The sequence below is a fragment of the Bradyrhizobium sp. BR2003 genome, from assembly GCF_009720285.1.
Taxonomy (GTDB): domain Bacteria; phylum Pseudomonadota; class Alphaproteobacteria; order Rhizobiales; family Xanthobacteraceae; genus Bradyrhizobium; species Bradyrhizobium elkanii.
Genome location: NZ_SMYJ01000032.1, coordinates 212,501 through 269,457, shown reverse-complemented (window position 1 = coordinate 269,457; position 56,957 = coordinate 212,501). Strand labels below are relative to the sequence as shown.

The following is a 56,957-nucleotide window of genomic DNA, read 5'->3' as shown; positions in this document are numbered from 1 at the left end:
GCGCCCCTCTCGTCAGAGCTTTCCCCGTCCGCGCGGCCAGCGCGCCTCGAACGCATCCGCGCGGTCAGCCGCGTGCTCGCTTACGCCTGCACCGGCATTTCGTTCGTGCTTGCCGTCGGATTGCTGGCGTATTGGGTGGCGAGCCCCGATGAAGCGATCCTGCGCGACGCGGGGCTGACCGGCGTCGCGTTCCATCCAATCGGCTGGCTGGTCCGACTGATGGGTCTTGTGGTCTCGGTATTGCCGCTCGCCGGTCTGATCTGGGGATTGTCGCGCGTGCGCCGCTGCTTCAATGCGTTCGCGCAGGGGCGCTTCTTCACGGCCGACAACGTGGCGAGGTTGCGTGACCTTGCGATCGCGATGCTGGTTTCGACCCTGCTGAAGCCGTTGATCGGTGCGTTGCTCTCGATCCTGCTGAGCTGGCAAACCTACGCGCAGGGCAAATCCATCGTCATCGCGCTCGGTTCCGACACACTGCTCGCGCTGCTGTTCGCTGGCCTGGTCGCGGTCACGGCCTGGGTGATGGCCGAGGCCAATGCGATCGCCGACGAGCACGCGCAATTCGTCTGAGACATTGCGATGCCGATCCGGGTCAGGCTGAACGTGATGCTCGCCGAGCGCAACGTGAAATCGAAGGAGCTTGCCGAATATGTCGGGATCACCGAGGCCAACCTGTCCCTGCTCAAGCAGGGCAAGGTGAAAGGCGTGCGCTTTGATACGCTGGAGCGGATCTGCACTTATCTGAAGTGCCAGCCCGGCGACCTCTTGCGCCATGAAGAGGACGATGCGTCAGCCTGACGCGGCCATCGATTACCCAAGCATTAACTTTCGCGCGTTACCTCAAACCCCAGCTTTGGGAGTGCCGCGCATGGACATGATGAGCATGGTTACCAGCATCCTGTCGATGCAGCAGGGCAATTTGCAGGGTGAGATCGCGACCCGCGTCACCAAGCAGAACCTCGACGCCGAGAAGTTCGCGGTTCAGACCCTGTTCGGCACGCCTTCCACCGCAAATTTGTCGCCCGGTATCGGCGACAACCTCAACGCCGTCGCTTGATCAGAACCCGGCTGCGGCCGGGGCTAGCGCCGCCTTCACGAGCTTGATCGCGTCGTCGCTCGCCCATTCGGCGGGACCGGCGATATTGGCGATCTCGCAGCCCTGGCCGTCGACCAGCACCGAGGTCGGCATGCCCAATGCCTTGCCTATGTTCTTAAGGTCCTGAAAGACCTTGGCTTTCTGGTCACTGAAATAGCCGAGATTGGTCAGATCGGCCTCTTTCAGGAAGTTTTTCGGCTTGTCCGGGTCGCGGGTGTCGATGTTGATCGCGACCACCTCGAAATCCTTGCCGCCGAGCTTGGTCTGCAGGCTGTCGAGCGCCGGCATTTCCTTGCGGCAGGGCACGCACCAGGTCGCCCACAAATTGACCAGCACGGTCTTGCCGCGCCAGTCCGAGAGCTTCTTCGGCTGGCCGTTGGCGTCCTCGAAGGTCAGGTCGGGCAGCCTCAAGGGGGTGGTTGCCATGGTCAGCGCCGCGACCTCGCCATGGGCGAGCGGAGCGATCTTCTTCGCCAGAGCCACCGCGCTGTTACAGGCGATATCGCCGCCCGCGGGATGCTTGAGACTTGCGACCCCGACATAGCCGATCACGGCCCCGGCCAGCACGGCGCCGATCACCAGCGGGATACGCCACTTGGCGGTCGGCCTGGCGGTCGGGTTGGGTGGGGTCGTCTCGGGCATATCGTTTGTCATCCTGGGTCGATGTGGCTAAGCAGTGCCGGGAATACGACCGGAACTGCGGTGCTGTTTCGCCGCCTCCGGCCATGAAACCGCAAGGCTGAAATACAAATTCGTGAGCGAGATGTCATGAGCAACAAGATGTGGGGTGGCCGGTTCTCGGAACGTCCCGACGCGATCATGGAGGAAATCAACGTCTCCATCGACGTCGACCGTCACCTTTATGCCCAGGACATTGCCGCGTCCAAGGCCCACGCCGCGATGCTCGCTGCGCAAGGCATCATCACGTCAGCTGATGCGAAAAATATCGGCAAAGGTCTAGACACGATTTTGTCAGAGATCGGCAAGGGCGATTTCGATTTCAAGCGCGCGCTCGAGGACATTCATATGAATGTCGAGTCGCGGCTGTCCGAATTGATCGGGCCCGCGGCGGGCCGGCTGCACACCGCGCGCTCGCGCAACGACCAGGTCGCGACCGATTTCCGGCTCTATGTCCGCGACACCATCGATGAGACCAATGCGGCGCTGGCCGCGTTCCAGCAGGCGCTGGTCGCCCGCGCGCTGGAGCATGCCGGCACGGTGATGCCGGGCTTCACCCATCTGCAGACCGCGCAGCCCGTGACCTTCGGCCATCATCTCCTGGCCTATGTCGAGATGGCCGGCCGCGACCGCGGTCGCTTCGCCGACGCGCGCAAGCGGCTGAACGAATCGCCGCTGGGGGCGGCCGCGCTCGCCGGCACCTCGTTTCCGATCGACCGCGCCGCGACCGCGAAGGCGCTCGGCTTCGACCGTCCGATGGCCAATTCGCTCGACGCGGTGTCCGACCGCGATTTCGTGCTGGAGACGCTGTCGGCGGCGGCGATCTGCGCCGTGCACATGTCGCGCTTTGCCGAGGAGATCGTGATCTGGACCTCGCCCTTGGTCGGCCTCGTCAAGCTCAGCGACAAGTTCACCACCGGCTCGTCGATCATGCCGCAGAAGCGCAATCCGGACGCGGCCGAGCTGGTGCGTGCCAAGACCGGCCGCGTGATCGGCGCGCTCACCGCGCTCCTGATCGTGATGAAGGGCTTGCCGCTCGCCTATCAAAAGGACATGCAGGAGGACAAGCAGGGCGCGATGCAGGCTTTCGAGGCGCTGTCGCTGGCAATCCGCGCCATGACCGGCATGGTTGCGGACTTGGTGCCGGACGAGGCCAGGATGAAGGCCGCCGCGGGCGAGGGCTACGCCACCGCGACCGATTTGGCCGACTGGCTGGTGCGCACCCTGAAAATGCCGTTCCGCGACGCCCACCACGTCACCGGGCGTATCGTCGGCCTGGCCTCGGCACAGGGCGTGGCGCTGCACGAGCTGCCGCTCAAGGCCATGCAGGAGGTCGAGCCGAAGATCACGGCGGACGCGCTGAAAGTGCTCAGCGTCGAATCCTCGGTGCAGAGCCGGACCTCGTTCGGCGGCACGGCGCCGAAGAATGTGATGGCGCAGGCGAAGAGCTGGGCCAAGCGGCTGGAAAAAGAGCAAAAATTGGGCTGAACCGCAAAATTTGGCCGTGATTTCATGGCGCTCCGCCTCTCGCCAGAGCACGCCAATGTTTGTATGGTGCCGCCCGAATTGGGGAATTCGTCGTGATTAGCAAGAACCGCCTGACCCCCTCGGGATGGGCCATAATTGTGCTGGGCGTATCAGCACTGGCGCTCGGCGGCTGCGGCCGCAAGGGACCGCTCGACCTGCCGCCGACCGCGAACGTCGCGCCGGGCGCTGCACCGAGTGACACCGAGAGCGAGCGGGCAGCGCAGCCCAGCGTGTTCAATCCGACCTATGGCTCGGAGGCTGCGCCGGCCGCGCCGCGAGGCAATAAACGGCCCTTCATCCTCGATCCGCTGCTCGGCAATTAGTATCTAAAAGCGTGTCATGAACCATTTCGACTATCGCAACGGCGTGCTGCATGCCGAGGCGGTCAATCTCATTGAGCTGGCGGAGGCCGTCGGCACGCCGTTCTATTGCTATTCGACCGCGACGCTGGAGCGCCACTACCGCGTCTTCACCGAAGCCTTCGCCGGCGAGAAGGCGCTGGTCTGCTACGCCATGAAGGCGAACTCCAACCAGTCGGTGCTGCGCACCCTGGCCAAGCTCGGCGCCGGCGCCGACGTGGTGTCCGGCGGCGAATTGAAGCGGGCGCTGGCGGCCGGGATTCCGCCCTCGAAGATCGTGTTCTCCGGCGTCGGCAAGACCGAGGGCGAGCTGCGCGCCGCGCTCGCCACCGACATCCTCTGCATCAATATCGAGTCCGAGCCGGAGCTCGAGATGCTGTCGCGTCTCGCGGTCGAGATGAACAAGACGGCCCGCATCTCGGTGCGGGTCAATCCGGATGTCGATGCCGGCACCCATGCCAAGATTTCGACCGGCAAGTCCGAGAACAAGTTCGGCATTCCGATCGCCCGCGCCCGCGAGGTCTATGCCCGCGCGGCAAAGCTGCCGGGCATCAAGGTCACCGGCACCGATGTGCATATCGGCAGCCAGATCACCGATCTCGGGCCGCTGGAGGTCGCTTTCCGGCTGCTCGCCGAATTCGTGCAGACGCTGCGCGCCGACGGCCACGACATCTCGCATGTCGATTTCGGCGGCGGCCTCGGCATCCCCTATTACATGGATCGCGCCGCGCCGCCGGCGCCGGACGCCTATGCGGCGATGGTCAAGCGCGTCACGCACAATCTCGGCTGCACGCTGATGTTCGAGCCGGGCCGCATGATCGTCGGCAATGCCGGCATCCTCGTCACCCGCGTCATCCATGTGAAGCCGGGCGATGCCAAGAACTTCGTCATCATCGACGCCGCGATGAACGACCTGATCCGGCCGACGCTGTATGAAGCGCATCACGACATTCTGCCGGTGCGCCAGCCTGCGCCCGGCACTCCGACGATGATCGCCGACGTGGTCGGCCCGGTCTGCGAGACCGGCGATTACCTCGCGCTCGACCGCGCGCTGCCGCAGCCGAAGGCCGGCGATCTGCTGGCGATCATGACCGCCGGCGCCTATGGCGCGGTGCAGTCCGGCACCTACAACACGCGGCCTCTGGTGCCGGAAGTGCTGGTCAAGGACGACCAGTACGCCGTGGTCCGCCCGCGCATCGACGTCGACGCCCTGATCGCGATGGACAAGCCCGCGCCGTGGTTGTGAGGTGCTAGGCGCGCCACATCAATGGTGTCGTCCTGGCGAAGGCCCATAACCACCATTACCGCTTGTCTTGCGGCGCTGTGGCCCCAGCTTCCCTCACCACGAACGCCGGGGGTAATGGGTCCGGCTTTCGCCAGGACGACGACGCTTACTTCGCAGCGTGCACGCCACCCTTGCCACCGCCCACGATCACGCCCGCGGCCTTCTCGATCGGCCTGATCGCGGCGGTGAAGTCCGAATCCGGTCCCTCGTCGCGGATGATCACTTCCCAGAGCCGGCCGACCGCTTCGGCGACTTCCATCGAAAGCCCGAGTGAGCGCATTTCCTCGACCGCGAGCCGCACGTCCTTCACCATCAGCCCGGTGGCGAAGCCGAAGTCGAAGCTGCGCGGCAACACCGAACGCGGAAACTTGTCGCGGCTTGCGGTGTTCAGCCCCGAGCCGGCATTGATGACGTCGATCATCACGGCCGGATCGAGACCCGACTTCACGCCCATCACAACAGCCTCCGAGGTCGCCACCATCGCGGTCGCCGACAGGAAGTTGTTGGCGAGCTTCATGGTCTGGCCGGAGCCCGGCTTGGTGCCGATGAAGAACACCTTGCCGATCACGTCGAGCGCGCCCTTCACCAGCTCGAAGTCGGCGCGCGGGCCCGACACCATCACCGCCAGCGTGCCCTTCTCGGCGCCGGAGACGCCGCCGGAGACCGGGCTGTCGATCTGCACGATGTTCTTCTTGGCCAGCAGATCGTGGATCTTCACCGCCATCTGCGAGCCGACGGTGGAGAGGTCGATGAAGCGTTTGACGCGCGTGCCCTCGATCACGCCGCCCGCGCCGGTTGCGACCTCGAGCGAAGCCTGCAGGGAGGGCAGGCTCGCCATCACGGTCTCGACGCGGTCGGCGATGTCCTTGGGCGAGGTTGCGGCCACCGCGCCGAGTGCAACCAGCCTGCCGAGGGCGTCCTTGCTGGTGTCGAACACGGTGAGCTTGTGGCCCGCCTCGATCAGCCGGCGCGCCATTGGGAAGCCCATCTTCCCGAGGCCGATGAATCCGATTTCCATGAGTCGTTTCCTCTACGTCGTTATGTGCGGAGCCGCATGCCCCACATTCACTGTCGTCCCGGTGAAGGCCGGACCCATTGCCACCGCGCTTGATTGCTGTGCTCCGCTGGAGCCCCAGCGTGTTCCCACCACCAATGCCTGTGGTTATAGGCCCTGGCTTTCGCCAGGACGACGGCGGTGAGGCAGCAATGCCTCACGCCTTGTTGTCGAGTTCGGCGAACACCTCGCGCGCGATGCGGAAGCTGTCGACGCCGGCCGGGATGCCGGCATAGATCGAGACCTGCATGAAGATCTCGCGGATTTCGTCGCGGGACACGCCGTTGGTCAGCGCGCCCTTGATGTGGGCCTTCAATTCGTGCGGCCGGTTCAGGATCGAGATCATGGCGAGGTTGAGCATGCTGCGGGTCTTGCGCGGCAGTTCCTCGCGGCCCCAGACCGCGCCCCAGCAATATTCGGTGACGAGTTCCTGGAATGGCTTGTTGAAGCTGTCCGAATTCTTCAGCGCATTGTTGACATAGGCTTCGCCCAGCACCGCCTTACGGATTTCCAGCCCCTTGTCGTGCGTTTTTTGGTCCATATCGCGTTCCTCATGCGTTAATGCGATGGTTCGGCCGCGACGTTACGGGGTCGAACCGCCGCAGTCACGCCTTCGTGTTATGCGTATTTCCCGGTGTGGGTTACGCCTTGGAACGGGTGCCTCAAAGCCGCCGCCGTGCTAGGCTGATCTGCCGGCTACCCCGGAGATTTTATTGAGCGGAGCCAACATCGATCCCTCTGACCCGTCAGGCGCCGTCCGCGACAGCGATGCGGTCGCGCGGGTGAAACTGACGCAACAGAGACTCACGGAGGCTCTGCAGCGGGCAAGGTTCGCGATTGCGTGGGAACGGGCTTGGCCGCATCTGGCGCGGCTCCTGACGGTCGCGGGATTGTTCCTGGTCGCGTCCTGGGCCGGGCTGTGGCTGGTGCTGCCGTTTGTCGCACGCGTGGCCGGCGCCGGCCTGTTCGCGATCGCCGCGCTCGCGGCGCTGTCGCCGCTGGTGCGCTTCCGCTGGCCGAGCCGCGAGGAGGGCCTGAGCCGGCTCGACCGCGGCGCCGGCATCCGCCATCGGCCGGCGACCGCGCTCTCCGACACGCTCACCAACAAGGACCCGTTTGCGCTGGCGCTGTGGCAGGCGCAGCGCGAGCGTACGCTGGCCTCAATCAAGCGCATCCGCGCCGGGCTGCCGCGGCCGCGCGTCTCGCTGCATGACCCTTGGGCGCTGCGCGCGCTGGTCATCGTGATGCTGGTCGCGAGCTATGTCGCCGCCGGCGACGAGCGCGGCCTGCGGGTCGCTTCCGCGTTCGACTGGAACGGCATCATGGCGCCGGCCAATGTCCGGGTCGATGCCTGGGTGACGCCGCCCAACTACACCGGCAAGCCGCCGATTATTTTGTCGAACGCCAACAAGGACGCCAATGCGGCCGACACCACCCCGCTCGCGGTCCCGGCCGGCAGCACGCTCCTGGTGCGTTCAAGCGGCGGCAGCATCGACGTCGTCGTCGGTGGCGGCGTTACCGAGGTCGCGCCGGACGGGCAGGCGCCCAAGGGCACCAACGAGCGGCATTTCAAGATCACCGGCGACGGCACCGCGCATGTCCGTGCGCCGGCTGGCCAGCCGCAGTGGAAATTCACCGCGACGCCGGACCGCCCGCCGTCGATTGCGCTCGCCAAGGATCCGGAGCGGCAGGCGCGCGGCGCGCTGCAGATGTCCTATCGGCTCGAGGACGATTATGGCGTCAGCGAAGCGCGCGCGCAGTTCGTGGCGCGGCCGACCGATGCGTCGAAGGAGGCCGACGGCAAGAAGGATGCCGACGGCAAGTCCGCGCAGCCGCGGCCGCTGTTCGAGCCGCCGCAATTCGCGCTGGTGCTGCCGAATGCGCGCACCCGCAACGGCGTCGGCCAGACCGTGAAGGACCTCAGTGAAGATCCCTATGCCGGCGCCGACGTGACCTTGACGCTGACGGCCAAGGACGAGGCCGGCAATGAGGGCACGAGCGAGCCGTTCAACATGCGGCTGCCGGAGCGCCTGTTCACCAAGCCGCTGGCGCGCGCGCTGATCGAGCAGCGCCGTATCCTGGCGCTCGACGCCAACCAGAATGGCCAGGTGTTCGCCGCGCTGGAGGCGCTGATGATCGCGCCCGAAATGTTCATGCCGGAGACCGGCTATTACCTTGGCCTGCACACCGTGAGCCGCCAGCTCGAGGCGGCGCGCACCGACGACCAATTGCGCGAGGTGGTCGCCAGCCTGTGGGCGCTCGCCGTCACCATCGAGGACGGCAACATCTCCGACGTCGACAAGGCGCTGCGCGCGGCGCAGGACGCGCTCAAGCAGGCGCTCGAGCGCGGCGCGACCGACGAGGAGATCAAGAAGCTCACCGACAATCTGCGCGCGGCGCTGGACAATTTCCTGCGCCAGATGGTCGAGCAGTTCCGCAACAATCCGCAGCAGCTCGCGCGGCCGCTCGATCCCAATGCCAAGGTGCTGAGCCAGCAGGATCTCAAGAACATGCTCGATCGCATGGAGCGGCTGTCACGCTCCGGCGACAAGGACGCGGCGCGGCAACTGCTCGAGCAGATGCAGCAGATGCTGGAAAACCTGCAGATGGCGCAGCCCAATCAGGGCGACGACGACATGCAGCAGTCGCTCAACGAACTCGGCGACATGATCCGCAAGCAGCAGCAATTGCGCGACAAGACCTTCAAGCAGGGCCAGGATTCCCGCCGCGACCGCATGCGCGGCAAGCAGGGCGAGCAGTCGATGGGCGACCTGCAGCAGGACCAGCAGGCGCTGCGCGATCGCCTGAAGAAGCTGCAGGAAGAACTCGCCAAGCGCGGCATGGGACCGGACCAGCGCGGCCAGAAGGGCCAGGGTCAGAAGGGCGATCAGGCGCAGCTGGGCGATCAAGGCGGCGATCAGGGCGATGACGGCGACGGGCTCGACCAGGCCGATTCCGCGATGGGCGATGCCTCCGGACGGCTCGGCGAGGGCAATGCCGACGGTGCTGTGGATTCGCAGGGCCGTGCGCTGGATGCGCTGCGCAAGGGCGCCCAGAGCCTCGCCGACGCGATGCAGCAGGGCGATGGCGACCAGCCGGGAGACAGCCCCGGCAACCGCGCCGGCCGCCAGCAGAGCGGCGGCAACCAGACCGATCCGCTGGGCCGTCCGCTGCACGGCCGCGAATTCGGCGACGACTACACGGTGAAGATCCCCGGCGAGATCGACGTGCAGCGCGTTCGCCGCATCCTCGAAGAGTTGCGCCGCCGCCTCGCCGATCCGTCGCGGCCGCAGATCGAGCTCGACTACATCGAGCGGCTGCTGAAGGATTATTGAGGCCCGCGCCTCGTCCTCGACTGACGTCAGCCGCGAAAGCGGGTGACGGCATTCAAGAGACGTCTGCGCTTCAATCGAACGGCCGTGGCAACCTGGATGCCGCGCTTTCGCGGGCATGACGCGAAATCTGCACGACGGCCGTAACCGGCAGACGTCGGCTTCTGCGGGCGACGCACCTCGCGTTCCAATCGTGCGATCGGGTCCGCGGGGCGTTCGCCGGTTTCGCGCAATTTCATTAAAATTGCAGGGTTCCCGTTGGCGCGCATTTAAGTCGCTTGCGTCACTGTACTTCTGAAATTGGCAAGCGTCTCAGGAGAGCACATGAGGCACAGCCGTTTATTCATTGCATCGTCACGCCGGCCATTGGGTATTACTCGCCGGCACCAACAGAAGAAGACCAGCCCGTTTCGACACTTCGTTCGAGACCAGTCGGGCAGCTATGTCATTATTTCAGCGCTGCTGATGCCGGTCCTGGTCGGCACGGCAGGGCTCGGTACCGAAGTGGGGTGGTGGTACTACAAACATAAGAACATGCAGAGTGCCGCCGACTCCGGCGCGGTAAGCGCCGCAACGGCGGCAAGTGCAGGCGCTGACCTTTTGTCCGAAGCCAATGCGGTAACGGCAAACTACGGTTACGCGAACGGGGCGAACAACGTGACGGTGACGGTCAATCAACCGCCGAAAACCGGCAGTCATACGTCGAACCTGCAGGCGATCGAAGTCATCGTGAGCCAACCGCAACAGCGGCTGCTGTCGGCCTTGTTCGGCTCGGCCCCTGTGCCGGTCACCGCGCGCGCGGTCGCCCTGCCGAATTCCGGGACGGGCTGCGTACTTGCGCTCAACGCCAGCGCCAGTCCTGCGGTCAACGTGAGCGGCGGCAACCAGCTCAACCTGATCAAGTGCAACCTTTACAGCAACTCGGGTGCGAGCCCATCGCTCAACGTGGCCGGCAGCGCGACCGTCTCTGCGAATCAGGTCGGAGTCGTCGGCGACGTCTCCGGCGCCAGCAACATCTCCGCCACCAACGGCGTCAAGACGCACGTGCAGCCGATGGCTGACCCGTATGCGAACGTCTCTCCGCCATCGAAGCCGAGTTGCTCGAATGCCAAGATTACGGTCAATTCCAACGGCAAGACGAACTCGCTCAGTCCCGGCTGCTACTCGGGCAGCATTACCGTGAATGCCGGCGCAACGCTGAATCTCGATCCGGGCATTTATTACCTGGACGGCTCGAACCTGAGCGTCGCGGGCAACGCCACGATCACGGGCAGCGGCGTGACCCTGGTCTTCACCGGCTCGGGAAGCAAGTGGGGCACGGCTTCGATCGGCAGCAACGCGATCATCGATCTGACGGCGCCGACCTCGGGCTCCACGAAGGGCATCGTCATGTATGGCGACCGCAACATGCCGGCCGGGACCGCTTTCAATCTCACGGGTGGCGCCACCCAGAACTTCGGCGGTGCCATCTACCTGCCAAAGGTCAACCTCAGCTTCGGTGGTGGTAACGGGACCAGCACATCCTGCACCAAGATCATCGCCGATACCCTGACGTTCAGCGGCACGTCGAACCTTCAGGTCAATTGTTCGGCGCTCGGCACCGCGACGATCGGCTCGCAAACCGCGCAACTCATCGAATGAGGTTGGCCCCGATGCAAATCCAGAAATCCTCACCCACGCGCCACGGCGGGTTGCTTTGCTCTCTGACACGGCGCATGAGCGCCGCCGTTCACGACAGACGCGGCGTCGCGGCCATCGAATTCGGCATCATGATCCCGTTGCTGTCCCTGATGGTCGTCTCGGTGACCGACATCGGACTCGCGCTCTATCGCAAGATGCAGGTGGAGAATGCCGCGCAGGCGGGAGCGCAATACGCCATCGTGCGCGGCTTTGACGAGACTGGCGTTACCGGTGCCGTGACAGCCGCCACGAATTCCACGGCCATCAGCGCTTCGCCCAAGCCGTACCAGTTTTGCGGGTGCCCGACGAGTTCGGGGGTCAGCACCGTCAGTTGCGGTGCGGTCTGCCCGAGCGGCGCGCAGGCCGGAACATACGCCATGGTTTCGGCGCAAGGGACCTACTACACGCTGATCAATTATCAGATTGTCGCGGCCTCATACACCTATAGCGCCCAGTCCACTGCGAGGCTGCAGTGAAACTCACAACGCTATGGCGGGACAATCGAGGGGCCTCGGCGCTGGAATTCGCCCTGACCGCTCCCGTGTTCTTCCTGTTCATATTTGGCATCATCGAATTCGGATTGCTGTTCTGGACCCAGCTCGGGCTGCAGCACGGCACGGAAATGGCGGCGCGTTGCGCGACCGTCAACAGCACGCTCTGTCCAAGCGGCAGCGCCATCACGAATTACGCCGCGCAGCAGGCGTTCGGCCTCACGCTCCCGGCGCAGACATTCACCTATTCCACGTCAGCCTGCGGCAACGTGGTCAGCGCGAGTTATGCATTTCAATTTGCACAATTTCTCAATCTGTCCCCGGTGACGCTGACCGCCCGGGCATGCTTTCCGAGTTGAGCTCGTAACCCTAGCTGGCCTTCCGCGCCGCCAGCGCATCCGCGACCGCGGTGCGGATATCAGCCACCGAGAACGGTTTCGTCACCACGTCATGCACGATCGCCTCGAGGCCGGAGGCGCGCTCGCGCTGATGGGCGAAGCCGGTCATCAGCAGGATCTTCAACGCAGGGAAGTCGCGCGCCGCGGTCAGCGCCAGTGCGATGCCGTCCATCACGGGCATCTGGATGTCGGTGAGCAGAAGGTCGAACGCGCCTTCGTCGCGCGTCAGCACCTCCAGCGCCTCGGCGCCATCCTGCGCGGTCACGGTTTCGTGGCCGTCCATGGCGATGGCGCGCGCCACCAGCGAGCGCATCGAGTCTTCGTCGTCGGCGATCAGAACACGCGTCATGGTGATTGGTCGGTTCCCGATAGAGTTGACCGGCGGCTCACGCGCGGCCGCCGGTGAGATCACGCTTGTTGAAGAAGCGTACGTCGATATTGCGGCCTTCGGGCGGCGGCGAGGCGAGGCGCGACTTGAAGAAGGCCCGCTCGCCGGGATGGAGCACCGGCTGCTCCAGTACCGCGTTCCAGGCATAGATTTCGGCGCCCTGCGCGTCGCGGACCGAGAAGCGCAGCCGCGGCAATTCGACCGGTTTCCTGGTCTGGCCGACGATCATGCCCTCGATCACCAGCACCGGCTTGCCGTCCACGGTCTCGTTGGTGATCTTGATATCCTTGAAGGCGAGCCCGCGCAAATTCACGTCGAGTCCGGCCATCTTGTAGAACAGCGCGGTCTGCGGCAGCAGCCGCACCACGTCGTTGCGCCAGACGAACAGGGCGATGATCAGCGCGGCCATGGCGCCGCAGGTGGTCGGCAGGGCGCCGATCACGGGCATGAACGGAATTCGGGGTACGGCAGGCAAGCGAAACAGGCGGGGAAGCCGGGGCAGGCGGAAGCGGCCCCTGGTTCCGGCGTCGGCATGGGCTGCGGCATCGGCCAGCGCCGGCCATTCCGAGGCGGCGTCGCTGCCCTCGGCGGGCAAATCGGCCGAAATCGAGGGGCTCTCCACCACCGGGGTCGCGTCAGCCTCCTCCCGGCCCATAGCCTCCCATTCGGCGGCGAGATCGGAACCGGCGGACTGATAGGCCAGAGTGGGCGCGGTCGCCCCGATGGCGTCCTCCGGCCGGGCCAGCCAGATCTCCCGGCAGCGGGAACAACGGACGGTGCGTCCGGCCTCGCCCAGGGTGGCCGGATTGATGGCGTAGGATGTTGTACAATGCGGGCAAACAATATGCATGGAGGCCGAATCTCCACCGTGTGGATACCCGGATGCTACTTAGCGACCGTTAACGAATCGGAAACCATAACCGAAGCACAAGCTTTCTGTGCGGTTCGCGGGCGCTCGGCCGGGGTTCGGGCCGTCTTCGCTGTCGGTGTGGGGTATTGGGCCATCGGCCCTCTCGAACGGAGCTAGCGCATTGGTTCGGTTCGAAAATGTCGGTCTGCGCTACGGGCTCGGCCCGGAGATTTTGCGCGACCTCTCGTTCATGATCCCGGCGCACTCGTTCCAGTTCCTCACCGGGCCGTCGGGTGCGGGCAAGACCTCGCTGCTGCGGCTCCTGTTCCTGTCGTTGCGGCCGACCCGCGGGCTGGTCAATCTGTTCGGCAAGGACGTCTCGCTGCTGAGCAAGGATCAGGTCGCCGACCTGCGCAAGCGGATCGGCATCGTGCTGCAGGATTTTCGCCTGCTCGATCACATGACCACCTATGAGAATGTCGCGCTGCCGTTCCGCGTGATGGGCCGCGAGGAATCGAGCTATCGCCGAGAGGTGATCGATCTCTTGAAATGGGTCGGCCTCGGCGAGCGCATGGACGCGCTGCCGCCGATCCTGTCGGGCGGCGAGAAGCAGCGCGCCGCGATCGCGCGCGCGGTGATCTCGCGGCCGCAGCTGCTGTTGGCGGACGAGCCGACCGGCAGCGTCGACCCGACGCTCGGGCGCCGCCTGCTGCGGCTGTTCATCGAGCTCAACAAATCCGGCACCGCGGTCATCATCGCGACCCACGACATCACGCTGATGGATCAATACGAGGCGCGGCGGCTGGTGCTGCATCAGGGACGACTGCACATCTATGAATAGGAGCGGCGACGAGAAAGTGTCGTTGGTCGATCTCGGGCGCGAACGCCCGCAGGTCCCGGCCACCGCGCGCAACATGTCGCCGATCGTGCCGCGGGCGTCGATTTCGGGCCGTGCGCTGGTCGCGGTCGTCGCGATCATGACCTTCCTTGCCTCGCTGACGACCGGCACCGTGCTGCTGGTCAGCGCGTCGGCCGCCGAATGGCAGTCGGAAGTGTCGAGCGAGATCACCATCCAGGTGCGCCCCTCGCCGGGCCGCGACCTCGATCGCGACGCGCAGGCCGCGGTGGAGGCGATGCGGGCGCAGCCCGGCATTCTCGAGGTCCGTCCGTTCAGCAAGGAGGAATCCGCCAAGCTGCTGGAGCCGTGGCTCGGCAGCGGGCTCTCGATCGACGAACTGCCGGTACCGCGCGTCATCGTGGCGCGGGTGCAGCCCGGCACCACGCTCGATCTCGCCGGCTTGCGCGCGCGGGTGACGCAGGTGGCGCCGACCGCAAGCGTCGACGATCACCGCGCCTGGATCGAGCGCATGCGCTCGATGACCGGCGCCACGATGTTCGCCGGCGTCGGCATCCTCATTCTCGTGATCATCGCCACCATCATCTCGGTGTCGTTCGCGACCCGCGGCGCGATGGCTGCCAACCGCCCGATCGTCGAGGTGCTGCATTTCGTCGGCGCCGGCGACAGCTTCATCGCCAACCGCTTCCTGCGGCATTTCCTTCGGCTCGGACTCGAAGGCGGCCTGATCGGCGGCGGTGCGGCGATGCTGGCGTTCGGCTTCTCGGAGTCGATCGCCAACTGGTTCTCCGGCACGCCGGTGGGTGACCAGTTCGCGGCCCTGCTCGGCACGTTCTCGCTGCGTCCGTCGGGCTATCTGGTGCTGGCGATGCAGGCGGTGCTGATCGCGGCGATCACCGCCTGGGCATCGCGGCACACCCTGTTTGCAACGCTCGACGACATCGACTGACGGCGCCGCGAAAATTCGAAATCATGGCGCCGCCTCGTGATCGCATTTCGTCGCCCAGGTGTGATTTCGCGCGCATGCGCGCGGCCCTTGTCCCGGGAAAACCGGTTTCCACTTTTCCGGATCATGCTTTAAAATCGCCTGGGGGGAAGGATAACCGCATCACATGAGTTTGCAGTCCGACGATACGTCGCCGAATGGCTTTGCCGCGCGCCCGCGCGGCTGGCTGCGCGCCGTCATCGTCGCGCCGCTGGCGCTTGCCTTCGTCGCCGCGGCGATCGGCTTTGTCGGCTTCCTCTCGCAATTGCGCGGCGTCGAGACCGATCCGCCGCACAATGCCGACGGCATCGTGGTGCTGACCGGCGGCTCGTCGCGGGTGTCGGATGCGATGGAGCTACTCGCCGCCGGCTACGGCAAGCGCCTGCTGATCTCGGGCGTGCATCCGACCAACGATGCCAGCGACATTTCCCGCACGGTTCCGGACAGCCAGGGGCTGATGAGATGCTGCGTCGATCTCGACCGCTCGGCGGTGAACACCCGCAGCAACGCGGCGGAGACCCGGCGCTGGGTGCGCGAGCGCGGCTTCAAGTCGCTGATCGTGGTGACCTCGAACTACCACATGCCGCGGGCGATCGTGGAACTGTCACATGCGATGCCCGACGTCACGCTGATCCCGTTCGCCGTGGTCGGCGACAAATGGCGCGACGAGCCGTGGTGGACGAGTGGCGCGACGTTCCGTCTCTTGCTATCGGAATACGCCAAATATGTCGCCGCGGAGATGCGGGTGCGGCTGGCCGATCTCGGCCTCGACCTGACCTCCGATCTCGCCGAGCCGGCTGCCGCGCCACGCCGCCCGGCGACGGCGCAGGCGAATTGATGTATCAGGCACCGTCATTCCGGGGCGATGCGCAGCATCGAACCCCAATTCGCAATTGCGAATTGTGGAATCTCGAGATTCCGGGTCTGGTGCTGACGCACCATCCCGGAATGACCGTGTAAAGGATAGTGTTGAGAGAATGACTTCAATCTTCCTACGCTCGCTGATCTTCAACGTGCTGTTCTATCTCGTGCTGGTGGCGCTCTGCATCATCGCGCTGCCGGCGCTGCTGCTGCCGCGGGGAGCGTTGATGGCGCTCGAAGTCGCGTGGGCCAACACCAGCCTGTTCCTGATGCGCGTGATCTGCAACATCAGGATCGAGTTTCGCGGGGTCGAGAAGATTCCGAGCGGGCCGCTGATCGTCGCCTCGAAGCACCAGTCGTTCTGGGAGACGTTCGCGCTGGTGCGCTTCTTCGAGCATCCGCTGTTCATCCTGAAGCGCGAGCTGATGATGATCCCGGTGTTCGGCTGGTACCTCAAGAAGGTCGGCATGATCTCGGTCGAGCGCGGGGGCGGCCCGCGCTCGCTGATCAAGACGCTGAAGCGCGCGGCCGCCGATGTGAAGCTCGGCCGCCAGCTTGTGATCTTCCCCGAGGGCACCCGCACCGCGCCCGGTGCGGCGCCGAACTACAAGGCCGGCGTCGCGCAGATCTATGCCGAGAGCGGCGTGCCGTGCCTGCCGATCGCGCTCAATTCCGGGCTGTTCTGGCCGCGCCGCACCTTCATGCGTTATCCCGGCACGCTGGTGGTCGAATTCCTCGATCCGCTGCCGCCGGGATTGCCGCGCGACGAGTTCATGACCCGCCTGCGCGAGGCGATCGAAACCGCCACCACCCGCATCGTCGAGGCCGGCCGCGCCGAGCAGGCGAAATTGTTCGGCGGTGTGCCGAACGCGGCGAAAGGGTAGGCCGCGATGCGGTGAGTTAACGTATCGCGAATGGCGTTGCCACTACTGACCGGCCGCCGCGTCGGTGTTGAAGGTCTCGCCTTGCGGCACCCAGCTCTTGCCGTCGAACGTCGCGATCTGCATCTGGGTGAACGGCGCGTAGCGGTCCGGCCGTGTCGAGATGGCGATGCCGGGCAGCAGCAGCGGCGCGACGACCTTGTTGAGGTTGGTCGCCTGCTTCAGCAGGTTCTCGCGCGTCAGATCGTCGCCGCACATGTCGATGACCTTCACCGTCATATAGGCCGAGATGTAGCCGGTGACGTTGCTGCCGTCGGCGATGTCGCCTTGCGGGTACCACTTTGCCAGGAACTCCTTGAACTCCTTCACGTCGGCTGCGTTCTCCCAGCTCGGATCGGTCGGCGTCTTGAACGCGAGCGCGGTCAGCAATCCCTTCGAGGCCTCGATACCGGCCGGCTCCATGACGCCCTTGATCGATGAAGAGACGCTGACCACGTAATTCAGCGGTTTCCATCCGAGCTCGTAGACCTTGCGGATCGCCTGCGCGCCGAACTTGGGCGTCGCCATCGTGAACAGCGTGTCGGCGCCGGATGCTTTCAGGGAAACGATTTGCGAGTCGACGGTGGGATCGGAGACTTCGTAGGTCACTTCCTTGACGATCATCGTCTTCGCCTTATCGCCGAGGCCATCCTTCAGCCCCTTGACGTAATCCTTTCCGGCATCGTCGTTCTGGGAGAACACGCCGAGCTTCGCGTCGGGCTTGTTCTTCAACAGGTATTTGGCGAAGATCATGCCCTCCATCTGGTAGGGCGGATAGAGCTGGGTGGTCCACGGGAAGTTCTTCGGGTCGTCCCATTTTGCCGCGCCGGTCGAAATGAAGATCTCCGGAACCTTCTTCTGGTTCAGATACTTCTGGATCGCTGAATTGGTCGGCGTGCCGATGGTGCCGATGATTGCCAGCACCTCGTCCTGTTCCACGAGGCGTCGCGTTTGCTCCACGGTCTTCGGCGGCGAATAGGCGTCGTCCAGTGAAATCAGCTTGATCTTTCGGCCGTTGACGCCGCCCTTCGCGTTGATCATCGCGTAGTAGGCCTCCTCCATGCGCCCCTGGGTGCCATAAGCGGACGCGGGCCGCTGTAGGGCATGGTCTGGCCGATCTTCACCTCGGTATCGGTGACGCCGGGGCCGTATTTCTTGTTGGCGAGGGCAGGCTGGGCGGCGGCGAGCATGAGCGCGCAGAACACTGCGCGCAAGTAACGAAACGTCATGGCGAATCTCCCCAAATATCGGCCACACTCTTCGGTGTGTGCCGTGGGCACTCATGATCGCTGCTCCGCGCTGCACGTCAAGTGCGGCCGCTCGGCGCGCGGGTGCCGTCGTACCTCTGTCCGTCCGGGAAAGGTGAAGCAAGCGATGTCAGTGCGGAAAGCTCACCGCATCACGAACGGGTTCGCCGGCACGTCCGTCGCGGTCGAGATCCAGACGCTCTTGGTCTCCTGATATTCGCGCACCGCGTCGATGCCGCTTTCGCGGCCGACGCCGGAGTGCTTCATGCCGCCGAACGGCATCATGTAGCTGATGGCCCGGTAGGTGTTCACCCACACGGTGCCGGCGCGCAGTTGCTTCGGCACGCGGATGGCGCGGGCGAGATCCTTGGTCCAGATGCCGGCGGCAAGGCCGTAGATCGTGTCGTTGGCGATCCGGATCGCATCCTCCTCGGTGTCGAAGGAGATGATCGACAGCACCGGGCCGAACACCTCCTCGCGCGCGATCCGCATGGTGTTGTCGACGTCGGTGAAGATGGTCGGCTCGACGAACTGGCCGCCCCTGATGCCGTCGCCAGTGGCCGGCTTGCCGCCGAGCAGGCAGCGCGCGCCTTCGGCCTTGGCGATATCGATATAGTCGAGTACCTTCTTGTATTGCGCCGGCGTCGTGATCGGGCCGACATTGGTGTCGAACTGCATGGGATCGCCGATCTTGGCGGACTTCGCCAGCTCCAGCACGCGCGCGACGAACTTCTCCTTGATCGAGCTCTGCACCAGAAGGCGCGATCCGGCGATGCAGGTCTGCCCGGTGGCGGCGAAGATGCCGGAGATCGCGCCGGCCGCGGCGGCGGTGAGGTCGGCGTCCTCGAACACGATGTTGGGCGACTTGCCGCCGAGCTCGAGCGAGACGCGCTTCAGGCTCTTGGCCGCAGTCTCGTAGACCTTTGCGCCGGTCGTGTCCGATCCGGTGAAGGTGATCTTGGCGACACCGGGATGCGCGATCAGCGCGGAGCCCGCCTCAGGACCGAAGCCGGTCACCACATTGAAGATGCCGTCGGGAATTCCGGCCTCCTTGGTCAGCGCGGCGAATTCCAGCGTGCTGGCCGAGGTGAATTCCGACGGCTTGACGACCACGGCGCAACCGGCGGCGAGCGCGGCGGCGCATTTCCAGGCCACGAACAGCAGCGGCGAATTCCAGGCGGTCAGCGCCGCGACCACGCCGACCGGCTCATGCGTCGTGTAGGCGAAGGTGTCCGCCTTGTCGATCGGCACCAGGCCGCCCTCGAGCTTGTCGACGAGCCCGCCGAAATACCACCACCACTCCGGATGGTAGCGCAGCTGGCCAAGCATCTCGGCCACCAGCTTGCCGTTGTCGCGTACCTCGATCTCGGCAAGGCGCTCGGCATTGGCCGCGACGAGGTCGCCGAGCTTGCGCATCGCCTTGCCGCGCGCGGACGCCGTCATCCTCGCCCACGGGCCGTTCCACATCGCCTCGTTGGCGGCTTTCACCGCCTTGTCGGCGTCGGCGGCCGTGCCGCGCGGAATCTTCGCCCAGGCCTCGCCGCGATAGGGATCGATGCTGTCGAACCATTCGCCATTGGCGGGGTCGACATACTGGCCGTTGATGTAGAGCTGATAGGTTTTCATGACATCCTCCCGCAAGGCGATGGTTCTGGTTGGCGGAAGGCTATCACGCATTGCGCGACGCCGTCATAACGCCGTCGCGTGAGCCGGGTTGCAGCCGGGGCGGGCCGCTATCGGCCATGCGGCGCGGCAAGCTCAGCCGCGATGATCGCGCCGAGCGCCATGTCGCTCTGTTGTCCGAAGCCATGATGCACGATATTGCCGTCGCGGCCGATCAGGATGCTGGTCGGCGTTCCCTGCATACCGTAGCGCTGCATGGTGACCGGGATCGGCGCGCCTTCGCCGGCCTCGTCGACGCCGATCGGGAAGGTCAGCCGGTACTCGTGGATGAAGGCTTCCAGCGACACCTCCGTCATCGCCGCGTGGTGCTCGAAGACGGTGTGCAGCCCGATCACCTGGAGGTCCGAATGCTTGAACAGCTCGAACGCGCGCTGGGTCTGCGGCGTGCCGTGCGCGACGCAGCCGGGGCACAGCATCTGGAACGCGTGCAGCAGCACCGGCCGGCCGCGCAGTGCGGCCAGGGTCAGCGGTTCGCTGGTGTTGAACCAGCGCGACGCGGCGAGTTCAGGTGCGGGAGTCACAGCTGGGTTCCTTGCGTCTGCCACCTCGCGGCAGGGTGGCAAGATCGGCGCGGGTCTGTCAACGACCGGCGAAGCATGACCCGGAAAAGTGCGAAGCGGTTTTTCGGACCGCATGTCCTCTGCGGCCCAAGCCCGCTCGGCATACGCCGTCGCTTTCGTGATCGATGGATCATTCGGACAGGGGCGGCTCACGCGAGGGGCGGATTCTCTTCGAGACGCTCGATCAACAATTCAGTGAGGGCCCGTACTTTCCGTGAGGGATGTTGGCCCGGCGGGCGAACGACGTATGCACCTGCCGAGGGTGGTGGATGGCGTGTCATCACCGGAACCAGCGCGCCGGATGCCAAGTATTCATGGATGACGCAATCGGGGAGCCAGGCGACGCCGAGCCCTGCCGCCGCGGCGACGGCGAGAGCTGTGCCGTTGTCGGCCTTGAAGCGCCCCCGCGGATGAACCGTGACGATTTCGTCGCCATCCATGAGTTGCCAGGTTTCGGTACCCTGCATCAGTGCTTCGTGGCCGACGAGTTCGTCCAGCGTCTCGGGGGCACCGTGCGCCTCGATATAGTCCGGGCTCGCGACAAGCTTCCCGTAGATCGGTCCGACGCGTCTCGCGATCAGGTTGGAGTCTGGAAGATAACCAACCCGGATGGCGCAATCAAATCCCTCGGCAATAAGATCGACGAAGCGATCGCTGTAGGCGGTATAGATGTGAAGCTGCGGGTAGCGTCGCGCCATTTCCGCGAGTATGGGGGCGAAGTGGGTGGGTCCGAAAGAAAGCGGCACAGCAATGCGCAAGCGGCCACTTAGGTCTCCTCCAGGCAGGATTGTTTCCTTGGCCGCATCGATTTCGGCGCGGACTCTGGCTGCATGATCTCGAAATGTGTTCCCGGCTTCGGTGAGAGCAGCGCCACGGGTGGTTCTTGCAAGAAGTTGGACGCCTAGTTCCGCCTCAAGCCGGATCAGCCGCCGGCTGATGATCGACTTCGAAACGCCGAGCCGGTGCGCGGCGGCCGAGACGCCTCCAGCATCGGCGACTTCGACGAATGCAATCACGTCTTCGATGTCCAACTCAGCGTTCCCCATTTTGCGACACAGCTTCGCAGAATAGGGCGCTATCGTATCACAAAAGGGAATGACAAGTGTCCGGGCACGGCGCCGCAGGCGGCGCATGTCTCGCCACAACAGAGGATGTATTCATGAGCTTTCGTAATGGGCTTGCTTCGCTTCTTCGCCCTGAAGACTCGGTGCTCGTTCTGATCGACCATCAGCCTTACCAGCTTGCGAACGTGAACAGCCGCGAACCGCAGATGGTGATCAACAATACGGCGGGCTTGGCGAAGGCCGCCAAGGCCTTCGATGTCCCCACGATCCTGACGAGCGTGATAGCGGAACGGGGCGGACTGCTCTTCCCCCAGATTACGGATGTGTTTCCCGGCCAGAAGGTGATCGACCGTACGTTCATCAACACCTGGCAGGACCGGAAGGTGGTGGATGCGGTCAAGGCTACCGGCCGCAAGCAGCTTGTCATCGCTGGCCTATGGACCGAGGTGTGTGTCGCGATGCCGGCGATCCAGGCACTCGGCGAAGGCTGGGACGTGACGGTGGTCACCGATGCGTCGGGCGCCGTGTCGGTCGAGGCGCACGAGGTCGCCATCCAGCGCATGATCGCGGCCGGCGCTAACATGATGACCTGGCTGGCCGTGGCGGCCGAATGGCAGCGCGACTGGGCCCGGACCGAACAGGCCGCCAAACTGACGGAGGTGGTCACGCAGCATGCCGGCGGCAGCGGCATCGCGTTTCTGTGGGAGCAACAGTTGCTCAACACGCCCGTGCCGAGCACCCGAGACTGATCTCATCGGGAATGACGAGAACCACGCGCGATGCGCCGCGAGAGCTGACGTTCGTCGAACCTCGTCATTCCCCTCCCCATGAGAGTCGTCCATGCGACCCTGCACACGCGTTGCGGATTCGTGAGTGCACGGCCTAGTCAGGACGCGCGTGCTGCTGCCCGCCGCGCGCGCCGCGCGGCGCGGCGGCGCTGGGTCCAGAGCCGCGCGCGGTCGAGATAGAGATAGACCACCGGCGTCGTGTAGAGCGTCAGGATCTGGCTCAGGATCAGCCCGCCGAAGATCGCGATGCCGAGCGGCTGGCGCAGTTCGCTGCCTTCGCCGAGGCCGATCATCAGCGGCACCGCGCCGAACAAGGCAGCCAGCGTCGTCATCATGATCGGCCGGAACCGCATCAGGCAGGCCTCGTAGATCGCATCGCGCGACGACAGCCCGCGCTGGCGCTCGGCATCGAGCGCGAAGTCGATCATCATGATGGCGTTCTTCTTCACGATGCCGACCAACAGGATCACCCCGATCATGCCGATGATGTCGAAATCGGTGTGCGACAGCATCAGGGCCGCCACCGCGCCGACGCCGGCCGAAGGCAGGGTGGAGAGGATGGTCAGCGGGTGGATGTAGCTCTCGTAGAGCACGCCGAGCGAGATGTAGATCGTCGCCAGCGCGGCGAGGATCAGGAACAGCTCGTTCGCCAGCGCCTGCTGGAAGATTTTCGCGGAGCCCGCAAAGCCGCCGGAAATGCCCGCGGGCATGCCGAGCGCGTGCATTGCGTTCTCGATCGTGGTGGTCGCCGTGCTCAGCGAGACGCCCGGCGGCAGGTTGAACGAAATGGTGCTGGAGACCAGGAGATCCTGATGGTTGACCGAGAGCGGCGTCTCGCCGTGCTCGAAGCGCGCGACGCTGGACAGCGGGATCATGGTCTCCGCGCTGGTGGAGACCGCGGTTCCGGTCGATGCGACGCCCTTGCCGGTGGCGCCGATCGAATTGGTGGCCTGGTTGCGCACCACATTGGCGGCGACTGCGCTGACCGAGCTTTTTTGCGAGGACGAGGCCACCGTGCCGGCCACCGCGTTGGTGCTCTGCGTGCCGCTCGCCGAGCCGCCCGAGGTCGAGATATAGACCTCCTTCAGGGTCTGCGGGTCCTGCGAGAAGCGCGGCGCGACCTCCATGATCACGTGATACTGGTTGCGCGCGACGAAGATGGTCGAGACCTGGCGCTGCCCGAACGCGTCATAGAGCGTGTTGTCGAGCTGGCTGACCGTGATGCCGAGCCGGGAGGCGGCGTCGCGATCGATGATCAGATTGGCCTGCAGCGCCTTGTTCTGCTGGTCGCTGTTGACGTCGGCGAGCGTCGGCTCCTTCTGCAATGCCGCGACGAGCTTTGGCGTCCACTCGTTCAGCTCCTCGAAGGTCGAGCCCTTCAGCGTGTACTGATAAGCCGCGTTGCCCGAGCGCCCGCCGGCGCCGAGGTCGCCGATCGATTGCAGGAACAGGGTGGCGCCCGCGACGCTCGCCAAGGGTTCGCGCAGCCGCTCGATCACCTTGTCGGCGCGCAGCCGCCGCTCGTCCATCGGCTTCAGCGAGGCGAACACGGTGCCGGTGTTGGTGCCGCCCGGACCCACACCACCGCCGCCGGTGAAGCCGACCGCGGTGTCGACCGCCGGATCCGACTTCACGATGTCGATGAACTGGGTCAGCTTCTGCTGCATCAGCTGGAACGAGGTGCTCTGGTCGGCCTGGATCGAGCCGACCAGCAATCCGGTGTCCTGCTGCGGCACGAAGCCCTTGGGCACCACCTTGTAGAGATGGAAGTTCAAATAGAGCGTCGAGCCGAGGATCAGCATCACCAGGAGCGGATGGCGCAGCGCGAGGCCGAGCGTCGCGCGATAGCCGTTCAGCATCAGCTCGAAGATGCGCTCGCTGATCCGGTAGATCCGGCCATGCGGCCGGCCCTCCTCCTTGCGCAGCAGCACCGCGCACATCATCGGCGTCGTGGTCAGCGAGACCACCAGCGAGATCACGATCGCGATCGTGATGGTCATGGCGAATTCGCGGAACAGGCGGCCGACCAGGCCGCCCATCAAGAGGATCGGCACGAACACCGCAATCAGCGACACGCTCATCGACAGCACCGTGAAGCCGACCTCGCGGGTGCCGACCAGCGTGGCCTCGAGCCGCGACAGCCCGGCGTCCATGTGGCGGGTGATGTTCTCCAGCACCACGATGGCGTCGTCGACCACGAAGCCGGTCGCAACCGTCAGCGCCATCAGCGAGAAGATGTCGAGCGTATAGCCGAGCAGATACATCACCGCGAAGGTCGCGATCAGCGACACGCCGACCGCCACCACAGGGACCAGCGTCGCCCGTGCATTGCGCAGGAAGGCGAACACCACCAGGATCACCAGGGCCACCGCGATCAGGAGCGTGATCTCGACGTCGTGCAGCGAGGCGCGGATCGTCTTCGAGCGGTCCATCGCCAGCGTGATGTCGACCGCGGGCGACACCGAGGCCTTCAGCTGCGGCATCAGCCCTTTGACGCTGTCGACCATCTTGATGATGTTGGCGCCCGGCTGCCGGTACACGATCATCACGACGGCCGGCTTGCCGTTGGAAAGGCCGAGCGTGCGCACGTTCTCGACGGAATCGATTACGTCGCCGACGTCGGTCAGGCGCACCGCCGCGCCGTTGCGGTAGGCGACGACCAGCGGCCTGTAGTCGGCCGCCTTGCGGGCCTGGTCGTTGGCATAGATCTGGTAGCGCTGGTTGCCGACGTCGATGCCGCCCTTCGGACTGTGCGCATTGGCGCTCGAGAGCGCGGCGCGGACGTCCTCGAGCCCGATGCCGTATTTGTAGAGCGCCGGCGGGATCAGCTCGACGCGCACCGCCGGCAGCGAACCGCCGCCGACCGAGACTTCGCCGACGCCCTCGACCTGCGACAGTTTCTGCGCCAGCACGGTCGAGGCGGCGTCGTAGAGCTCGGCCGGCGTCAGCGTGTCCGAGGTCAAGGTGTAGATCAGGATCGGCGCCGAGGCCGGGTTGAACTTGCGGTAGGTCGGGTTGGCGCGCAGGTTGGTCGGCAGGTCGGCGCGCGCCGCGTTGATCGCCGCCTGCACGTCGCGCGCGGCGCCGTTGATGTCGCGGTCGATGTCGAATTGCAGCGTGATCCGGGCGGAGCCGAGCGAAGACACCGACGTCATTTCGGTGACGCTGGCGATCTGGCCGAGATGGCGCTCGAGGGGGCTCGCCACCGTGGAGGCGACGTCGGCCGGGCTGGCGCCTGGCAGCGTCGCCTGCACCATGATGGTCGGGATGTCGACGTCGGGCAGCGGCGACACCGGCAGCTTGAAGAACGCAATGATGCCCGCCACCACGAGGCCAAGCGACAGCAGTGTGGTGCCGACCGGCCGTCGGACAAAGGGGGCGGAGAGGTTCATCGAATTTGCGAGCGCTGTTTGCGGATGAGCTTCTATCCGTCCGCGCCGGGATGCAAAAGCCTAAATGTCACAGGGAAATGCCATACACCTGCCGCGATTTATCGGATGCGGGTGCATCACGCGGCCAAAAGCGCGATCTGGCAACAAACGGTTTACAAACGCCGATCGATGCCGCTGACGTGGAAGGGCTCTACGCTGCGGTGACGCAACGCAGCCTACGCATCCCGGGCGTCTTGCAGCGGCTGACGAACCCCATGGACATCATGCAGCATTGTCGCCAGCTGGTGCAGCTGCGTGTCGCGAAAGCCCTGCTTCTCGATCGAGGCCACGGTCGAGAGCACATAGTCGCGGTTGTTGCCGGAGCGGCCATGGCCCTGCAGCACCAGGCGCTGCTGCTCGGCGAGCGACAGCCGCCCGGCATATTGCACATGGCCGCGATCGACCACATAGGCCAGCGCAGAGACGCGCTCGCGCGCGGCATTCTCCAGCCACACCGAGCGCATCACCTCGCGATAGACGTTGGTGGTCTGCTCGCGTCCGCGCAAATAGGCGATGGTGTCGTGGCGCAGGCGGGCGGCGACGCGGAACGCGATGCCGCGGCAGGCGCCGCCGCGGTCGAGCCCGAGCACCAGGCCCGGCTTCTCCGGCGTGCCGCGGTGGTCGAACGAATAGACGCAGAGCGCGCGATGCTCGCCGATCAGCCGCGCCGGCACCTGTTCCAGGAACTCGAAGCCCGGCTTCCACATCAGCGAGCCATAGCCGAACACCCAGAGGTCGCCGTCGGTTTCGGAATGGGGAGGATTTGCTGACATCGCGCTGATGGGCTAGCAGAACGGGCCGTGGAAGCGAAGCAGATTCCGTGATGTTTCCAAGGCTTGCTCAAGGCTCGCTCAAGGGTTGCTCGGGGCTTGTTCAAGGCTCGCGGCCGCTTAGATTTTGACAAATTCGCCCGCCAAAGGACCTGCATGTCGGATCAGACCTCCGCCCCCCGCCGCCGCTCGCGCTTCGGCCTTTATGCCGTCCCCGTCGCGGTCCTGATCGCCGCGGTCGCATGGAGCGCCTTCTGGTTCTTCGCCGCCTCGCAGGTCGGCGTGCAGGCCGATGCCTGGCGAGCGCAGGAGGCGAAGGCCGGCCGGGTCTATGATTGCGGCGATCGTTCGGTGGCGGGTTACCCGTTCCGGTTCGAGGTCCGCTGCACCGATCCGAGCGTGATGCTGGTCTCGCAGACCGCCTCGCCGCAAATGGCGTTCGTGGCGCGGCTCGCCGAGATCCTGGTCGTGGCGCAGGTCTACGATCCCAAGCTCGTGATCGCCGAATTCAAGGGCCCGGCCACGATCGCCGAACGCGGCGCGCAGCCGACGCTATCGGTGAGCTGGAGCAAGGGACGCAGCAGCGTCGTCGGGCTGCCGGCGGTGCCGCAGCGCGCCTCGCTTGTGTTCGACGATCTCGCCATCGACCGCAGCGGCGGTGCCACGCCGGCGCCGCTGGCGCGGGTCAATCACATCGAGCTGCACGGCAGGCAGGTCGACGGCTCGGCGCCGGACAGTCCCGCGATCGAGACCGTGCTGCAGATTGCCGGCGGCACCTTGCAGGACGTGCATCCGCTGCTCGCCCAGCCGTTCAACGCCGACATCCATGCGCGGCTCAACGGCCTGAAGGATTTCTCGCCGAAGCCGTGGCCGGATCGCTTCCGCGAGATCCAGGCCGCCGGCGGCAGCGTCGAGATCCAGCAGTCGCGGATCGAGCAGGGCGATGTGCTGTCGGTTGCGGCCGGCACGCTCCGCCTCAACGCGCAAGGCCGCATCGACGGCGAATTGCAGATGACGGTCGCCGGCCTCGAGCGCGTCATCCCCGCGCTCGGCATCGACAAGGTGCTGGAGGAAGGCGTGCCGCAGTCGACGCTCGATCGCGTCGCGCCCGGCGTGAAGAGCCAGGACCTCAGCAATCTCTTCGGCGCGCTGGATCGCGCCATCCCCGGCCTCGGCAAGGTGATCAAGCAGAACGCCAATGCCGGCATTTCCGCCGGCATCAATTCGCTCGGCACCGAGGCCATGCTCGAAGGCAAGAAGGCGCGCAGCTTCCCGCTGCGCTTCGCCGACGGCGCAGTGTTCTTGGGGCCGCTGAAAGTCGCGCAGATCCCGCCGCTGTTCTGAGCCGCGGCGGATTGCGCGGACGCGAACTTGCCCGCGCCCTGTCAGGCATGCTCAAACGGGCCGACCTCGCGGATCACCTTGCAGATCTGCAGGAAGCCGCTGGCGTAGAACTCGGCGTGTCCCCGCTTCATGGTTTCGACATGGTCGGGGTGATTGCGCCAGGCTTCGAGCGCCTCCTCCGAAACAAAGCGAAACAGGGTGAGCTCCTCGCCATCCTCCGCCTTGAATGATTTGACCGAAAGGAATCCCGGAAGGCGGCTGACAATGTCGTACATGCGTTCGCCCAGCCGGTTGTATTCGTCGAGCGCGGCGTTCTTCCGTAACTTCAAGTCACCAACGACAATGACTTCACCGATCATGTTGCAGTCCTCCGTCGATCCAATGTCCGTGGCAGGTTGAAAACCATCGCCCGAACACAATTCGAAATCGCGACCTGCGTTGTTACGCCTCCACCCTGAGCGTTGCTTGCGCGCGCTATCGTCGATTACCGCGATCTATTCCCGTCGCCGCGATGAGAAAAACGTGACCGGAATAATGCGCCTCGGCGCGAATATCACTTCCCGAATACCGCTCTCTCTCGCCTGAGGAAGTAACCTCGTGTGGAGGAAGCGATGCGAATTCTCGGGGGAATTCTGCTCGGCAGCATGCTGCTGTCGGCAGGGGCGGCGTTGGCGGAGGACGATGCGTCCGAACTGCGTGCGTTGAAGGCACGGCTCAAGCAGCTCGAGCAGAAAATGGAGACGCAGGCGCGCAAGGAGGAGGCGCTGGCCGCAAGACAGAACGCAATGCAGAACACGCAGATGACGGCGAAGGCACCGGTGCCGTTCGATCCCTGCGCATCGGGCAAGCTCTGCTACAAGGGCGTCACCTTCACCTTCGGCGGCTGGGTCGATCTCACCGGCATCTATCGCAGCCGCAACCTCGCCTCCGATTCGGGCTCGGTCTACAATTTCATCCCGTTTCCGCAGAACAAGAACTACAACACCGGCGAGTCGCGCTTCACCGCGCGCCAGACGCGCTTCTCGGTGCTCGCCGAAGCCAACGCCACGGAGAACGTCCACGTCGCCGGCTATGGCGAGCTCGATTTCGAGGGCGCCGCGCAGACCGCCAATTCGGTCGCGACCAATTCGTTCAATCCGCGGCTGCGGCAGGCGAGCATCGAGATCGACCGCAGCGATCTCGGCCTGCATGTCCTTGCCGGCCAATCATGGTCGCTGAACACGCCGAGCAAGGCGGGCATCGATCCGCGAGGCGCCGATACGCCGGGCGTGATCGACTTCGAACTGGTGCCGGGCTTCCTCGGCGCGCGTCAACCGGGCGTCCGGGTCTGGCAGGATATCGGGCCCGAGTTCAAGCTCGCGGTCTCGGCGGAGAACCCGCAGACGTCCTTTTTCGGCGGCAACAACCCGCTGGTCGGCACGCCGGCGGTCGGTCCGCAGGGCGTGCTCAATCCGAACCTGCTGGTCAATCTCGCCGGTCCGGGCGGCAGCTTCTTCAACAGCCTGAACAATGTCAGCCTCAACCACGTTCCGGATTTCACCGTGAAGGGCGCGTGGGATCCGCGGCTCGGACCCTACAAGCTGCATGTCGAGGCGTGGGCGCTCTACCGCGACTTCTATGATCGCTTCAACTTCGCCAATCACGACGTCAACACGGTGAGCTTCGGCGGCCATCTCTCGGCCGAGATCGTGCCGAAGCTGCTCGAGGTGCAGGCTTCCGCCTCTTACGGTGCGCTCGGCCGCTTCACGGCAACGCCGTTCCCGGATGCAACCGTGCGCCAGGACGGCTCGATCCAGCCGCTGCCGATCACGGCCTTCCTAGTCGGCTCGGTCTGGCACACGACGCCGTCGCTCGATCTCTACGCCTATGCCGGGCTCGAAAAGACCAAGGCGACCTTCTCCAATGTCGGCACGGTGCCGTTCGGCTACGGCAATCCGCTCTACAACAACCTCGGCTGCAACATCGAGAACTCGCCGGCCGCGACCTGCAACGGCAACACTTCGGAGGTGAGGCAGTACACCGCGGGCTTCTACGACACGATCTTCAGGGGCTCCTACGGCACCATCAAGGCCGGCGCGCAATACTCCTACACCCAGCGCTTCGCCTTCCAGGGTGTCGGCGGCGCGCCGAAGACCGACGACCACATCGTCATGACCCAGATCCGCTACTACCCGTTCTAGGGTGTGATGATGTTATTTCGAGCCGAGCTACGAACTCTGGTTACCTCGCCCCGCGCGCGGGGTGAGGTCGGAGCGCATCGTTAGATGCGTTCCGGGTGAGGGGGAGCTTCCGCAAACGTTGCTATCACCATCTATGCGGAGGTGGCCCCTCACCCCAACCCTCCAAGAGCAAGCTTCGCTGGTCTCGCCCCCGTAAGAACGGGGAGAGGGAGTGAAGCCTGGAAAGGAACACGCACATGAGGATCGTGACCAGACCGAAGCAGAGGGCCGTGATCGCGCGCGAATTGATGATGGTCAGCCGCGCCGCGCATGTGCTGCAGCGAACCGGGTTGGCGATGGCTGGTGCCATGGCCGGCACCTTCGTCGCCGCCCAGCTCGCCAAGGGCCATGTCGCTGTCTTCGGCACGCTGATCTTCATCGCGACGACGATCGTGATCGGCGCCGCCGGCTTCTATCTCGGCATCGATATTCCCAAGCCCGCGATGCGCGGCACGGGGCGCATCGATGCCGTCGAGCTCATGAGCGCGGGCGGCATCTTCCTCGCCGCGCTGGCTGCGCTGGTGTCGGTCTACGGCATCGTGTTCGACGAGATTCCGCCGCGCACCTGGGAGTTTGTGATCGGCTCCTGGTGGTTCGGTGGCGGCATCATGCTGGCAACCGCCGGCCTCGTCGGCCGTCAGCGGCCGGCGCAGAAGGCCGCCGCGATGTCGACGGGGCCGATCCGGGATCAACGGCTGCGGCGGTGAGCATGGTCGCGGACCTGCGGCCCCGCTGCGCCAATCTGTCCCGTAGCTGCGACTGACCGATGCGATACCCTCACCAAAAAATCGGGGAGGGACTTCAATGCCAGCGACATTCACCCGCCGTCACGTCATCGCTGCCGGAGCTGCCGGTGTCGCGGCGCCCTTCCTGTCGCGCGGCGCTTCGGCGCAAGCCGCCTGGCCCTCGCGGCAAATCCGCATGATCTGCAGCTATCCGGCCGGCGGGCAGACCGATCTTTTGGCACGCGCTTTCGGCGAATTCATCGCAAGGCAAGTCGGGCAAACCGTCGTCATCGAGAACAAGGCGGGCGCCTCCGGCTCGATCGGCGCCGCCGAGGTGGCGCGCGCCGCGCCTGACGGTCACACCATCCTGTGCTCGATCTCGACCACTTACGTGATGAACCGCGCGATGATGAAGAACCCCGGCTACGACATGGACAAGGATCTGACGCTGGTCAGCGTGATCCCGGGCGCCGGGCTGCTGCTGGTCGCGAGCCCGAAATTGGCGGTCAAGACGCTGGCGGAATTCGTCGCCTATGCGCGCAGCAGCGGCAAGGTGAATTTCAGCACCTACAGCGCGGGCTCCGCATGACGATCAACGAGCTCAACAAGCAGTATGGCCTCACCATCGAGCCGATCCACTATCGCGGCGAGGCACCGATGTGGACCGGGCTTGCGGAAGGCACGCTCGACGTCGCGATGGGCAGCTACACCGCCGCGCAAACCGTCCTGCAAAGCGGTCGCGGCGTCGTCTTCGGAGTTCACTCGAAGAAGGTCGACGCGATCCCCGAGATCAAGACGCTGCCCGAGCAGGGCGCGACGTCGAAGTTCTTCACCGTGAGCGGGTTCTCGGGCTGGGCGCTGCCGAAGGCGACGCCGCAGCCGATCGCCGATCGGCTGTCGGAGATTTGCGTCGCCGCCAATAGCGATCCGAAGGTGAAGGAAGTGCTCGCGACCTTCGTGCTGGAGCCCGCGATCGGCTTCAAGGACAGCAATGCGCTGTATCAGCGCGAATTGCCGGTCTGGATGGAGGCCGCGCGATCACTCGGCCTGCCGCCGGCTTAAGGCGATCCCGAACTGAAGGATGGCTGCATCGACGGTTACCATTCGTCGTAGAACCACTCCCTGGGGATTCGAGGCCGCGCCCTTGCGTATGGCGGCATAGACGTCCGCTCGGGCTTGCGCACGGCCGGAGCCGGCTGCGCCGGAGGCGGTGACGCCTTCTGCTCGGAAACCTTCGCGAGCGCCCGTTTCATTTCTTCCTGGCTCGCCTTGAGTTCCTCAATGGCTTTCGAGCTCTCGCGGGCCAGCTGTTGCTGGTTCGCCTTTAATTGTTCGATGTTTCGCTCAACATTTGCAAGGTCGCGTGCGATCGTTTGGAGCAGCTGCGTCTGGTCGGGAAGGGCTGTGTTGGCTGTGGGCGCGGCGTCCTGCGCTGGCGCGGTCTGAGGCAACGGCGTCGCTTGGGGCGGAGCGGCCTCTGCCGCTCCGCCCTGAACGGCAGGTCGAGCGGGCTGCGCCGGAGGCTGCGGATCATCCGGCGGCAATGCTGGAGTTGAGACGAGTTGCGGCGCCCAACGGGCGACAAGCAGCTTGGCTTCCCCGCCATATGACGACTGCAACGCCAGGCCAGCGACAACGATACATGCTGCTACCGACAAGGCGGTGAGGGCTCGGAATATCGGTCTTCCGGGCGGCGATTGCGAGGCGGGTCCGGAAGAAGCAGGGCTCGGCGCGGAAGAAGCAGGGTTAGGTCCGACCGAGGGCGGGTTTGGGTGCGCCGAAGGGCGGGGCGCGGCATCGCGCTCCATTCTTGCGAGCTGTTCACTCAAACGCGTGAGCTCTTCATCGGCGCGCGCAATCTGCCTGTGGGCTTCCGCGAGTCTTTCGTCGGCGCGCGCGCTCAGGCTATCGCTCGATCCAACTGGGTCCGGAGTGGGTGTGGAGTTCATTGACGTATCCCTTTCCGTCCAATGTCACCCAAGAGTACCGAATCGGCTATCCGTCAGGGGCGATCAGCCTCCAGCACTCGCTTCAGTCTTGTCCAAAGAATGGCCGGATGATAGCGCGCCTGAGGTCTCGTGATAATGGGGCGGGATAACGGCCCGGGCGAGCCGGAGGTCAGGTCCGCCCGGATCAACAGCCGACATCATTCCGCGCGCCGCCGGGATGTCTTTCGACCACAAGTCGACGTCGGGGCAGCCTTGGGAGTTGTCCCTGGGGCAATGCAAAAGGCCCTGGCCAGCGTGGTCTCAGGCGTCCCGCTCCACCAACTCGAAGGTGATGCCCTCCGGGCCCTCGAACAGCCGGAGCTTCCGGCTGATGTAGTCCATCTCGTCGCTCAGCATGGTGACACCGTTGGCCACCAGGTGCGCGGTGGCCGCCTCGATGTCGTCGACGCGGAAGGCGAGGTGATTGAAGCCCAGCTTTCGCAGATTGGTCGGGTGCAGCCCCGGATCGGTGCCCGGGGGAGGGTCGAACTGAAGCAGCTGGATCTCAAAATCCGCTCCTTCGAGTGCCAGGGTGATGTGCTGGGCTCTCATGGCCGGCATGCCCATGTACCGGGCCGGAACGCCACCGTCGATGGTCGCGACGTGAGTCTTCTTGAAGCCAAGCAGTGCGAAGAACGCGATCGCCGGGCCGGCATCTGCCACTGCGATCGTCACATGATCCGGGCTGAGTATCATCTGATCGCTCCCTGTCATCGGCGCCGCACCAGCTTACAGCTCTTCGGGCTGCTCGGGAATGACAACAGGAACTGCGACAAAACAACCCGAACCACAGCTGGTCATTGTTGCGCGATGCTGGGACGACGAGTCCCGTCAACCACACCCGCCGCGGAGTATGGGTCCCGGCTTTCGCCTGGCTTTCGCCGGGACGACGAATGGAGAGAAGTCGCCCCGCCTACTTCTTCAAATTCGCATGCGGCCGGCCGAAGTCGGGCGCGGCGGAGTCCTGGCCGGTCTCGACGATGCCGCGGCGGATGGCGCGGGTGCGGGTGAAGTGGTCGAACAACGCTTCGCCGTCGCCGCGCCGGATCGCGCGGGTCAGCTTCGACAGATCCTCGTTGAAGGTGCCGAGCATCTCGAGCACGGCGTCCTTGTTGGCGAGGAATACGTCGCGCCACATCGTCGGGTCCGAAGCCGCGATGCGGGTGAAGTCGCGGAAGCCGCCGGCGGAGAACTTGATGACCTCGGATTCCGTCACCTGCGCCAGCTCGTCCGCGGTGCCGACGATGGTGTAGGCGATCAGATGCGGCAGATGGCTGGTGATCGCGAGCACAAGGTCATGATGATCCGGCGTCATGATCTCGACCTTGGCGCCGAGGGCGGCCCAGAACGCGCGCAGCCGGTCGGTCGCCGCGGGATCGGTGCCTTCGGGCGGGGTGAGGATGCACCAGCGGTTGATGAACAGCTCGGCGAAGCCGGAATCCGGCCCCGAATGCTCGGTGCCGGCCACCGGATGCGCCGGGACGAAGTGGACGCCGTCGGGCAGATGCGGCGCCATGTCCTTGACGACGGCGCCCTTCACCGAGCCGACGTCGGAGATGATGGCGCCGGGCTTGAGATGTCCGGCGATCTCGGCGGCGACCGGGCCGCAGGCGCCGACCGGGATGCAGAGGATGACGAGGTCGGCATCCTTCACCGCCTCGATGTTGGTTTCGACGACGCGATCGACGATGCCGAGCTCGGCGACGCGCGCACGCGTCTTCTCCGAGCGCGCGGTGGTCACGATCTCGCCGACCAGCCCTTGCGCGCGCGCGCCGCGCGCGATCGAGCCGCCGATCAGGCCGAAGCCGATCAGCGCGATGCGTTTGAAGAGCGGAGCGGTGGTCACGATGTCACTTTCCGGCCAGGAAGTCGCGCAGCCCCTCGACCACGAGGCGGTTGGCCTCCTCGGTGCCAATGGTCATGCGCAGCGCATGCGGCAGCTTGTAATTGTTGAGTGCGCGCAGCACGAGGCCGCGCCGTGTGAGATAGGCGTCGGCTTCCGCCGCGGTCTTGCCCTTGTCGGTCGGGAAATGGATCAGCACGAAATTGGCGACGCTCGGCGTCACCTTCAGCCCGAGTTTGCCGATCTCCTCGGTCAGCCAGTTGCGCCATTGTTCGGTGTGGGTCCGCGACATCTGCACATGTGCCGTGTCCTCGATCGCCGCCACCGCCGCCAGCATCGCCGGCGTCGTGACGTTGAACGGACCGCGGATGCGGTTGCAGGCATCAACGATATGTGCCGGCCCGAACATCCAGCCGACCCGCAGCGCCGCAAGGCCGTGGATCTTCGAGAAGGTGTGCGTCACCACCGTGTTGTCTGTGGTCGCGACCAGCTCGATGCCGAGCTCGTAGTCGTTGCGCGAGACGTAGTCGGCATAGGCGGCATCGAGCACCAGCAGCACATGCGACGGCAGCGCGGCGCGCAGCCGCTTGACCTCGTCGAACGGGATGTAGGTGCCGGTCGGATTATTCGGGTTGGCGAGCCAGACCAGTTTCGTGCGCGGCGTCACCACCTTGAGGATGGCGTCGACATCGGCGGTGAAGTTGGTTTCGGCCGCGATCACGTTCCTGGCGCCGTTCGCCATGGTGGCGATCGGGTAGACCAGGAAGCCGTGGGTGGTCGAGATCGCCTCGTCGCCGGGCGCGAGATAGGTGTGCGCCAGCAGGTTGAGGATCTCGTCGGAGCCGGCGCCGCAGATGATGCGGTCGGGATCGAGCCCGTAGGCGCGGCCGATCGCCTCGCGCAGCACGCGCGAGGTGCCCTCCGGATAGTCCTCGAGATGGTCAGCGGCGGCCTTGTAGGCCGCGATCGCCTTCGGAGACGGCCCGAACGGCGTCTCGTTGGCGGACAGCTTGAACACCTTGCGGCCCGGTTCCGGCACCGGGCTCTTGCCGGGCGTGTAGGGCGCAATATCGAGGATGCCGGGGTTCGGCACGGGGCGGGACATCATCAACTCCGAACAGAGCGTTTTCGAGCGACGTGGATACCGGTTCGCGTAAAGAAAACGCGTCAAAACAAAAGCCTGGACGGACGGCTGGCTCTACCTTCAGGTCCTGGCCGATCCGTTAGAGGGCACCGTATAGCGCGTTGCGTGGCTGCCGACGAGGGCCGACGAGCGAACCGAGGCGCCGGCCTTGATCAGGGCGAGCTTGATCTTCTCGAAGTCGTGCCCGGCGACCGAGACCAGCAGCGCCGCGCCGTCGAAGGCGGTGTCGGGGACCGCGACGATCTCGGCGAGTGGGGCCAGCGCGCGGGCGACATCGGCGTTCCAGCCGGAGACGCGCACGCTCCAGGTCTGCACCTCGGTGACCATGGCGTCGTCGGCGACCCGCGAGATCACGAACACCGGTAGCGCGGCGGGATGGTCGGCGCGTTCGAGGAACGGCAGCCGCGCGATGATCTTCGGCGCGCCACTGGCCTCGAGCGCATTCCACCACGGCGTGCGGCTTGCGATCGCGGAGACCAGCGCGAGGTCGCCCTTCGACTTCGCCACCGCCTCGACCGCGGCCTGCGCGCTGAAATGCGAGACGTAGGGCACCACGAAGCCGAAGTGAAAGCGCGCCGAGTCGCGCATGGCCGACTCGCCGACCGAGACGTCGGCATGCACCGCGAACGGCGCCTGCACGTAGGTGAAGGTCGAGATGATGACGCGCCAGATGCTCTCGATGGTGTCGAGCGGCAGGATGCCGCGATGACGCTGCACCAGCTCGCGCATCATGCTGGCCTCGCGCGCCGGGCGGAACGCCGAGCCGACCTCCTGGGTCTTCTTGACCTGGATCAGGCGGTCGATGATGTCGCCGCGCGCCATCAACAGCCGGTGAACCTGCTCGTCGATCGCATCGATTTCCTTGCGCAGCTCCTGCAGCGAAGGCGGCGACGGGGGTGGGTTGGACATGCTCTCAAACCTTGTCGTCGGGGCGGCCCGTTGCCGCGTCGGACAGGGTCCTGATTAGGAAAGACGGGCAGCGAAAGCAAAGAGAAACGTCGCGGGCGTGCCTTGCGCATTCGGTTAACCAATTGGCCGTGAGCAGGGCTGTCTTGACGGCGGGGCGCGCGGGGACTACGTTCCCGGCGTCCCGTGGTCATTTGAGCCGGCCGGCTTGCAGCCACGTTAAACAACTCGCTAAACAGGCCGGGGACCTTATCAGCTCCCGGCCGAACCTTTGTTCAGGCCGGGTTTTTTATTGGCCTGAGGTCCATCGAGCCCTCCCGCGCGGAGGCAGGGTCGCCTAGATGAGCAACGTGCGTCCGATACCGAGCCCACAAACCCAAAGCGATGATCGCGCCCATGAGGCCGACCATCCGTCGTCACTGGTGGCGAAGTTCGGGATGGACCAGCCGCTCAAGCTCGATTGCGGCGTTGATCTCGCACCGTTCCAGATCGCCTACCAGACCTATGGCGAGCTCAATGCCGACCGCTCCAACGCGATCCTGGTCTGCCACGCGCTGACCGGCGATCAGCATGTCAACAACATCCATCCCGTCACCGGTAAGCCCGGCTGGTGGGAGACCATGGTCGGGGCCGGCCGGCCGATCGATCCCGAAAAATACTTCATCATCTGCTCCAATGTGATCGGCGGCTGCATGGGCTCGACCGGGCCTGCGTCGCTGAATCCCGCGACCGGCAAGGTGTGGGGACTCGATTTCCCGATCATCACCATCCCCGACATGGTGCGGGCGCAGGCGATGCTGATCGATCGTCTCGGCATCACGACGCTGTTCTGCGTGGTCGGCGGCTCGATGGGCGGCATGCAGGTGCTGCAATGGACCGCGGCCTATCCGGAGCGCGTGTTCTCGACGCTCGCGATCGCCTGCTCGACGCGCCACTCGGCGCAGAACATCGCGTTCCACGAGCTCGGCCGCCAGGCCGTGATGGCCGATCCGGACTGGCGCGGCGGCCGCTATGTCGACGAGCACACCCATCCGCACCGTGGATTGGCGGTGGCGCGGATGGCCGCGCACATCACGTATCTCTCGGACGCCGCGCTGCATCGCAAGTTCGGACGGCGGATGCAGGACCGCGAGCTGCCGACCTTCTCGTTCGATGCGGATTTCCAGGTCGAGAGCTATCTGCGCTACCAGGGCTCGTCCTTTGTCGAGCGCTTCGACGCCAACTCCTATCTCTATCTGACCCGCGCGATGGACTATTTCGACATCGCCGCCGACCACAACGGCGTGCTGGCGAAGGCGTTCACCGGCATCCAGACGCGGTTCTGCGTGGTGTCGTTCACCAGCGACTGGCTGTTTCCGACCTCGGAATCGCGCGCGCTGGTGCATGCGCTGAACGCGTCGAGCGCGCGGGTATCGTTCGCCGAGATCGAGACCGACAAGGGGCACGATGCCTTCCTGCTCGACGTGCCCGAATTCCTCGAGATCTCCCGCGCTTTCCTGCTGGCCGCAGGCAAGGCGCGCGGACTGAAGGACGGCGGCCAGTCATGAGCATGCAGCAGACATTGCCCTTGCCGGGCGTCGCGCCGGAGCGGACCGGCGGCTATCGCACCGATCATCTGCTGGTCGCCGACATGGTGCGGCCGGGCTCGCGCGTGCTCGATGTCGGCTGCGGCGATGGCGAATTGCTGCAGCTGCTGGAAAGCCGCGGCATCGACGGCCGCGGCATCGAGCTGTCGCGCGAGGGCGTCAATGGCTGCGTCGCCAAGGGGCTCGCCGTGGTGCAGGGCGATGCCGACACCGATCTCGTCAACTATCCCGACGATGCGTTCGACTACGTGATCCTGTCGCAGACCTTGCAGGCGACGCGGCAGCCCAAGGTGGTGCTGGAGAATCTGCTGCGCATCGGCCAGCGCGCCATCGTCTCGTTCCCGAATTTCGGGTTCTGGAAGATGCGGCTGCAACTCCTGATCGGCGGCCACATGCCGCGGACCGAGAATTTGCCGGCGAGCTGGTACGACACCTCGAACATCCATTTCTGCACCATCAAGGATTTCGTGCAGCTCTGCGAGGAGATCAACGTCAAGATGGAGCGTGCGGTCGCGCTCGATCTCTACGGCCGCCCGGTGCCGCTCAACCTGCCCTGGTGGGTGTGGAACATGTTCGGCGAGCAGGGCGTGTTCCTGCTGAGCCGGGGTGGGCAGGGGAAGTGAGCGCTGCGCAGCGCGCATCCTCCCATTACACCGCGCCGGTTCTTCGACGTCCAGCTTTTCTTACCGCACTTGCCGTGCGAGAATGGATCAGCCCGCTCAGAGGCGATGCAAATCAATAACGGGCTGATGGCGGTCGATACAGGCTGGCGTGGAACGGTCAATTGCTCGGGGGAGGCAATGCGAACAGGTTTCTGGATTGCGCTCGTTGTCGTTGCGGCACTGTCCGCAGTCCTCAGGGCTACCGGTATCACCATCCCCGAGGGACATCAACATCATCTCGCGCAACCCCATGGCGCCTGCGACACGCAGGCGTCCGAGCATGCCGCGGATCATTTGCCCAATCCTGCGCATCATCGAGAGCATTCCGCGGCACTCGAACTGGTGGCCGTGTGCTCGGAGACCCATGTCGCCGTGAAGTCGGGCGACTGGAGTGCCCCCTCCACTTGGGCCGAAGGCAAGTCGCCCGCCGCCAATGCAAGGGTCCGCATTCCATCCGGAGTGACCGTCAAGATCGATCAGGAGGTCCCAGCCAAAATCGACTGGATTCGCGTCGATGGAGCGCTCATCTGGAGCACCGATCACGCCTCCTCGGTCGATGCCGGGACGATTGTCGTGACGCCTGAAGGGGCGCTCGAAATCGGGACCGAAGATCATCCTGTCTCGAAGACTGTCGTCGCAAAGCTCACCTTCGCCGCGCGAACGTTCCGAGACCGAAAGCATGATCCGTTCGACATGGCCGGCGGGCTGATTTCGATGGGCGCCATCCGGATTCACGGCGCCGAAAAGACGGCCTGGAAGATACCGCGGAGCCAGCTCCTGTCCGGAGCGACAGAATTCAAGTTCGATCAGCCGCCGTCGAACTGGTCAGTTGGGGATGAATTGATCGTGCCCGGGACCAGCGACACAAGTAACGAGGACGAGACGCCGACCATCGCCAGCGTCGATGGTGAGCAAATCCGGCTCGATCGGCCGCTCAAATATGCGCATCTGACGCCGGACGGCACCTCCGTTCCGATGGGCAACCTGACGAGGAATGTCCGTATTGCCTCTGAAGCTGCGGCGCCCTTATCGGCGCGCGGCCATATCATGTTCCTGCATCAGCAGACCGGTGTAAACATTGACGGCGCCGCGTTTCGGGATCTCGGCCGTACCGACGCGAAACGGGCCCAGACCTCACCTGATCTCGATGAGACCGGAAACCTGGTCCCCGGATCGGACGACAACACGGTCGGCCGATACGCGCTTCATTTCCACGTCGTCTCGGGCGCGCGCATCGATATCCCGCCTCATGTGGTGCGCAACAGTGTCGTAAGGGGCAGTCCAAAGCATGGCATCGTCAACCATGGCGGCCATCTCCTGGCAGAAAACAATGTGGCGTTCGCGATCGCCGGCTCGCATTTCTTTTCGGAGAATGGCACGGAGATTGGAGCTTTCCGCCGGAATCTCGCAGTCCGGTCGACCGGATCGGGCGACGACATCGTCAGTCGAATGGGGATATTCGACAATGGCCATCAGGGGCACGGCTTCTGGATGCAGAGTGCTGGTATCCGCGTAACGGACAATTGGGCTTTCGGGCACGCCGGGGCGGCTTATGTCGTGTTCGGCTATGCGTTCATGGAAGGAAATAACCGCACCTATTTCGACGCGCGCAATACCGATGATCGCGTCAACGCCGATGCAGAAGGCCGCATTGCGACTTCGGACGTCGATTTATACTTCGCACGCAACTATGCGGCCGGTTCGACCGACGGTGTGGAGATCTGGAATCACAAACTGGTTGCGCCGCACCCATCCCGGAGCCTCATCGAAGATGTGACGGTCTGGAATGTCCGCCGGCATGCGCTCTTCATCCCCTACGTCCGGGACACGCTCGTGCGAAACGTCTATACCTATGGTGGCGAAAGTCAGGAAGGCACCGATTTTGCGGTCGGGGGAAACTCCCAGACTGAGAACATCACCTTCCAGAATGTCTCGGCCCAGCGGTTTCCCATTGGATTGCTGCTGCCGCGGCGCGGTATCAATACCGTCGATGGCGCATTCCTTCGCAATCGAACGAACATCGTCATCGAATCGGCGAATCGTCCGTTTCGTATGATCACACTCAAGAACATCTTCGTTCCATCCGAGGGAGCAACAACGAACTTCCATCTGAAAGATCTCGCCGTGCCCGAGAATGGCGACATCGCCATGCTGTTTGAAAACGACCGGATTTTCTGGAGCAATTCCGACGGCAAGACTCTCCAGTTGTATTTCGGATCCCAGAACGAAAACTTCGTCCCCTTTGCCGACAACGGACCGGCGGATCTCAAGGGACTGACGAGTGGGGAAATCAAGGCCCGATTTGGCCTCGCGTTTGGCGGCCGCCTGGCGCCGATCGATGCGAAGCCGCTGCCGCGCAGCGACGCGACAACGGCTTTCGTCGACGCGGACAATCTGGTGCCGACGCCGAAGGAGCTGGAATTTGCGCAAAATCCGTCGAACGAACTCTATCCTTTGGCGGGGCAGCACATCGTGAATACCGAGGATCAGGCAGCAAGAAGCCGCTGGACGTTCACGGACACGGTTTCCGGCCTTGAGCGCCCCAACGTTGTTTTCGTCAAGAAGACAAGTCCAAAGCTGATTGTCCATCCGTTGCTTCGCAAGCTGGAAATTCACCCTGACGACGTGCGCTACGGCTATCGCCTTGAGGGAATCGTTGCCGATGTGGTCGACAACCGCGTGACCGAAATGGCGTTCATACAGGACTTCCCGCAGCTGCGGCCCGACGCGCAAGGTAAGATAGCGCTCGACGTGAAGTTTCCGGACCCGGCTGGGGACATGACTTCGCTGCCCCTGTCGCTCACCGTTACGAAACAAGCCGTTAGGCGCGGAAAGAATTACGAATTCTACAAGCAGGCGCAATATTGCGGGAAGTGCAATTTCTATCCGGAGATGGAACGCGACATACGCGCCATGTTTCGTCAGGCGCAAAACGTCGAATGATGTCGATGAGTGCCGGCGCTATTCGAGGGAATAGCGCCGGACGGTCAGGCGCTGATTGTAGTTGATTTGTGCCTGGTTGTAGGTATTGCCCGCGTTGAAAAACTGTAGCTTGCGCATCGAGTGCATGCCGTTCTTGTCGGGTTGCGCGACGAATATGCTGTATCCGGGACCGTAGGGCGTCGGCAGATAAGCCGGCTCGGAGAAAGCATGGAGATCTTTCGACCAAATGACGCCGATCTTTGAATAGGTCGTGGCGGGGTCATCGTCCCGGGCGTTGGCGAGGATGACGAATTCTCCACTGTCGAGACGGGTCATCGTCATGGCATGGATGTGACAGGCGCTTTGCGGGCGGTAGCAGGGATGCTGCGGGTCGATAAAATATTGCGAGAAGTAGGCTGCAAGGTCGGGCACGATCAGGACGCCGTCGCGATAGAGCTTGAAGGTCCGTGAAAAGCGGGCGTTCGATTCCACCTTGTTTCCGGCATCGACCCCATCGAGGTCGGCAGTGCGCACAATCGAATAGATCGCGTGCGACTGCTTGTCCCAAAAATGCGCCAGCGGATAGCGCTCCGCCCCGAACAGGCAGCTGTCGCCGTGGTTTGCGGGATCGGCTACGGTATCCGCCGTGGCGTCGCTCCATTTCGCGACGAACGATCCGGCATAACGTCCCTCGAATGCGATGACGTTCTTGTAGACGGAATACGTTACCTGATTCTCCGGGCACGGCGTGTAGTTAGCGAGCACGGTCAAAATGCTGATGCTGCCATCGTCACGAATTGCAACATGCGGATACTCCGGGGCGTAGGCCGGAGAGGGATATTCGGCGATGAGCTGCTTCGGCATCCATCGCCCGGTGTAAGGCGGAAGTATCTTGGTTATTTCGAGCCGGTGGCTTCTCGAAGGCCCACCGGTCCCGTATCCGGCGATCACGATTTCGCCGGCAGGCCCCATCGCTCCTCCGAGGTAGCTAAGAAGCTCGTCGCCAGGGTTCTCGAATGTCGATAGCAGGGTCCATGGCGCGGGATCCGGAGCTTTCGGATCGAGTGAGAGCAGTTGGACAATGGAGCGCTCATCCTTTGCACGCACCCAGTAGGCGATGAGCAGCTTGGTTCCATCGGTGAACAGCAGCGGGGGATGATAGGCGAGCCCGGCCTGAAAGCCGGCTGGCACGAAGGCGTGCCCCATATCCAGCCGCTCCGAGAACGTCGCGCCGTTTCTCAGGATTTCAACGCAGTACAGGCCTGGATTCGCAGGATCGCAAGGCGCGAAGATCGGTGCGTACTGATCGTCGCCGATGACGACGATCATCGGACTCATCACGGCCCAGCCGATCGGGATCGACGGTTGCGCCTTCCCATCCAGGAGATAGGATGCATCCGCTGCGGCGCCCGCCGCCTCCAGCTTCATTTCCTCAACGAGGCCCTGCGCGCAAACCGTCCTGGAGACGATCGCAAGCCCGATTGCGACGACGCAGAGCAGAACGGAATAGCCGGTTCTCATCGTTCGCTCGCTGTCGCGCAAACGTTGACGGATCTCCTTTCCCTGAGCTCCGGATGCAGCCCGGGCCTGTTGTCCGCATGGACCGGGCGTGCTCTGGCTGCGTTCCGCGCCCAACCTTCACACAGCATGGTCACGCCGCCACCAGCGACCGCGGATCGCGCACCGGCCAGCGGCCGGCCTCGACCAGCGCGATGAAGCGCTCGACCATCTCGTTGAACAGCGCCGGTTCCTCGAGGTTGAGCACGTGACCCGACTTCGGGAAGAAGGAAAGCCCGGCGGCCGGCAAATGCTGCTTCAGGAACATGCTGGGCGCGATGCAATTGTCGTCCTCGTCGCCGCACAGGATCAGCGCCGGCGTTGGCACACGCTTGATGGCGTCGGTCATGGTGTAGATCGAGGGCCGGCCGCCCTGGAAGCTGCGCATCGTGTTGGCGGAGCCCTTGGCGTCGTGGCGGGCGAGCGCGGCGTAGAAGTCGGCGTGGCCGCGCGGATCCTTGACCAGGAACGGAATCCGGCTCGGCGCCTCGCGCGTCACCTTGGCGACCTCGACCGCGCCGATGCTCTCGTATTGCTCGGCATTGGCGCGGCACTGCGCGCGGAAGGCATCGAGATGCTCGAGGCTCGAGCCGGAGCCGACGGCGGCCAGCGTCATCGACAGCGCGCGCTCCGGCGCATTGAGCGCGACCTGCAGCGACGAATAGGAGCCCATCGAGAGCCCGACGAAATGCGCCTTGGCGATGCCAAGATGGTCGAGCACCGCGAGCGCGTCGGTATAGAAGTGCTGGTAGGTGTAGACGTCGGCGCTCGGCGGCACGTCCGACGGCGTGTAGCCGCGCGCCGAATAGGCGATGCAGCGGTGGCCGCGCGCGAAGTAGCGCATCTGCGGCTCCCAATTGGTATGATCGGCGGCGAACTCGTGCAGGAAGATGATCGGGCTGCCGCTGCCGGCCTCTTCGAAATGGAGGCGGACATGATCTTTCGTCGCGGCATAGGGCATTGAAATTCTCCTCTCGTTGGCCGTCTCCAGATTTGCAGTTAATTTTCAAGGCCGCAATGCGGCAGTTCCGGTTCCTTTCTCGTCATCGAATCATCGCGGAATGACCCAGAAATTGTTCCCGCAACGCCGCATGAAATCTTCCTCGCGCCATCCCGATTTTCAAAACACCGCCGTGTTCCCCCGGGAACGCGACGGGGAGTTGGGGAGCGTTACAGAGGATCTAGTGAAGTATGGTTCAGTTGCTTGCGTGTCGCCGGTCGCTTCGTGTTTTGGCGCTGGTTCTGTGTTCGCTCACTCTCGCCGCGATCTCCGCCGCTCCGGCATCCGCCCGTCCGCATCATTCACGTCACGCGCATTCGGCCCATACCGGTCATCATGCCGGCCATCACGCGCGTCATTATGCCCGCCATCACTATCGGCACACAGCGCGGCTGTCGCGCGCCGAGCGCCGCGCCCTCGCGCTGCCGGGCGGGATCGTCGAAACCAACGCAGCGCCGTTGCCCGGCAGCGCTGATCCCGTGCCCAACACTGGCGGCGTCAGCGCGGCAGGCGGCTTCGGCTCGTCCGGCATCGTCGCCGAGGCGCGCCGCTATCTCGGCGGCAATCCGACCGGTCGCTCCAGCCTGTGGTGCGCCCGCTTCATGAACATGGTGCTGCAGCACACCGGCCATCGCGGCACCGGCTCCGACATGGCGAGTTCGTTCGCCAAATACGGCACGCGCGTTTCGGGACCGCAGGTCGGCGCCATCGCCGTGATGAGCCGCCGCGGTGGCGGCCATGTCGGCATCATCACTGGCGTCGATGCCAAGGGCAATCCGATCATGATCTCGGGCAACAGCGGCCACCGCGTCCGCGAGACGCCGGTCTCGCGCGGCCGGATCTATGCCTATGTGATGCCGACCAACTGACCGGTCGAAAGCGGGGCAGGGCGCGCACGCGCCTTGCCCGGCCTACGACGCGACAAGTCCCTCGGCGGCAATCGTGTCGCCGACGGCGGCGCCGCCATCGCTGATGATCTCGGCATAGATGCCGCATTCATTGTTGCCGAAGCGCTGCATCAGCGTGTTCGGCACCGAGAGGTCGCGCGCGCCGGTATCGGGATCGACATTGACCGCGGCGCAGCGGGTGATGCGCTTCACCACCCTGGCCCGCGCGCTGCCGATCGCGATGGTCTGGTCGAGCAGGCTGGCTTCATGCCAGGCCGGCCAGCCCTCGACATAGAGGTTGGCGCGGAAGCGCAGCGGATGGACCGGCGCCTGCACCATCTCCTCGATCGCCCGCAGGCTGGCCAGATTGATGATCGAGACCACCTTGCGCGGCACGTCGGAGAAGCTGTGGCCCGGGCTGACCAGCACCTTGGGCGGTCCCTTGATCTGGCCGGTGTGACGGTCGGCGAAATAGCGCTCGATGGCCGCGCGGCCTTCGGCGGTCTCGAGGTCGCCCTGGGCCACCATCGCGCGATCCCGGCGCAGCGTCAGCACATGGCTGTCATCGTCGAAATGGGCGCGCAGCGGCGCCAGCCACTCGTCCCGCTGCAGCATCAGGAAATGCGGCTTCGGCAGCCATTTCGGCGCCGAGGGATCGAAGCCGCTCGGGCCGTTCTCGATCGCATAGCGGCGATCGGAGCGGAGCGTCTCGCCGGCCTTGAGCTCTGCGTGCGGCAGCGGCTCGGGCGTGAGACCCTTGACGGGGTAGCGATAGATGCCGGTGATCCTGGCGGAGGAGGCGTGCGTGTTGTCCATTCGCCCGCTCTAGCCTGTTTGGCGTGCGAGGAGAACTGCCGCCTGCGGGAAGGTACTAGTCGGCGCGCGCCGCTCCAGGGGTGTCCAGCAGGCGCTGCATGAACACGAGATCGAGCCAGCGGCCGAACTTGCGTCCGACCTCCGGCATCCGGGCGACCTCGACGAAGCCGGCCTGCGCGTGCAGCCGGAGCGAGGCGGGATTGCCGCCGTCGATGCCGGCGATCATGACGTGCTTGCCGAGCGCGGTGGCCGCGGCGATCAGTTCGTCGACGATGATTCGGCCGAGACCGCGGCCGCGATGATCGGCATGGATATAGACGCTGTGCTCGACGCTGTAGCGGTAGCCCGGGAACGCCCGGAAGTCGCCGAACGTGCCGTAGCCGAGCACCGTCGTCTCCTCGACGGCCACCAGCACCGGGTAGCCGAGCGCCTGCCGCGCCTTCATCCAGGCCAGCCGCTCAGCGTCGGAATCCTGCTTCTCCGTCCAGATCGCGTTCGAGTTGGCGACCGCCTCGTTGAAGATCGCGGTAATTGCCGGGATGTCCTGCTCGGTGGCGGGGCGGATAATCATCGGTGGTTCCTTGCGGGCCTCTTGAATGGACCCCATCGTCTACTATATAAGACGGTATGTCAATTATAGAGGACAACGCCGATGAGGCTCTGGGGCGGCGGGTTCGCGCCGAACGGGAGGGCCGCGGCTGGTCGCTGGCGGAACTCGCCGGGCGGGCCGGCGTGTCCAAGGCCATGCTGAGCAAGATCGAGCGGGCGGAGGCGAGCCCGACGGCGGCGACGCTGTCGCGGATCGCCACGGCCTATGGGGTGACCATGGCCGCGCTGTTCGAGGTTGCCCCACATGGCTCCCGCCTGCAGCGGGCCAGGGATCAGCCGGTCTGGCGCGATCCGAAGGCGGCCTATCTGCGGCGGCAGGTGTTCCTGCATCCGGCCAATCCGCTGGAGCTGGTGGAAATCGAGCTGCCCGCGAGGCAGGAAGCCGGTTTCCCCGCCAGCGCCTATCACCTGGTCCGCCAAGTGGTGTGGGTGATCAGCGGCCGCCTCACTTTGATGGAAGGGGCGGAGCGCCACGAGCTCGCTGCGGGTGACCGCGTCGAGCTTGGTCCGCCGTCGGACATCGTCTTCCGTAACGAAACCGCTCAGCCCTGCCGCTACCTTGTCGCCATCGTGCGGCGCTGAGCTTCATCGGGCGAAATCGCAGACTGCGGCTCTTCCGTTTTGGAACCAAGTGCCCACATCTGCGGCAAGCCTGAAAAATGATGGCGACGACCAGAGGCTGGTTGAGGAACGTCAACGCGGCCCGCGGAAACCCAATGAAGATGCCGTTGTCATGCCTGATTGGGTGACGATGGCAGGCCGAGGGAAAACGAATGAACATTGAGAAGTACACCGAGCGCGCGCGCGGATTCATCCAGTCTGCCCAATCGCTCGCAATGCGTGACGGTCACCAGCAGTTCTCGCCGTTGCATCTGTTGAAGGTGCTGCTGGACGACAATGAGGGACTCGCCGGCGGTCTAATCGACCGTGCTGGCGGTAATTCCAGAGCAATCCTGAAAGCGACCGAAGAGGCGCTGAACAAGCTGCCGAAGGTCTCGGGCAATGGTGCCGGGCAGGTCTATCTGTCGCCGGAGCTGGCGCGTGCCTTCGATGCGGCGGAAAAGGCCGCTGACAAGGCCGGTGACAGTTTTGTCACCGTCGAGCGGCTGTTGCTTGGGCTTACGCTCGAGAAGGGCAGCGAGGCCGCCTCCATCCTGAGCAAGGGCGGCATCATGGCGCAGAACCTGAACGCGGCGATCGAAGCGCTGCGCAAGGGCCGCACCGCTGACAGTGCGACCGCCGAGAACGCTTACGACGCGCTGAAGAAATATGCCCGCGACCTGACCCAGGCCGCGCGCGACGGCAAACTCGACCCGGTGATCGGCCGCGACGAGGAGATCCGCCGTACCATCCAGGTGCTGTCGCGGCGGACCAAGAACAATCCCGTCCTGATCGGTGAGCCCGGCGTCGGCAAGACCGCGATCGTCGAGGGCCTGGCACTGCGCATCCTCAACGGCGACGTGCCGGAGAGCCTGAAGGACAAGAAGCTGCTGTCGCTCGACATGGGCGCCCTGATCGCCGGCGCGAAATATCGCGGCGAGTTCGAGGAGCGGCTGAAATCCGTCCTGCAGGAGGTCTCGACCGCCGAGGGCGGCATCATCCTGTTCATCGACGAGATGCACACGCTGATCGGCGCCGGCAAGACCGACGGCGCGATGGACGCGTCCAACCTGTTGAAGCCGGCGCTCGCGCGCGGCGAGCTGCACTGTATCGGTGCGACAACGCTCGACGAGTACCGCAAGCATGTCGAGAAGGATGCGGCGCTGGCCCGCCGGTTCCAGCCGATCTATGTCAGCGAGCCGACGGTCGAGGATACCATCTCGATCCTGCGCGGCCTGAAGGACAAATACGAGCAGCATCACGGCGTGCGCATCACCGACTCCGCGCTGGTGGCCGCGACCACGCTGTCGAACCGCTACATCACCGACCGCTTCCTGCCCGACAAGGCGATCGACCTGATGGACGAGGCGGCAGCGCGGCTGAAGATGCAGGTCGATTCCAAGCCGGAAGAGCTCGATTCGCTGGATCGCGACATCATCCGGCTCAAGATCGAGCAAGAGGCGCTGAAGAAGGAGAACGATGCCGGCTCCAAGAGCCGCTTGCAGACCCTGGAGAAGGAGCTCGCCGGGCTCGAGGAGAGGTCGACGGCGCTGACGGCGCGCTGGAGCGCGGAGAAGAACAAGCTTTCCAATGCCCAGAAGCTGAAGAGCGAACTCGATGCGCTTCGCGTCGAGCTTGCCAATGCGCAGCGTCGCGGCGAATTCCAGAAGGCGGGCGAGCTGGCCTATGGCCGGATTCCCGACCTGGAAAAGAAGCTCGCCGATATCGAGGCGCAAGAAAACAGCAAGCCGAACGGCGGCGAGATGATGGAGGAGGCGGTCACCGCCAACCACATAGCGCAAGTCGTCTCGCGCTGGACCGGCGTGCCGGTCGACAAGATGCTCGAGGGCGAAAAGGACAAGCTCCTGAAAATGGAGGACAGTCTCGCCAGGCGCGTCGTCGGCCAGGCCGAAGCGGTGCGGGCGGTGGCAACCGCCGTGCGCCGTGCCCGCGCGGGCCTGCAGGATCCGAACCGGCCGACCGGCTCGTTCATGTTCTTAGGCCCCACCGGCGTCGGCAAGACCGAGCTGACCAAGGCGCTCGCCGCTGACCTGTTCAACGACGAGACCGCGATGGTCCGCCTCGACATGTCCGAGTTCATGGAGAAGCACTCGGTCTCCCGGCTGATCGGTGCACCTCCCGGCTATGTCGGCTACGACGAGGGCGGTGCCCTGACCGAAGCCGTGCGGCGGCGGCCCTACCAGGTCGTGCTGTTCGACGAGATCGAGAAGGCGCATCCCGACGTCTTCAACGTGCTGTTGCAGGTGCTCGACGATGGCCGCCTGACCGATGGTCAGGGCCGTACCGTCGACTTCCGCAACACGCTGATCATCATGACCTCGAATCTCGGTTCGGAGTTCCTGGTGAATCAGCCGGAAGGCGAGGACACTGCGGCGGTCCGCGATCAGGTGATGGGCGTCGTGCGGGCGCATTTCAGGCCGGAATTCCTGAACCGCATCGACGAGATTATTCTGTTCCACCGCCTGCAGAAGAGCGAGATGGGCCGTATCGTCGAAATCCAGTTCGCACGGCTGACCAGGCTGCTCGAGGATCGCAAGATCGAGCTCACGCTGGACGCCAAGGCGCGGGACTGGCTCGCCGAGAAGGGCTGGGATCCGGCTTACGGCGCCCGTCCGCTGAAGCGGGTGATCCAGCGCAGCGTGCAGGATCCGCTGGCCGAGATGATCCTCGCCGGCGAGGTCAAGGACGGCGATCACGTCGTGATCTCGGAGAAGGGCAACGTGCTGACCTTCAACGGTCAGGTGCCCAAGAATACCGACAAGGCCGCCGAGATCGTGCAGTTCGAGGCCCCGGTCTCGAAGCGCAAGCTGAACTGAGCATTTCGAAAGCGAAACTGGATGCGGCCTGGCGACAGGCCGCATCCATCGCGCCATGACAAGGTTGCTGTACAAGGTTCCTGTCGGGCGGCCGCATTTGCGGCCCGAATTCATGAAACCGCCGGCGGACGGCGTTCGTTTTCATCCTGAATGATCGGCTGGCGTGGCAACGTCCCGTGCAGCTGCCAAGGGAGTACTGGCGCGAATCACATCGCTGATTCGCGCCATCTTGCATCAGCCACACCGCCGGTCGCCCTCAGCAGAAGGCGAATTGCATGAGCAGAGACCTCATTGCCCATAACCGGCCCCTCTATGACGATCTTCATCCGCGTGTCTACGGCGTAGCCGCCGGCCTCGTCGCGTGGTTCGCGGTGGCGGCGTGGATATTGTTCGACCGCCAGGACGATGTCGAACTGTCGCTGATGTTCGTCAGCGTGTTGCTGTTTGTCGCGGTGCTCCTGCCGTGGCTGCTATCGCAGATCTGGCTGAAATACGACCACCGGCATGACCCGCATCCGAGATCGATTTCGTTCCGCGAATGGCGGAGGGGCGAATTCGCGGTCTGGGGCAGCACGATCAACAGCACCCATGCGACGATCGACATGCTGCTCCCGCTCGCATCCGTGGCGTTCGGGCTGACCGCGATCGGGATCGTGTTCCTGATCTGCGCCAGCCTCGCGCCGTAGTTCTTGCCGGACCCATCATTCCGGCGGGGCGATGGGCGGCGACGGCTCGTCGTCCTCGCTGGGCTCGAGTTCGGACAGGATGTCGACCAGCTCGCGGGCGCGGCCCGTGGCCAGCGGCTTGCCGGCATTCATCAGCGGCTCGTCATTGGCGAGCCAGGCCTGCGCCTCGGCAAGCTCGGTGATCGTCGCTCCCGATGCGATGATCCGAGCAATCGTGACGTCGTCGGCGTGGCCGATGGCCTTCAGCACGTCGTCGCGAGTGATCCTGGTCATGGCGCAAATCCTTGTGCATGTGTTCGTTGAGCACAACCAAACCCTACCGCCAGCGATCCGCGCCAGCGGGTAGGGATGCGTCGGTTTCTGGCCTCAGCTGTGCGTTGTGAGTCGAGGCGGATGCTGGGACATTACCCAGAGCTCGATCGCCGCGAGGACCGCGACGGCAATGCCGATCACGACGTGCACGGTCGTCGCCGTGGTCATTCCCTGGAAGCCCAGGACCCAGGGCGAGACCAGCGCCCAAAGCCCGACGATGAGGTTGAGCCACTCCTCCCAGACCGCAAACGCCGCGAGCGCGGCGATCGCAAGGACCGCCATCACGAGGCCGACGATGTGGGCGTTGGTGGACACCGTTCCGGCGTCGAACTTCAACAGCCACGGCGACAGGAAGAGAATCGCGCCGAGGATCAGGTTTGCGACGTCGCACAATTTTGCGTTCGTCCAGTTCTCCATGACACCCTCCATTGGAGGTTTCGCTGACGAATCAACTGGATGGCCGCCGTTCGGGTTCCCATCTCACGACGCGAAATTTAATGAAAGCGGCGGTCTGACGGGCCTATTGCGTCAGCGATTGGTGATGGAGCGCGTCTGCGACGTGGAGCTCGTGGCATCCGAGACGATTCGCGAGCTGCCGCGGCTGGACATCTGGGCCTCGATCCGGTCGCGCTCCTTCTCGAAGTTCGCCAGCATCGGGCCTTCGAGCGAACGGCCGCGCGGCAGCTTCACGCGCATCGGGTCGACGAATCGGCCGTTGACCAGGATTTCGTAGTGGACGTGCGGGCCGGTCGACTGGCCGGTCGAGCCGACGAAGCCGATCACCTGGCCCTGCCGCACCTTCTTGCCGATCTCCATGCCCTTGGCGAAGGCCGACATGTGGCCGTAGGCCGTCTCATAGCCATTGGCATGCTTCATGCGGATATATTTGCCGTAACCGCCCTCGTATCCGACCTTCTCGAGCACGCCGTTGCCGGACGCGAAGATCGGCGTGCCGTAGGCGGTGGCCCAGTCGACGCCGGTGTGCATCTTCACATAGCCGAGGATCGGGTGGCGGCGGCCGCCGAAGCCCGACCGCATGATCGCGTTGTTGACCGGCTTGCGCACCAGGAACTTCTTCGCGCTCTTGCCGGTCTCGTCATAATAGTCGACGAGGCCGTCGTCCGAGCTCTGGAATCGGTAGTATTTCTTGGTTTCGCCGCCCACGGTCAGCGCGGCGTAGAGCACTTCGGTCTTTTCGGTGCTGGTGACGCCCTCGTCCTCGCCGGCAAAGAACACGTCGAACGAGTCGCCGGGCTGTACCTTGCGCTGGAAATCGACGTCATAGGAGTAGATCTTGACCATGTCTTCGATGACGGTCGGCGGCACCTTGTTGCGCAGCGCGGTCTCGTAAATGCTCTGATAGAGCCGCACGCCGCTGCCATCATCTTCGTCATCATCGCTGGAATTGTCGGCGGTCTCGGTGACGGTGTTCATGCTCTGCACGTCGACGGCAACGTATTTGCCGAGATCGGACAGCGCAGCGACGGCCTCGATGACGGACTCGTTGGCGACGATCACGCGATAGGGCTGCAGCCTGACATTCGGTCCGGGAGCCGCCGGCGCCATCAGGATTCTTACCTTCTGGCCTTCCTTCAGGCCGCCGTCGCGGCCGCGCGGGCCGAGCGTCGCGGCGATCGCCTTCGCCTCGTCGGGCGTTGCGCCCTGATCGCGCAGGATCGAGGTGATGCTGTCGCCCTTCTTGACGAGGTGAACCCGTTCACCGACAGGATTGCCGCCGGTGACCTGCTCTTTGGTCTTCGGCAGCAGGGTGACGTTTTCCGGCACCACGCGGGTCTCGAAGCCGGCATAGGGATCGGAGGTGTTGCCCTCGGTGGCGTAGGCCATCCTCATATCGGGGCCGGCGCCACTCGCGTCAGCCGCGGCATTGGCGAGAGAAGCGTAGCGCACCGAGCCGCCGGAGCCGCGCCAATTGGCGGCGTCGCGGACCCGCATCAGCACGTCGTCGAGCGCGACGACGGCGGCGAGCTTGGCCTTCGGCAGCACGGAGCCGAGATCCTTGGTGACGAAGGAGACCTCGGCGTCGGGCTCGGCCGCGGCATTCGGATCCTCGGCCGCCGCCGGCGTGTCGGAGCCGACATCAGTCAGCAGACGCTGCGCGTTGAACGCCGGGATCTTTGCCGACAGATCGCTCGTGGTCATCGAGAGATTGCCGGAAATTCGGATGAAGGGCCGCACCCGCATCACGTCGCGATTCCCGACGCGGGTCACGGTCGAGACGCGCACCAGGCTGCGGGAAACGGAGGATTCGCTGGGTGGCGGCAGGCGGTCGCCCTTGTGCAGGCTGACGACGCGATCATTGCCGGTGAACGCGCCGCGCAGCGCGCCTTCGACGCGCTCCGGCACCTTGGCGAAGGTCATCTCGCCGTCGAGCGACGCAAAAACGGCGCCGCCGATCAGGGCTGCGCCACATAGACCAGTCAGAATGGTGCCGCTGAACCATTGAACGGAGACGCGGCGGCGATCGATCACCGCAGCCTCGGTGCCGTCGACCGAAAGCGGCGGTTCGTGACCGAGATCGATCATCCCGGTCTCGCGCCCAATGCCGCTTCCGCGTGACGCCCGTTGGCTCAACCCGATATCCCCCCAAATTCCAGCAACTGCGATCGACCTCTGCTCGTCCTTGTCCCCACCTTGATCCCGTGACGAGGGATCTCGGCAGTGTGGCGAGCCACACGCATCGAATTCGAGAAGCCGATGGCCATTAGCTAGCCGCGATCTCGAACGTCAATGGTGTGCAGATCTCTCGATGTTGCTCGGCCGCGAAGGGAAGAGGCGACGGGTTCTTGGAGAAATCGCCTGGTCCCCCAGAAAAACCGCCCCAGCCCCCACAGGTTACGAGCGGTTCAATGCATTCGTTATAGCCAGAACGTCGCAGGATTGTGGCTCAAGTGCGGCATTTGAGGTGGAAAAGCTTCCCTCTGGAAAGCAGGTCGATGTCCGCCGCCCGGCCCGGGGCGGTTGGAACCCGTTTTGGAGGGCCTCGCGGGCTCCCCGGCGACAAACTTTTTTAAAGTTTTTTGCCGCGAGGGCTGGGTGGCGAATTTTTACCTCCGACCTAAGCCACGGAAAGCACGAGAATTTCTTCGCATTGCACAAGCGATTTGGGCGTGCGACGATTTGTTGACAATGGCCGTTGACAATCCCGAGGGGGGCGGACTATAAACCAACCACTGAGCGCGGCGCCGCCGGGTCACTGACCAAGGCGAGCGAACGCGCCTCTGATGCTCCTCACTTAGATGAGTGACACAACAACCGACCTCAATCGGTTGAGGTTCACTGTCGGTCGGTGAAGGGTAGAACCACCCTCTAAGGGTGTGGGGTCATCGGATCCCGGGCTGTTTGACAAGTAAAGATGAAGAAAGAGAAACGTGGACGGCGGAGTCCTTGCGTCTCTCGGAATGCTTGAAAGCTCCGGCTTTTGACTTCTGAGAGTGGACGAAAGACTTCGGCGGTACACGTTTTAAAGGTTACACCATCGCTGCACACGATGTGAATCGTCAGCAGCTTGCCGGTTTCGGCCGGTGAAGAATGGTGGGACCTCGTCAAACGTTGTGATCAGCCGGTTCAAGGTTTCAAGTCCAACTTGAGAGTTTGATCCTGGCTCAGAGCGAACGCTGGCGGCAGGCTTAACACATGCAAGTCGAGCGGGCGTAGCAATACGTCAGCGGCAGACGGGTGAGTAACGCGTGGGAACGTACCTTTTGGTTCGGAACAACTGAGGGAAACTTCAGCTAATACCGGATAAGCCCTTACGGGGAAAGATTTATCGCCGAAAGATCGGCCCGCGTCTGATTAGCTAGTTGGTGAGGTAATGGCTCACCAAGGCGACGATCAGTAGCTGGTCTGAGAGGATGATCAGCCACATTGGGACTGAGACACGGCCCAAACTCCTACGGGAGGCAGCAGTGGGGAATATTGGACAATGGGCGCAAGCCTGATCCAGCCATGCCGCGTGAGTGATGAAGGCCCTAGGGTTGTAAAGCTCTTTTGTGCGGGAAGATAATGACGGTACCGCAAGAATAAGCCCCGGCTAACTTCGTGCCAGCAGCCGCGGTAATACGAAGGGGGCTAGCGTTGCTCGGAATCACTGGGCGTAAAGGGTGCGTAGGCGGGTCTTTAAGTCAGGGGTGAAATCCTGGAGCTCAACTCCAGAACTGCCTTTGATACTGAAGATCTTGAGTTCGGGAGAGGTGAGTGGAACTGCGAGTGTAGAGGTGAAATTCGTAGATATTCGCAAGAACACCAGTGGCGAAGGCGGCTCACTGGCCCGATACTGACGCTGAGGCACGAAAGCGTGGGGAGCAAACAGGATTAGATACCCTGGTAGTCCACGCCGTAAACGATGAATGCCAGCCGTTAGTGGGTTTACTCACTAGTGGCGCAGCTAACGCTTTAAGCATTCCGCCTGGGGAGTACGGTCGCAAGATTAAAACTCAAAGGAATTGACGGGGGCCCGCACAAGCGGTGGAGCATGTGGTTTAATTCGACGCAACGCGCAGAACCTTACCAGCCCTTGACATCCCGGTCGCGGACTCCAGAGACGGAGTTCTTCAGTTCGGCTGGACCGGAGACAGGTGCTGCATGGCTGTCGTCAGCTCGTGTCGTGAGATGTTGGGTTAAGTCCCGCAACGAGCGCAACCCCCGTCCTTAGTTGCTACCATTTAGTTGAGCACTCTAAGGAGACTGCCGGTGATAAGCCGCGAGGAAGGTGGGGATGACGTCAAGTCCTCATGGCCCTTACGGGCTGGGCTACACACGTGCTACAATGGCGGTGACAATGGGATGCTAAGGGGCGACCCTTCGCAAATCTCAAAAAGCCGTCTCAGTTCGGATTGGGCTCTGCAACTCGAGCCCATGAAGTTGGAATCGCTAGTAATCGTGGATCAGCACGCCACGGTGAATACGTTCCCGGGCCTTGTACACACCGCCCGTCACACCATGGGAGTTGGTTTTACCTGAAGACGGTGCGCTAACCGAAAGGGGGCAGCCGGCCACGGTAGGGTCAGCGACTGGGGTGAAGTCGTAACAAGGTAGCCGTAGGGGAACCTGCGGCTGGATCACCTCCTTTCTAAGGATGATCCTTCAGATCAGCTCACGCTATCTATCGGATCGTTTTAGAAACATTCAGGGGCCAACAGTTTCAGGATTGTTGAGCTCCATTGGCGGGATTTCGCCGTCTTCGTTTCTCTTTCTTCGCGGACGAACACGCGCCAGGGGCTGAGCGCTGTGCGATGCACCGACTTCAGGTCGGGTGTGCGCCGGCACGTCTCTCGTGTTAGGGGCTTGTAGCTCAGTTGGTTAGAGCGCGCGCTTGATAAGCGTGAGGTCGGAAGTTCAAGTCTTCCCAGGCCCACCATTTTGATCGAGTGCGGAGCATTCGTCTTCTGGTACGGGGCCATAGCTCAGCTGGGAGAGCGCGTGCTTTGCAAGCATGAGGTCGTCGGTTCGATCCCGTCTGGCTCCACCAGATGGTTTGATCACCAATGGCGTCACCGTCGTCCGCGAAACATCACTTCGCACTCATTGGTCCGGATGGACGGTGACGTGCGTGTTTTCTGACATCGTAAAGAGGAGATCGATCCGAGTTTGGATCAAGCGAAGCAATTCGCCTGGGCCATTCATTATCTCCGGGATCATTTCGGCGCTCGCTTTCAATCGTGAGATTGGATGCGGGTTGTAAATGATCTCTTTTAGCGAAGCTTGACCGCCTCGCTATCGGGCCGATCTTACGAAGCAAGCTGGTCTTTCTAGTCAATGTCCGGCTGCGCAATCGCGTTCATCGAGGATGCGTGCCTGAGACTTCGGTCTTCGGGCAATTGTGCAGACAACATTCTGCCGAGTGTGTGGACATTGATAATGAGAGCAATCAAGTGCCTTAAGGGTGTTCGGTGGATGCCTTGGCGCTGAGAGGCGATGAAGGACGTGCTACGCTGCGATAAGCCGTGGGGAGCTGCGAAGAAGCTTTGATCCGCGGATTTCCGAATGGGGAA

The 56,957-nt window shown here is 64.2% G+C and carries 48 protein-coding genes, 2 tRNA genes, 2 rRNA genes, 2 pseudogenes and 1 riboswitch (2 of these 55 running past the window's edge); of the genes and pseudogenes, 30 read left to right on the top strand and 24 right to left on the bottom strand.

From position 1 onward, the window contains the following. The 3 genes from E2I15_RS27900 to E2I15_RS27890 form a co-directional block, all read left to right on the top strand. Positions 1-570: the 3' portion of a DUF2975 domain-containing protein gene (locus tag E2I15_RS27900; RefSeq protein WP_170991511.1), read on the top strand. 6 nt of this gene lie to the left of the window's left edge; the window shows 570 of its 576 coding nt (coding positions 7-576); its start codon lies beyond the left edge, outside the window; its stop codon occupies positions 568-570. Positions 571-579: 9 nt separating this feature from the next. Beyond that, entirely contained in the window at positions 580-798 is a 219-nt protein-coding gene (locus tag E2I15_RS27895) for a helix-turn-helix domain-containing protein (RefSeq protein WP_137478883.1), read from the top strand. A gap of 70 nt (positions 799-868) precedes the next feature. Next, positions 869-1,057, top strand: coding sequence for a putative motility protein (locus E2I15_RS27890; RefSeq protein WP_137478884.1), 189 nt, complete (start codon positions 869-871; stop codon positions 1,055-1,057). Here E2I15_RS27890 and tlpA read toward each other — a convergent pair whose 3' ends face one another. Further along, the gene (gene tlpA / locus E2I15_RS27885; RefSeq protein WP_137478885.1) at positions 1,058-1,738 is read right to left on the bottom strand and encodes a thiol:disulfide interchange protein TlpA; all 681 of its coding nucleotides are present in this window, start codon (positions 1,736-1,738) and stop codon (positions 1,058-1,060) included. It lies immediately after the preceding gene. A 126-nt stretch (positions 1,739-1,864) separates the two neighbouring features. On the opposite strand from tlpA, the gene argH reads away from it, so the two are divergent. The 3 genes from argH to lysA all read left to right on the top strand — a co-directional run bounded on the left by argH (position 1,865) and on the right by lysA (position 4,906). After that, complete coding sequence (gene argH / locus E2I15_RS27880) at positions 1,865-3,262, top strand: argininosuccinate lyase (protein WP_137478886.1); 1,398 nt, start codon at positions 1,865-1,867, stop codon at positions 3,260-3,262. Between the two features lie 92 nt (positions 3,263-3,354). Continuing rightward, the gene (gene lptM / locus E2I15_RS27875; protein ID WP_018268957.1) at positions 3,355-3,624 is read left to right on the top strand and encodes an LPS translocon maturation chaperone LptM; all 270 of its coding nucleotides are present in this window, start codon (positions 3,355-3,357) and stop codon (positions 3,622-3,624) included. A 16-nt stretch (positions 3,625-3,640) separates the two neighbouring features. Then, the gene (lysA, locus tag E2I15_RS27870) at positions 3,641-4,906 is read left to right on the top strand and encodes a diaminopimelate decarboxylase (protein ID WP_137478887.1); all 1,266 of its coding nucleotides are present in this window, start codon (positions 3,641-3,643) and stop codon (positions 4,904-4,906) included. A 145-nt stretch (positions 4,907-5,051) separates the two neighbouring features. Here lysA and E2I15_RS27865 read toward each other — a convergent pair whose 3' ends face one another. Next, positions 5,052-5,963 carry an NAD(P)-dependent oxidoreductase gene (locus E2I15_RS27865; protein ID WP_137478888.1) on the bottom strand — a complete coding sequence of 304 codons (912 nt, stop codon included), beginning with the start codon at positions 5,961-5,963 and terminating at the stop codon, positions 5,052-5,054. A gap of 193 nt (positions 5,964-6,156) precedes the next feature. After that, the gene (locus tag E2I15_RS27860; RefSeq protein ID WP_018268955.1) at positions 6,157-6,540 is read right to left on the bottom strand and encodes a carboxymuconolactone decarboxylase family protein; all 384 of its coding nucleotides are present in this window, start codon (positions 6,538-6,540) and stop codon (positions 6,157-6,159) included. Between the two features lie 172 nt (positions 6,541-6,712). On the opposite strand from E2I15_RS27860, the gene E2I15_RS27855 reads away from it, so the two are divergent. The 4 genes from E2I15_RS27855 to E2I15_RS27840 all read left to right on the top strand — a co-directional run bounded on the left by E2I15_RS27855 (position 6,713) and on the right by E2I15_RS27840 (position 11,861). Continuing rightward, positions 6,713-9,334: a TIGR02302 family protein gene (locus tag E2I15_RS27855; protein ID WP_137478889.1), complete on the top strand. Its 2,622-nt coding sequence runs from the start codon at positions 6,713-6,715 to the stop codon at positions 9,332-9,334. A gap of 321 nt (positions 9,335-9,655) precedes the next feature. Continuing rightward, positions 9,656-10,972, top strand: a complete 1,317-nt coding sequence (locus E2I15_RS27850; protein WP_246668060.1) for a TadE/TadG family type IV pilus assembly protein — start codon at positions 9,656-9,658, stop codon at positions 10,970-10,972. Positions 10,973-11,046: 74 nt separating this feature from the next. Further along, the gene (locus tag E2I15_RS27845) at positions 11,047-11,487 is read left to right on the top strand and encodes a TadE/TadG family type IV pilus assembly protein (RefSeq protein WP_137478890.1); all 441 of its coding nucleotides are present in this window, start codon (positions 11,047-11,049) and stop codon (positions 11,485-11,487) included. Further along, on the top strand, positions 11,484-11,861 hold the full coding sequence (locus E2I15_RS27840; RefSeq protein ID WP_244980929.1) for a TadE/TadG family type IV pilus assembly protein: 378 nt from the start codon (positions 11,484-11,486) through the stop codon (positions 11,859-11,861). The genes E2I15_RS27845 and E2I15_RS27840 overlap by 4 nt, the downstream gene beginning before the upstream one ends. Positions 11,862-11,871: 10 nt before the next feature. On the opposite strand, the gene E2I15_RS27835 is transcribed toward E2I15_RS27840, so the two are convergent. Then, entirely contained in the window at positions 11,872-12,249 is a 378-nt protein-coding gene (locus E2I15_RS27835) for a response regulator (protein WP_028340383.1), read from the bottom strand. Between the two features lie 37 nt (positions 12,250-12,286). Further along, complete coding sequence (locus E2I15_RS27830) at positions 12,287-13,138, bottom strand: MJ0042-type zinc finger domain-containing protein (RefSeq protein WP_137478891.1); 852 nt, start codon at positions 13,136-13,138, stop codon at positions 12,287-12,289. Between the two features lie 181 nt (positions 13,139-13,319). Between E2I15_RS27830 and ftsE the strand changes: the two genes are divergently transcribed. The 4 genes from ftsE (at position 13,320) to E2I15_RS27810 (ending at position 16,724) form a co-directional block, all read left to right on the top strand. After that, positions 13,320-13,979 (top strand): cell division ATP-binding protein FtsE, encoded by a 660-nt coding sequence (ftsE, locus tag E2I15_RS27825; protein ID WP_016845305.1) that lies wholly within the window; start codon positions 13,320-13,322, stop codon positions 13,977-13,979. Then, entirely contained in the window at positions 13,972-14,943 is a 972-nt protein-coding gene (locus tag E2I15_RS27820) for a cell division protein FtsX (protein ID WP_137478892.1), read from the top strand. Before ftsE ends, E2I15_RS27820 begins: the two co-directional genes overlap by 8 nt. 163 nt (positions 14,944-15,106) lie before the next feature. Beyond that, a complete protein-coding gene (locus E2I15_RS27815) occupies positions 15,107-15,817 on the top strand; it encodes a YdcF family protein (RefSeq protein WP_137478893.1) in 711 nt (236 codons plus the stop codon). Between the two features lie 139 nt (positions 15,818-15,956). Beyond that, positions 15,957-16,724: a lysophospholipid acyltransferase family protein gene (locus E2I15_RS27810; protein WP_137478894.1), complete on the top strand. Its 768-nt coding sequence runs from the start codon at positions 15,957-15,959 to the stop codon at positions 16,722-16,724. A 42-nt stretch (positions 16,725-16,766) separates the two neighbouring features. Here E2I15_RS27810 and E2I15_RS27805 read toward each other — a convergent pair. The 4 genes and pseudogenes from E2I15_RS27805 to E2I15_RS27790 all read right to left on the bottom strand — a co-directional run bounded on the left by E2I15_RS27805 (position 16,767) and on the right by E2I15_RS27790 (position 21,281). Further along, positions 16,767-17,989: pseudogene (locus E2I15_RS27805) on the bottom strand (ABC transporter substrate-binding protein). A gap of 162 nt (positions 17,990-18,151) precedes the next feature. Next, positions 18,152-19,633, bottom strand: a complete 1,482-nt coding sequence (locus tag E2I15_RS27800; protein ID WP_137478895.1) for an aldehyde dehydrogenase — start codon at positions 19,631-19,633, stop codon at positions 18,152-18,154. Positions 19,634-19,740: 107 nt separating this feature from the next. Then, a complete protein-coding gene (locus tag E2I15_RS27795; protein WP_137478896.1) occupies positions 19,741-20,211 on the bottom strand; it encodes a peroxiredoxin family protein in 471 nt (156 codons plus the stop codon). A gap of 188 nt (positions 20,212-20,399) precedes the next feature. After that, the gene (locus E2I15_RS27790) at positions 20,400-21,281 is read right to left on the bottom strand and encodes a LysR family transcriptional regulator (RefSeq protein WP_137478897.1); all 882 of its coding nucleotides are present in this window, start codon (positions 21,279-21,281) and stop codon (positions 20,400-20,402) included. A 128-nt stretch (positions 21,282-21,409) separates the two neighbouring features. Here E2I15_RS27790 and E2I15_RS27785 point away from each other — a divergent pair, with 128 nt between their 5' ends. Further along, positions 21,410-22,063, top strand: coding sequence for a hydrolase (locus E2I15_RS27785; protein WP_137478898.1), 654 nt, complete (start codon positions 21,410-21,412; stop codon positions 22,061-22,063). 137 nt (positions 22,064-22,200) lie between these two features. Here the strand turns inward: E2I15_RS27785 and E2I15_RS27780 are convergent, their stop codons facing one another. Beyond that, positions 22,201-25,494: an efflux RND transporter permease subunit gene (locus tag E2I15_RS27780; protein WP_137478899.1), complete on the bottom strand. Its 3,294-nt coding sequence runs from the start codon at positions 25,492-25,494 to the stop codon at positions 22,201-22,203. Positions 25,495-25,709: 215 nt separating this feature from the next. After that, on the bottom strand, positions 25,710-26,306 hold the full coding sequence (locus tag E2I15_RS27775) for a gamma-glutamylcyclotransferase (RefSeq protein ID WP_137478900.1): 597 nt from the start codon (positions 26,304-26,306) through the stop codon (positions 25,710-25,712). A 153-nt stretch (positions 26,307-26,459) separates the two neighbouring features. Between E2I15_RS27775 and E2I15_RS27770 the strand changes: the two genes are divergently transcribed. After that, positions 26,460-27,647, top strand: a complete 1,188-nt coding sequence (locus E2I15_RS27770) for a DUF2125 domain-containing protein (protein WP_137478901.1) — start codon at positions 26,460-26,462, stop codon at positions 27,645-27,647. Between the two features lie 41 nt (positions 27,648-27,688). Here the strand turns inward: E2I15_RS27770 and E2I15_RS27765 are convergent, their stop codons facing one another. Then, positions 27,689-28,006, bottom strand: a complete 318-nt coding sequence (locus tag E2I15_RS27765) for an antibiotic biosynthesis monooxygenase family protein (RefSeq protein WP_137479073.1) — start codon at positions 28,004-28,006, stop codon at positions 27,689-27,691. Positions 28,007-28,258: 252 nt separating this feature from the next. On the opposite strand from E2I15_RS27765, the gene E2I15_RS27760 reads away from it, so the two are divergent. The 3 genes and pseudogenes from E2I15_RS27760 (at position 28,259) to E2I15_RS27750 (ending at position 31,653) form a co-directional block, all read left to right on the top strand. After that, positions 28,259-29,827, top strand: coding sequence for a hypothetical protein (locus tag E2I15_RS27760; protein ID WP_246668062.1), 1,569 nt, complete (start codon positions 28,259-28,261; stop codon positions 29,825-29,827). Positions 29,828-30,063: 236 nt separating this feature from the next. After that, positions 30,064-30,573 (top strand): hypothetical protein, encoded by a 510-nt coding sequence (locus E2I15_RS27755; protein WP_137478902.1) that lies wholly within the window; start codon positions 30,064-30,066, stop codon positions 30,571-30,573. A 97-nt stretch (positions 30,574-30,670) separates the two neighbouring features. After that, positions 30,671-31,653 (top strand): annotated as a pseudogene (locus E2I15_RS27750) (Bug family tripartite tricarboxylate transporter substrate binding protein). 35 nt (positions 31,654-31,688) lie between these two features. On the opposite strand, the gene E2I15_RS27745 reads toward E2I15_RS27750, so the two are convergent. From E2I15_RS27745 to E2I15_RS27725, 5 genes are all read right to left on the bottom strand, one after another. Next, complete coding sequence (locus E2I15_RS27745; RefSeq protein ID WP_137478903.1) at positions 31,689-32,042, bottom strand: SH3 domain-containing protein; 354 nt, start codon at positions 32,040-32,042, stop codon at positions 31,689-31,691. A 798-nt stretch (positions 32,043-32,840) separates the two neighbouring features. Beyond that, on the bottom strand, positions 32,841-33,275 hold the full coding sequence (locus E2I15_RS27740; RefSeq protein ID WP_137478904.1) for a VOC family protein: 435 nt from the start codon (positions 33,273-33,275) through the stop codon (positions 32,841-32,843). 217 nt (positions 33,276-33,492) lie between these two features. Further along, a complete protein-coding gene (locus E2I15_RS27735) occupies positions 33,493-34,425 on the bottom strand; it encodes a prephenate/arogenate dehydrogenase family protein (RefSeq protein ID WP_137478905.1) in 933 nt (310 codons plus the stop codon). A gap of 4 nt (positions 34,426-34,429) precedes the next feature. Then, the gene (gene hisC / locus E2I15_RS27730; protein WP_137478906.1) at positions 34,430-35,527 is read right to left on the bottom strand and encodes a histidinol-phosphate transaminase; all 1,098 of its coding nucleotides are present in this window, start codon (positions 35,525-35,527) and stop codon (positions 34,430-34,432) included. Positions 35,528-35,626: 99 nt separating this feature from the next. Next, the gene (locus tag E2I15_RS27725; protein ID WP_137478907.1) at positions 35,627-36,475 is read right to left on the bottom strand and encodes a chorismate mutase; all 849 of its coding nucleotides are present in this window, start codon (positions 36,473-36,475) and stop codon (positions 35,627-35,629) included. Positions 36,476-36,648: 173 nt separating this feature from the next. Beyond that, positions 36,649-36,728, top strand: a riboswitch (SAM riboswitch). An 85-nt stretch (positions 36,729-36,813) separates the two neighbouring features. Here E2I15_RS27725 and metX point away from each other — a divergent pair. The 3 genes from metX to E2I15_RS27710 all read left to right on the top strand — a co-directional run bounded on the left by metX (position 36,814) and on the right by E2I15_RS27710 (position 41,663). Then, on the top strand, positions 36,814-38,019 hold the full coding sequence (metX, locus tag E2I15_RS27720) for a homoserine O-acetyltransferase MetX (protein ID WP_137478908.1): 1,206 nt from the start codon (positions 36,814-36,816) through the stop codon (positions 38,017-38,019). Further along, positions 38,016-38,681 (top strand): methionine biosynthesis protein MetW, encoded by a 666-nt coding sequence (metW, locus tag E2I15_RS27715; RefSeq protein WP_018268941.1) that lies wholly within the window; start codon positions 38,016-38,018, stop codon positions 38,679-38,681. The genes metX and metW overlap by 4 nt, the downstream gene beginning before the upstream one ends. Positions 38,682-38,786: 105 nt before the next feature. After that, positions 38,787-41,663, top strand: a complete 2,877-nt coding sequence (locus tag E2I15_RS27710; protein ID WP_137478909.1) for a G8 domain-containing protein — start codon at positions 38,787-38,789, stop codon at positions 41,661-41,663. An 18-nt stretch (positions 41,664-41,681) separates the two neighbouring features. Here the strand turns inward: E2I15_RS27710 and E2I15_RS27705 are convergent, their stop codons facing one another. Continuing rightward, entirely contained in the window at positions 41,682-43,163 is a 1,482-nt protein-coding gene (locus E2I15_RS27705) for a hypothetical protein (protein WP_137478910.1), read from the bottom strand. A gap of 130 nt (positions 43,164-43,293) precedes the next feature. After that, the gene (locus E2I15_RS27700; protein WP_137478911.1) at positions 43,294-44,160 is read right to left on the bottom strand and encodes an alpha/beta fold hydrolase; all 867 of its coding nucleotides are present in this window, start codon (positions 44,158-44,160) and stop codon (positions 43,294-43,296) included. Between the two features lie 230 nt (positions 44,161-44,390). Between E2I15_RS27700 and E2I15_RS27695 the strand changes: the two genes are divergently transcribed. After that, positions 44,391-45,068: a TIGR02594 family protein gene (locus E2I15_RS27695; RefSeq protein WP_137478912.1), complete on the top strand. Its 678-nt coding sequence runs from the start codon at positions 44,391-44,393 to the stop codon at positions 45,066-45,068. 42 nt (positions 45,069-45,110) lie between these two features. On the opposite strand, the gene E2I15_RS27690 is transcribed toward E2I15_RS27695, so the two are convergent. Continuing rightward, positions 45,111-45,902 (bottom strand): MOSC domain-containing protein, encoded by a 792-nt coding sequence (locus E2I15_RS27690; protein ID WP_137478913.1) that lies wholly within the window; start codon positions 45,900-45,902, stop codon positions 45,111-45,113. 55 nt (positions 45,903-45,957) lie between these two features. Further along, positions 45,958-46,473 (bottom strand): GNAT family N-acetyltransferase, encoded by a 516-nt coding sequence (locus E2I15_RS27685; RefSeq protein WP_137478914.1) that lies wholly within the window; start codon positions 46,471-46,473, stop codon positions 45,958-45,960. Positions 46,474-46,529: 56 nt separating this feature from the next. Between E2I15_RS27685 and E2I15_RS27680 the strand changes: the two genes are divergently transcribed. The 3 genes from E2I15_RS27680 to E2I15_RS27670 all read left to right on the top strand — a co-directional run bounded on the left by E2I15_RS27680 (position 46,530) and on the right by E2I15_RS27670 (position 50,634). Continuing rightward, positions 46,530-47,093, top strand: coding sequence for a helix-turn-helix domain-containing protein (locus E2I15_RS27680; protein ID WP_137478915.1), 564 nt, complete (start codon positions 46,530-46,532; stop codon positions 47,091-47,093). Positions 47,094-47,284: 191 nt separating this feature from the next. Then, positions 47,285-49,948, top strand: coding sequence for an ATP-dependent chaperone ClpB (gene clpB, locus E2I15_RS27675; protein WP_137478916.1), 2,664 nt, complete (start codon positions 47,285-47,287; stop codon positions 49,946-49,948). Positions 49,949-50,223: 275 nt separating this feature from the next. Beyond that, a complete protein-coding gene (locus tag E2I15_RS27670; protein WP_137478917.1) occupies positions 50,224-50,634 on the top strand; it encodes a hypothetical protein in 411 nt (136 codons plus the stop codon). A 15-nt stretch (positions 50,635-50,649) separates the two neighbouring features. Here the strand turns inward: E2I15_RS27670 and E2I15_RS27665 are convergent, their stop codons facing one another. The 3 genes from E2I15_RS27665 to E2I15_RS27655 form a co-directional block, all read right to left on the bottom strand. Beyond that, complete coding sequence (locus tag E2I15_RS27665) at positions 50,650-50,907, bottom strand: hypothetical protein (protein ID WP_137478918.1); 258 nt, start codon at positions 50,905-50,907, stop codon at positions 50,650-50,652. A 93-nt stretch (positions 50,908-51,000) separates the two neighbouring features. Continuing rightward, positions 51,001-51,363, bottom strand: a complete 363-nt coding sequence (locus tag E2I15_RS27660) for an SPW repeat protein (protein WP_137478919.1) — start codon at positions 51,361-51,363, stop codon at positions 51,001-51,003. A 111-nt stretch (positions 51,364-51,474) separates the two neighbouring features. Further along, positions 51,475-53,538, bottom strand: coding sequence for a M23 family metallopeptidase (locus E2I15_RS27655; RefSeq protein WP_137478920.1), 2,064 nt, complete (start codon positions 53,536-53,538; stop codon positions 51,475-51,477). Between the two features lie 1,008 nt (positions 53,539-54,546). On the opposite strand from E2I15_RS27655, the gene E2I15_RS27650 reads away from it, so the two are divergent. From E2I15_RS27650 to E2I15_RS27635, 4 genes are all read left to right on the top strand, one after another. Continuing rightward, positions 54,547-56,035, top strand: a 16S ribosomal RNA gene (locus tag E2I15_RS27650). Between the two features lie 211 nt (positions 56,036-56,246). Continuing rightward, positions 56,247-56,323: transfer RNA gene (locus E2I15_RS27645), tRNA-Ile, on the top strand. A gap of 35 nt (positions 56,324-56,358) precedes the next feature. Next, positions 56,359-56,434, top strand: a tRNA-Ala gene (locus tag E2I15_RS27640). A 397-nt stretch (positions 56,435-56,831) separates the two neighbouring features. Beyond that, positions 56,832-56,957, top strand: a 23S ribosomal RNA gene (locus E2I15_RS27635); it runs 2,714 nt beyond the window's last position. Together the 16S and 23S rRNA genes with 2 tRNA genes alongside form the textbook arrangement of a ribosomal RNA operon.

Coding starts and splice junctions, on each gene's coding strand:
- E2I15_RS27895 (WP_137478883.1), top strand. CDS start 580: ATGCCGATCCGGGTCAGGCTGAACGTGATGCTCGCCGAGCGCAACGTG.
- E2I15_RS27890 (WP_137478884.1), top strand. CDS start 869: ATGGACATGATGAGCATGGTTACCAGCATCCTGTCGATGCAGCAGGGC.
- tlpA (WP_137478885.1), bottom strand. CDS start 1,738: ATGCCCGAGACGACCCCACCCAACCCGACCGCCAGGCCGACCGCCAAG.
- argH (WP_137478886.1), top strand. CDS start 1,865: ATGAGCAACAAGATGTGGGGTGGCCGGTTCTCGGAACGTCCCGACGCG.
- lysA (WP_137478887.1), top strand. CDS start 3,641: ATGAACCATTTCGACTATCGCAACGGCGTGCTGCATGCCGAGGCGGTC.
- E2I15_RS27865 (WP_137478888.1), bottom strand. CDS start 5,963: ATGGAAATCGGATTCATCGGCCTCGGGAAGATGGGCTTCCCAATGGCG.
- E2I15_RS27860 (WP_018268955.1), bottom strand. CDS start 6,540: ATGGACCAAAAAACGCACGACAAGGGGCTGGAAATCCGTAAGGCGGTG.
- E2I15_RS27850 (WP_246668060.1), top strand. CDS start 9,656: ATGAGGCACAGCCGTTTATTCATTGCATCGTCACGCCGGCCATTGGGT.
- E2I15_RS27845 (WP_137478890.1), top strand. CDS start 11,047: ATGAGCGCCGCCGTTCACGACAGACGCGGCGTCGCGGCCATCGAATTC.
- E2I15_RS27835 (WP_028340383.1), bottom strand. CDS start 12,249: ATGACGCGTGTTCTGATCGCCGACGACGAAGACTCGATGCGCTCGCTG.
- E2I15_RS27830 (WP_137478891.1), bottom strand. CDS start 13,138: ATGCATATTGTTTGCCCGCATTGTACAACATCCTACGCCATCAATCCG.
- E2I15_RS27820 (WP_137478892.1), top strand. CDS start 13,972: ATGAATAGGAGCGGCGACGAGAAAGTGTCGTTGGTCGATCTCGGGCGC.
- E2I15_RS27815 (WP_137478893.1), top strand. CDS start 15,107: ATGAGTTTGCAGTCCGACGATACGTCGCCGAATGGCTTTGCCGCGCGC.
- E2I15_RS27810 (WP_137478894.1), top strand. CDS start 15,957: ATGACTTCAATCTTCCTACGCTCGCTGATCTTCAACGTGCTGTTCTAT.
- E2I15_RS27800 (WP_137478895.1), bottom strand. CDS start 19,633: ATGAAAACCTATCAGCTCTACATCAACGGCCAGTATGTCGACCCCGCC.
- E2I15_RS27785 (WP_137478898.1), top strand. CDS start 21,410: ATGAGCTTTCGTAATGGGCTTGCTTCGCTTCTTCGCCCTGAAGACTCG.
- E2I15_RS27780 (WP_137478899.1), bottom strand. CDS start 25,494: ATGAACCTCTCCGCCCCCTTTGTCCGACGGCCGGTCGGCACCACACTG.
- E2I15_RS27775 (WP_137478900.1), bottom strand. CDS start 26,306: ATGTCAGCAAATCCTCCCCATTCCGAAACCGACGGCGACCTCTGGGTG.
- E2I15_RS27770 (WP_137478901.1), top strand. CDS start 26,460: ATGTCGGATCAGACCTCCGCCCCCCGCCGCCGCTCGCGCTTCGGCCTT.
- E2I15_RS27765 (WP_137479073.1), bottom strand. CDS start 28,006: ATGATCGGTGAAGTCATTGTCGTTGGTGACTTGAAGTTACGGAAGAAC.
- E2I15_RS27760 (WP_246668062.1), top strand. CDS start 28,259: ATGCGAATTCTCGGGGGAATTCTGCTCGGCAGCATGCTGCTGTCGGCA.
- E2I15_RS27755 (WP_137478902.1), top strand. CDS start 30,064: ATGAGGATCGTGACCAGACCGAAGCAGAGGGCCGTGATCGCGCGCGAA.
- E2I15_RS27740 (WP_137478904.1), bottom strand. CDS start 33,275: ATGATACTCAGCCCGGATCATGTGACGATCGCAGTGGCAGATGCCGGC.
- hisC (WP_137478906.1), bottom strand. CDS start 35,527: ATGTCCCGCCCCGTGCCGAACCCCGGCATCCTCGATATTGCGCCCTAC.
- E2I15_RS27725 (WP_137478907.1), bottom strand. CDS start 36,475: ATGTCCAACCCACCCCCGTCGCCGCCTTCGCTGCAGGAGCTGCGCAAG.
- metX (WP_137478908.1), top strand. CDS start 36,814: ATGAGCAACGTGCGTCCGATACCGAGCCCACAAACCCAAAGCGATGAT.
- metW (WP_018268941.1), top strand. CDS start 38,016: ATGAGCATGCAGCAGACATTGCCCTTGCCGGGCGTCGCGCCGGAGCGG.
- E2I15_RS27710 (WP_137478909.1), top strand. CDS start 38,787: ATGCAAATCAATAACGGGCTGATGGCGGTCGATACAGGCTGGCGTGGA.
- E2I15_RS27705 (WP_137478910.1), bottom strand. CDS start 43,163: ATGAGAACCGGCTATTCCGTTCTGCTCTGCGTCGTCGCAATCGGGCTT.
- E2I15_RS27700 (WP_137478911.1), bottom strand. CDS start 44,160: ATGCCCTATGCCGCGACGAAAGATCATGTCCGCCTCCATTTCGAAGAG.
- E2I15_RS27695 (WP_137478912.1), top strand. CDS start 44,391: ATGGTTCAGTTGCTTGCGTGTCGCCGGTCGCTTCGTGTTTTGGCGCTG.
- E2I15_RS27690 (WP_137478913.1), bottom strand. CDS start 45,902: ATGGACAACACGCACGCCTCCTCCGCCAGGATCACCGGCATCTATCGC.
- E2I15_RS27685 (WP_137478914.1), bottom strand. CDS start 46,473: ATGATTATCCGCCCCGCCACCGAGCAGGACATCCCGGCAATTACCGCG.
- E2I15_RS27680 (WP_137478915.1), top strand. CDS start 46,530: ATGTCAATTATAGAGGACAACGCCGATGAGGCTCTGGGGCGGCGGGTT.
- clpB (WP_137478916.1), top strand. CDS start 47,285: ATGAACATTGAGAAGTACACCGAGCGCGCGCGCGGATTCATCCAGTCT.
- E2I15_RS27670 (WP_137478917.1), top strand. CDS start 50,224: ATGAGCAGAGACCTCATTGCCCATAACCGGCCCCTCTATGACGATCTT.
- E2I15_RS27665 (WP_137478918.1), bottom strand. CDS start 50,907: ATGACCAGGATCACTCGCGACGACGTGCTGAAGGCCATCGGCCACGCC.
- E2I15_RS27660 (WP_137478919.1), bottom strand. CDS start 51,363: ATGGAGAACTGGACGAACGCAAAATTGTGCGACGTCGCAAACCTGATC.